The sequence below is a fragment of the Streptomyces sp. NPDC059718 genome (genome assembly GCF_042733315.1).
Lineage (GTDB): Bacteria > Actinomycetota > Actinomycetes > Streptomycetales > Streptomycetaceae > Actinacidiphila.
Genome location: NZ_JBHWGA010000026.1, coordinates 65,810 through 120,646 on the forward strand (window position 1 = coordinate 65,810; position 54,837 = coordinate 120,646).

General features: G+C 72.9%; 53 protein-coding genes and 4 pseudogenes (1 of these 57 running past the window's edge). 31 read left to right on the forward strand and 26 right to left on the reverse strand.

The features are described from left to right. Nucleotides 1–138 precede the first annotated feature (138 nt). Complete coding sequence (locus ACFV3E_RS27250) at nt 139–990, reverse strand: formate/nitrite transporter family protein (protein WP_500537039.1); 852 nt, start codon at nt 988–990, stop codon at nt 139–141. Between the two features lie 71 nt (nt 991–1,061). Between ACFV3E_RS27250 and ACFV3E_RS27255 the strand changes: the two genes are divergently transcribed. Both ACFV3E_RS27255 and ACFV3E_RS27260 read left to right on the forward strand, forming a co-directional pair. Then, nucleotides 1,062–1,262 (forward strand): hypothetical protein, encoded by a 201-nt coding sequence (locus ACFV3E_RS27255; protein ID WP_500537040.1) that lies wholly within the window; start codon nt 1,062–1,064, stop codon nt 1,260–1,262. 258 nt (nt 1,263–1,520) lie between these two features. Beyond that, on the forward strand, nt 1,521–2,333 hold the full coding sequence (locus ACFV3E_RS27260; RefSeq protein WP_500537041.1) for an IclR family transcriptional regulator domain-containing protein: 813 nt from the start codon (nt 1,521–1,523) through the stop codon (nt 2,331–2,333). A gap of 67 nt (nt 2,334–2,400) precedes the next feature. Here the strand turns inward: ACFV3E_RS27260 and ACFV3E_RS27265 are convergent, their stop codons facing one another. The 3 genes from ACFV3E_RS27265 to ACFV3E_RS27275 are packed head-to-tail and all read right to left on the reverse strand — an operon-like array spanning nt 2,401 to nt 5,274. Continuing rightward, a complete protein-coding gene (locus ACFV3E_RS27265) occupies nt 2,401–3,258 on the reverse strand; it encodes a dioxygenase family protein (protein ID WP_500537042.1) in 858 nt (285 codons plus the stop codon). A gap of 2 nt (nt 3,259–3,260) precedes the next feature. Continuing rightward, a complete protein-coding gene (locus tag ACFV3E_RS27270; protein ID WP_500537043.1) occupies nt 3,261–4,091 on the reverse strand; it encodes a citryl-CoA lyase in 831 nt (276 codons plus the stop codon). Beyond that, on the reverse strand, nt 4,084–5,274 hold the full coding sequence (locus ACFV3E_RS27275) for a CaiB/BaiF CoA transferase family protein (RefSeq protein WP_500537044.1): 1,191 nt from the start codon (nt 5,272–5,274) through the stop codon (nt 4,084–4,086). The genes ACFV3E_RS27270 and ACFV3E_RS27275 overlap by 8 nt, the downstream gene beginning before the upstream one ends. Nucleotides 5,275–5,533: 259 nt before the next feature. Here ACFV3E_RS27275 and ACFV3E_RS27280 point away from each other — a divergent pair, with 259 nt between their 5' ends. The 4 genes and pseudogenes from ACFV3E_RS27280 to ACFV3E_RS27295 all read left to right on the forward strand — a co-directional run bounded on the left by ACFV3E_RS27280 (nt 5,534) and on the right by ACFV3E_RS27295 (nt 10,563). Next, nucleotides 5,534–6,982, forward strand: coding sequence for an amidohydrolase family protein (locus ACFV3E_RS27280; RefSeq protein ID WP_500537045.1), 1,449 nt, complete (start codon nt 5,534–5,536; stop codon nt 6,980–6,982). Between the two features lie 55 nt (nt 6,983–7,037). Then, nucleotides 7,038–7,565, forward strand: a complete 528-nt coding sequence (locus tag ACFV3E_RS27285) for a DoxX family protein (protein ID WP_500537046.1) — start codon at nt 7,038–7,040, stop codon at nt 7,563–7,565. A 105-nt stretch (nt 7,566–7,670) separates the two neighbouring features. Further along, nucleotides 7,671–8,889 (forward strand): annotated as a pseudogene (locus ACFV3E_RS27290) (phospholipase D-like domain-containing protein). 210 nt (nt 8,890–9,099) lie between these two features. Continuing rightward, nucleotides 9,100–10,563: an amidase family protein gene (locus tag ACFV3E_RS27295; protein WP_500537047.1), complete on the forward strand. Its 1,464-nt coding sequence runs from the start codon at nt 9,100–9,102 to the stop codon at nt 10,561–10,563. 48 nt (nt 10,564–10,611) lie between these two features. On the opposite strand, the gene ACFV3E_RS27300 is transcribed toward ACFV3E_RS27295, so the two are convergent. Beyond that, a complete protein-coding gene (locus ACFV3E_RS27300; protein ID WP_500537048.1) occupies nt 10,612–12,273 on the reverse strand; it encodes an ABC-F family ATP-binding cassette domain-containing protein in 1,662 nt (553 codons plus the stop codon). Between the two features lie 366 nt (nt 12,274–12,639). On the opposite strand from ACFV3E_RS27300, the gene ACFV3E_RS27305 reads away from it, so the two are divergent. Then, the gene (locus ACFV3E_RS27305; RefSeq protein WP_500537049.1) at nt 12,640–13,680 is read left to right on the forward strand and encodes a serine/threonine-protein kinase; all 1,041 of its coding nucleotides are present in this window, start codon (nt 12,640–12,642) and stop codon (nt 13,678–13,680) included. Between the two features lie 3 nt (nt 13,681–13,683). On the opposite strand, the gene ACFV3E_RS27310 is transcribed toward ACFV3E_RS27305, so the two are convergent. Continuing rightward, nucleotides 13,684–14,859 (reverse strand): right-handed parallel beta-helix repeat-containing protein, encoded by a 1,176-nt coding sequence (locus ACFV3E_RS27310; protein ID WP_500537050.1) that lies wholly within the window; start codon nt 14,857–14,859, stop codon nt 13,684–13,686. Between the two features lie 229 nt (nt 14,860–15,088). On the opposite strand from ACFV3E_RS27310, the gene ACFV3E_RS27315 reads away from it, so the two are divergent. Beyond that, a complete protein-coding gene (locus ACFV3E_RS27315; RefSeq protein WP_500537051.1) occupies nt 15,089–15,499 on the forward strand; it encodes a DUF3662 domain-containing protein in 411 nt (136 codons plus the stop codon). 15 nt (nt 15,500–15,514) lie between these two features. Here ACFV3E_RS27315 and ACFV3E_RS27320 read toward each other — a convergent pair whose 3' ends face one another. Together ACFV3E_RS27320 and ACFV3E_RS27325 are read right to left on the reverse strand one after the other, a co-directional pair. Then, nucleotides 15,515–15,985 carry a winged helix-turn-helix transcriptional regulator gene (locus tag ACFV3E_RS27320; protein ID WP_500537052.1) on the reverse strand — a complete coding sequence of 157 codons (471 nt, stop codon included), beginning with the start codon at nt 15,983–15,985 and terminating at the stop codon, nt 15,515–15,517. A 60-nt stretch (nt 15,986–16,045) separates the two neighbouring features. Continuing rightward, nucleotides 16,046–16,765: an SDR family oxidoreductase gene (locus ACFV3E_RS27325; RefSeq protein ID WP_500537053.1), complete on the reverse strand. Its 720-nt coding sequence runs from the start codon at nt 16,763–16,765 to the stop codon at nt 16,046–16,048. 122 nt (nt 16,766–16,887) lie between these two features. On the opposite strand from ACFV3E_RS27325, the gene ACFV3E_RS27330 reads away from it, so the two are divergent. The 6 genes from ACFV3E_RS27330 (at nt 16,888) to ACFV3E_RS27355 (ending at nt 25,548) form a co-directional block, all read left to right on the forward strand. Next, on the forward strand, nt 16,888–17,436 hold the full coding sequence (locus tag ACFV3E_RS27330; protein WP_500537054.1) for a GNAT family N-acetyltransferase: 549 nt from the start codon (nt 16,888–16,890) through the stop codon (nt 17,434–17,436). A 65-nt stretch (nt 17,437–17,501) separates the two neighbouring features. Next, nucleotides 17,502–18,479, forward strand: coding sequence for a WGR domain-containing protein (locus tag ACFV3E_RS27335; protein ID WP_500537055.1), 978 nt, complete (start codon nt 17,502–17,504; stop codon nt 18,477–18,479). Nucleotides 18,480–18,553: 74 nt separating this feature from the next. Then, nucleotides 18,554–20,962: a SpoIIE family protein phosphatase gene (locus ACFV3E_RS27340; protein WP_500537056.1), complete on the forward strand. Its 2,409-nt coding sequence runs from the start codon at nt 18,554–18,556 to the stop codon at nt 20,960–20,962. Between the two features lie 287 nt (nt 20,963–21,249). Then, the gene (locus ACFV3E_RS27345; protein WP_500537057.1) at nt 21,250–23,544 is read left to right on the forward strand and encodes an FdhF/YdeP family oxidoreductase; all 2,295 of its coding nucleotides are present in this window, start codon (nt 21,250–21,252) and stop codon (nt 23,542–23,544) included. Beyond that, nucleotides 23,532–24,371, forward strand: coding sequence for a formate dehydrogenase accessory sulfurtransferase FdhD (gene fdhD, locus ACFV3E_RS27350; protein WP_500537058.1), 840 nt, complete (start codon nt 23,532–23,534; stop codon nt 24,369–24,371). The genes ACFV3E_RS27345 and fdhD overlap by 13 nt, the downstream gene beginning before the upstream one ends. 259 nt (nt 24,372–24,630) lie before the next feature. Further along, the gene (locus tag ACFV3E_RS27355; protein ID WP_500537059.1) at nt 24,631–25,548 is read left to right on the forward strand and encodes a LysR family transcriptional regulator; all 918 of its coding nucleotides are present in this window, start codon (nt 24,631–24,633) and stop codon (nt 25,546–25,548) included. A 131-nt stretch (nt 25,549–25,679) separates the two neighbouring features. On the opposite strand, the gene ACFV3E_RS27360 is transcribed toward ACFV3E_RS27355, so the two are convergent. The 7 genes from ACFV3E_RS27360 to ACFV3E_RS27390 form a co-directional block, all read right to left on the reverse strand. Beyond that, nucleotides 25,680–27,344, reverse strand: coding sequence for a glycoside hydrolase family 13 protein (locus tag ACFV3E_RS27360; protein ID WP_500537060.1), 1,665 nt, complete (start codon nt 27,342–27,344; stop codon nt 25,680–25,682). Next, nucleotides 27,341–28,537, reverse strand: a complete 1,197-nt coding sequence (locus ACFV3E_RS27365) for a Gfo/Idh/MocA family protein (protein ID WP_500537061.1) — start codon at nt 28,535–28,537, stop codon at nt 27,341–27,343. Before ACFV3E_RS27365 ends, ACFV3E_RS27360 begins: the two co-directional genes overlap by 4 nt. Beyond that, nucleotides 28,534–29,550 carry a glycoside hydrolase family 130 protein gene (locus ACFV3E_RS27370; RefSeq protein WP_500537107.1) on the reverse strand — a complete coding sequence of 339 codons (1,017 nt, stop codon included), beginning with the start codon at nt 29,548–29,550 and terminating at the stop codon, nt 28,534–28,536. The genes ACFV3E_RS27365 and ACFV3E_RS27370 overlap by 4 nt, the downstream gene beginning before the upstream one ends. A 91-nt stretch (nt 29,551–29,641) precedes the next feature. Next, on the reverse strand, nt 29,642–30,535 hold the full coding sequence (locus ACFV3E_RS27375; protein WP_500537062.1) for a carbohydrate ABC transporter permease: 894 nt from the start codon (nt 30,533–30,535) through the stop codon (nt 29,642–29,644). Nucleotide 30,536: 1 nt separating this feature from the next. Continuing rightward, nucleotides 30,537–31,499, reverse strand: a complete 963-nt coding sequence (locus tag ACFV3E_RS27380) for a carbohydrate ABC transporter permease (protein ID WP_500537063.1) — start codon at nt 31,497–31,499, stop codon at nt 30,537–30,539. Nucleotides 31,500–31,508: 9 nt separating this feature from the next. Beyond that, nucleotides 31,509–32,783, reverse strand: coding sequence for an extracellular solute-binding protein (locus tag ACFV3E_RS27385; protein ID WP_500537064.1), 1,275 nt, complete (start codon nt 32,781–32,783; stop codon nt 31,509–31,511). A gap of 113 nt (nt 32,784–32,896) precedes the next feature. Then, the gene (locus ACFV3E_RS27390) at nt 32,897–33,928 is read right to left on the reverse strand and encodes a LacI family DNA-binding transcriptional regulator (protein ID WP_500537065.1); all 1,032 of its coding nucleotides are present in this window, start codon (nt 33,926–33,928) and stop codon (nt 32,897–32,899) included. A gap of 435 nt (nt 33,929–34,363) precedes the next feature. Between ACFV3E_RS27390 and ACFV3E_RS27395 the strand changes: the two genes are divergently transcribed. Then, nucleotides 34,364–34,924, forward strand: coding sequence for a GNAT family N-acetyltransferase (locus tag ACFV3E_RS27395; RefSeq protein ID WP_500537066.1), 561 nt, complete (start codon nt 34,364–34,366; stop codon nt 34,922–34,924). Nucleotides 34,925–35,081: 157 nt separating this feature from the next. On the opposite strand, the gene ACFV3E_RS27400 is transcribed toward ACFV3E_RS27395, so the two are convergent. From ACFV3E_RS27400 to ACFV3E_RS27415, 4 genes are all read right to left on the reverse strand, one after another. Beyond that, the gene (locus tag ACFV3E_RS27400) at nt 35,082–35,315 is read right to left on the reverse strand and encodes an ATP-binding protein (protein ID WP_500537067.1); all 234 of its coding nucleotides are present in this window, start codon (nt 35,313–35,315) and stop codon (nt 35,082–35,084) included. Next, entirely contained in the window at nt 35,297–35,575 is a 279-nt protein-coding gene (locus ACFV3E_RS27405; protein ID WP_500537068.1) for a hypothetical protein, read from the reverse strand. Before ACFV3E_RS27405 ends, ACFV3E_RS27400 begins: the two co-directional genes overlap by 19 nt. A gap of 142 nt (nt 35,576–35,717) precedes the next feature. Next, complete coding sequence (locus tag ACFV3E_RS27410) at nt 35,718–36,521, reverse strand: class I SAM-dependent methyltransferase (RefSeq protein ID WP_500537069.1); 804 nt, start codon at nt 36,519–36,521, stop codon at nt 35,718–35,720. A 50-nt stretch (nt 36,522–36,571) separates the two neighbouring features. Further along, nucleotides 36,572–37,327 (reverse strand): SDR family NAD(P)-dependent oxidoreductase, encoded by a 756-nt coding sequence (locus ACFV3E_RS27415; protein WP_500537070.1) that lies wholly within the window; start codon nt 37,325–37,327, stop codon nt 36,572–36,574. 93 nt (nt 37,328–37,420) lie between these two features. On the opposite strand from ACFV3E_RS27415, the gene ACFV3E_RS27420 reads away from it, so the two are divergent. Beyond that, nucleotides 37,421–38,050: a TetR/AcrR family transcriptional regulator gene (locus tag ACFV3E_RS27420; RefSeq protein ID WP_500537071.1), complete on the forward strand. Its 630-nt coding sequence runs from the start codon at nt 37,421–37,423 to the stop codon at nt 38,048–38,050. Between the two features lie 16 nt (nt 38,051–38,066). On the opposite strand, the gene ACFV3E_RS27425 is transcribed toward ACFV3E_RS27420, so the two are convergent. Together ACFV3E_RS27425 and ACFV3E_RS27430 are read right to left on the reverse strand one after the other, a co-directional pair. Next, the gene (locus ACFV3E_RS27425) at nt 38,067–38,909 is read right to left on the reverse strand and encodes an aldo/keto reductase (protein WP_500537072.1); all 843 of its coding nucleotides are present in this window, start codon (nt 38,907–38,909) and stop codon (nt 38,067–38,069) included. A 190-nt stretch (nt 38,910–39,099) separates the two neighbouring features. Then, nucleotides 39,100–39,186: pseudogene (locus ACFV3E_RS27430) on the reverse strand (IS200/IS605 family transposase); the annotation flags it as partial. Between the two features lie 147 nt (nt 39,187–39,333). Here ACFV3E_RS27430 and ACFV3E_RS27435 point away from each other — a divergent pair. The 5 genes and pseudogenes from ACFV3E_RS27435 to ACFV3E_RS27455 all read left to right on the forward strand — a co-directional run. Beyond that, nucleotides 39,334–39,408: pseudogene (locus ACFV3E_RS27435) on the forward strand (helix-turn-helix domain-containing protein); the annotation flags it as partial. 395 nt (nt 39,409–39,803) lie between these two features. After that, complete coding sequence (locus ACFV3E_RS27440; protein ID WP_500537073.1) at nt 39,804–40,037, forward strand: zinc ribbon domain-containing protein; 234 nt, start codon at nt 39,804–39,806, stop codon at nt 40,035–40,037. 38 nt (nt 40,038–40,075) lie between these two features. Next, a pseudogene (locus ACFV3E_RS27445) lies at nt 40,076–40,395 on the forward strand (protein translocase subunit SecD); the annotation flags it as partial. Nucleotides 40,396–40,503: 108 nt separating this feature from the next. Then, entirely contained in the window at nt 40,504–41,328 is an 825-nt protein-coding gene (locus tag ACFV3E_RS27450) for an LLM class F420-dependent oxidoreductase (protein WP_500537074.1), read from the forward strand. 30 nt (nt 41,329–41,358) lie between these two features. Continuing rightward, nucleotides 41,359–41,787 (forward strand): TIGR03668 family PPOX class F420-dependent oxidoreductase, encoded by a 429-nt coding sequence (locus ACFV3E_RS27455; RefSeq protein ID WP_500537075.1) that lies wholly within the window; start codon nt 41,359–41,361, stop codon nt 41,785–41,787. Nucleotides 41,788–41,815: 28 nt separating this feature from the next. Here the strand turns inward: ACFV3E_RS27455 and ACFV3E_RS27460 are convergent, their stop codons facing one another. Together ACFV3E_RS27460 and ACFV3E_RS27465 are read right to left on the reverse strand one after the other, a co-directional pair. Beyond that, nucleotides 41,816–44,335 (reverse strand): excinuclease ABC subunit UvrA, encoded by a 2,520-nt coding sequence (locus ACFV3E_RS27460; RefSeq protein ID WP_500537076.1) that lies wholly within the window; start codon nt 44,333–44,335, stop codon nt 41,816–41,818. Nucleotides 44,336–44,465: 130 nt separating this feature from the next. Then, nucleotides 44,466–45,341: a LysR family transcriptional regulator gene (locus tag ACFV3E_RS27465; RefSeq protein WP_500537077.1), complete on the reverse strand. Its 876-nt coding sequence runs from the start codon at nt 45,339–45,341 to the stop codon at nt 44,466–44,468. A gap of 169 nt (nt 45,342–45,510) precedes the next feature. On the opposite strand from ACFV3E_RS27465, the gene ACFV3E_RS27470 reads away from it, so the two are divergent. Continuing rightward, the gene (locus ACFV3E_RS27470; RefSeq protein WP_499515961.1) at nt 45,511–46,368 is read left to right on the forward strand and encodes an aldo/keto reductase; all 858 of its coding nucleotides are present in this window, start codon (nt 45,511–45,513) and stop codon (nt 46,366–46,368) included. Nucleotides 46,369–46,424: 56 nt separating this feature from the next. Here ACFV3E_RS27470 and ACFV3E_RS27475 read toward each other — a convergent pair whose 3' ends face one another. Next, nucleotides 46,425–47,192, reverse strand: coding sequence for an NPP1 family protein (locus tag ACFV3E_RS27475; protein WP_500362934.1), 768 nt, complete (start codon nt 47,190–47,192; stop codon nt 46,425–46,427). Nucleotides 47,193–47,462: 270 nt separating this feature from the next. On the opposite strand from ACFV3E_RS27475, the gene ACFV3E_RS27480 reads away from it, so the two are divergent. The 8 genes from ACFV3E_RS27480 (at nt 47,463) to ACFV3E_RS27515 (ending at nt 53,095) form a co-directional block, all read left to right on the forward strand. Continuing rightward, nucleotides 47,463–47,885 (forward strand): hypothetical protein, encoded by a 423-nt coding sequence (locus ACFV3E_RS27480; RefSeq protein ID WP_500537078.1) that lies wholly within the window; start codon nt 47,463–47,465, stop codon nt 47,883–47,885. An 81-nt stretch (nt 47,886–47,966) separates the two neighbouring features. Next, complete coding sequence (locus ACFV3E_RS27485; RefSeq protein ID WP_500537079.1) at nt 47,967–48,128, forward strand: hypothetical protein; 162 nt, start codon at nt 47,967–47,969, stop codon at nt 48,126–48,128. 104 nt (nt 48,129–48,232) lie between these two features. After that, nucleotides 48,233–49,105 (forward strand): aldo/keto reductase, encoded by an 873-nt coding sequence (locus ACFV3E_RS27490; protein WP_500324848.1) that lies wholly within the window; start codon nt 48,233–48,235, stop codon nt 49,103–49,105. Between the two features lie 94 nt (nt 49,106–49,199). Beyond that, nucleotides 49,200–49,655 (forward strand): tellurite resistance TerB family protein, encoded by a 456-nt coding sequence (locus ACFV3E_RS27495; RefSeq protein ID WP_500362926.1) that lies wholly within the window; start codon nt 49,200–49,202, stop codon nt 49,653–49,655. 104 nt (nt 49,656–49,759) lie between these two features. Beyond that, the gene (locus ACFV3E_RS27500) at nt 49,760–50,350 is read left to right on the forward strand and encodes a shikimate kinase (RefSeq protein ID WP_500537080.1); all 591 of its coding nucleotides are present in this window, start codon (nt 49,760–49,762) and stop codon (nt 50,348–50,350) included. Between the two features lie 522 nt (nt 50,351–50,872). Further along, nucleotides 50,873–51,724 carry a DUF3626 domain-containing protein gene (locus ACFV3E_RS27505; RefSeq protein WP_500537081.1) on the forward strand — a complete coding sequence of 284 codons (852 nt, stop codon included), beginning with the start codon at nt 50,873–50,875 and terminating at the stop codon, nt 51,722–51,724. Between the two features lie 35 nt (nt 51,725–51,759). Beyond that, a complete protein-coding gene (locus ACFV3E_RS27510) occupies nt 51,760–52,251 on the forward strand; it encodes a hypothetical protein (RefSeq protein WP_500537082.1) in 492 nt (163 codons plus the stop codon). 115 nt (nt 52,252–52,366) lie between these two features. Next, entirely contained in the window at nt 52,367–53,095 is a 729-nt protein-coding gene (locus ACFV3E_RS27515) for an HAD family hydrolase (RefSeq protein WP_500537083.1), read from the forward strand. A gap of 145 nt (nt 53,096–53,240) precedes the next feature. Here ACFV3E_RS27515 and ACFV3E_RS27520 read toward each other — a convergent pair whose 3' ends face one another. Further along, complete coding sequence (locus ACFV3E_RS27520) at nt 53,241–54,086, reverse strand: patatin-like phospholipase family protein (protein ID WP_500537084.1); 846 nt, start codon at nt 54,084–54,086, stop codon at nt 53,241–53,243. A gap of 284 nt (nt 54,087–54,370) precedes the next feature. Between ACFV3E_RS27520 and ACFV3E_RS27525 the strand changes: the two genes are divergently transcribed. After that, entirely contained in the window at nt 54,371–54,658 is a 288-nt protein-coding gene (locus tag ACFV3E_RS27525) for a DUF6480 family protein (RefSeq protein WP_500537085.1), read from the forward strand. Nucleotides 54,659–54,703: 45 nt separating this feature from the next. On the opposite strand, the gene ACFV3E_RS27530 is transcribed toward ACFV3E_RS27525, so the two are convergent. Then, a protein-coding gene (locus tag ACFV3E_RS27530; protein WP_500537086.1) for an ion transporter crosses the window boundary here: on the reverse strand, nt 54,704–54,837 show its end. The gene runs 799 nt beyond the window's last position; only the last 134 of its 933 coding nucleotides appear in the window; its start codon lies beyond the right edge, outside the window; the stop codon is at nt 54,704–54,706.

A 54,837-nucleotide genomic window follows, 5' to 3' on the forward strand; every position in this document is an offset into this window, starting at 1 on the left:
TGGTCTGGGGCTCCGCGGGCGCGGCGCGCCCCGCGCCGCACCTGGGGGGGGGGCCCCTCATGGCGGGGGGCAACACCCACGGCCGGGGGGGGGCGGGGGGCGCCCCCCGGGGCCCCCCCCCGCACCGGTCCGCGTCGCTCAGACCGGGACCGACTCCGGAGCCTCGACGGGGGCGGGCCCGCCGGCGGGTCTCCCCGGCCTGCCGCGGCCCACGAACGCGTACGCCGCGCCGACCAGCAGTCCGCCGCCGACGAGGTTGCCGAGGCCCACCAGCAGCAGGTTGCGCGCGAAGCCGGCGGCCGTCGCGTCCGGCACGTGCTCCAGCATCCCGAGCGAGTAGTACGTCATGTTGGCCACCACGTGCTCGAAGCCGGAGCCGACGAACGCCAGCAGGGCCCAGAAGATCAGCGCGATCTTGGCGCCGTCCGACCGGGTCCGCGCGGCCATCCAGACGCCCAGGCAGACCAGGAAGTTGCAGAGCACACCGCGGAAGAACAGCGCCCCGCCGGACTCCGCCGCCTTCGTCTTGAGCAGGGTGGTGAGCAGGGCGAGGGCCGGCGCGGTGTGCCCGGGAGCGGCGCCCGCGGTGATGACCCCGCTGCCGTGCACCAGCAGCGCGAACAGGGCGGACCCGATGAGGTTGCCCACGAACGAACCCACGACCAGGGCCACCGCGTTGGCGCCGCTGATGCTGCGGACGACGACGCCCTGGACCGTCGTCATCATGTTGCCGGTGGTGAGTTCGGCGCCGGCGAAGACCACCAGGGTGAGCGCCACGGCGAACAGCAGGCCCTGGACGAGTTTCGTGGACGGCGACCCCGCGGCCGCCAGCGGTCCGGTGACCGTGAGCAGCAGCACCGCCGCGACCCCGACGAACGCTCCGGCCAGCAGGGAGCTGACCAAGTAGCGGCCTGGACTGCGGAGGCCGGCGGCCTTCTCGGCGGCCGTCCGCCCCTGCTCGTCGAGGGCCTGGGACACGGGGATCGGCATGGTGTCACCTCTTCACTGATGTACCGGAATGTCCGTCCTGGTTTTCCCGATGCTAGGTCCGTGGAGGCGTCGTGAAGGAAAAGGAGTTGCACGTCACAAGGGAAATGGCGCGGTATGTCATCGGCATGCAATCCGCAATGCAAGACCGGGTCAACGGAAATTCGGCCATGGGTAAAGTCGCGCTGCACGGCGGGTGGAGCCGCAGGAAGAAGCCGATCACCGGGCCGCCGCGGCGGAGAATGCCGAATGCGGCCCGACCTTGCTCTGCCTGATGCGTGGCACCGGAAATCATCTCCCGGGTGCCATCGCCGGCGGAATGCGGGCCTTTCCTGTCGTGGCGGCCGTGGCCGGGCGCCGTCACGGCCGCGTCGGCGGCGGACGATCGTCCGTATAATGGCCGCCGAGAGGATGCCCGTGCGGTCGGGTGCCCGCGAAGGGGAACGGACGCAGGCGCGACGCCGTCTGCGGGCGGTCCGCCCTGCGGTCACCGGTGGGCCGGGCATCGCCGTCGTGGACGCGGGAGGCATCGGATGGCAGGGCGCGGAAGCGGTCCGGACTTCGTGGAGGCGCTGGCCCGCGGGCTGGACGTGCTCGGCTGCTTCGACGCCCGGCACCGCCGGCTGACGCTGAGCGAGATCGCCGCCGCGACGGGGCTGGCGCGGCCGACGGCGCGCCGACTGCTGCTCACGCTGGAGGAGCTCGGCTACGTCCGCGCCGACCAGGGCGCGTTCACCCTCACGCCGCGCGTGCTGCGCCTGGGCATGTCCTACGTGGGCTCGCTCGGCCTGTGGGACGTGGCCCGCCCCCACATGGAGGCGCTGGTCACGCAGACCGGGGAGTCGTCCTCGATGGCGCAGCTGGACGGCTCCGACATCGTCTACGTGGCCCGCGTCTCCGTACCGAAGATCATCGCGCTGCGGGTGGACATCGGCACCCGGTTCCCCGCCCCGCAGACCTCCCAGGGCAAGGTGCTGCTGGCCGCCCTGGGCCCGCAGGAGCTGGAGGCCGTCCTGGCCGAGCCCAGCCGCTCCGGGCTGCCGGAGTCCCCGCGACGGACGCCCGAGGAGTTCGCCGCGGAGCTGCGCACCGTCCGGGCCCGCGGCTGGGCGCTGGCCGACGAGGAACTCGCCCCCGGCGTACGGTCGGTCGCCGTGCCCGTACGGGACGGCGACGGGATGGTCCGGGCGGCGATGAACGTCACCGTGCACGCCGCCGAGACCGGTGTGGACGTGCTCACCGGCACGTACCTGCCCCTGCTGCTGCGCGCGGCCGGGGACGTCTCGGCGGACTGGGCGCTGTGGCAGAGCCGGCCGCACGGCGAGGTGCGCCCCGCCGCCGGCTGAGGCCCTTCCGGATCAGGGCACCGCGCCATGGCGGCGGTGACGCACCGCACCTGCGGCCGACGCCGCGTCAGCGGGGCTGCAGGACGAAGTCGTACTCGGCGAGCAGGTACGGCACGTCGACAGCCGTTCCGTCGGGGGCCGGTCCCGCCGGCTGTCCGGTGAACCGGACCACCAGCGCTTCCTTCGTGCCGAAGACGACGTCGCTGTCCAGGTACTCGCTGCCCTCCTGGAACAGATGGGTGATCAGCTTCTCGTACCCCGGCTCGTCGACGAGGAAGTGGACGTGCGCGGGGCGGAAGTGGCTGATGTCGGTGGTGCTGATCAGGGTGCCGACCGGGCCGTCCATCGGGATGGCGTAGCCGCGCGGCGCGATGGTGCGGACGCAGTAGGTGCCGTCCTCGCGGGCCCGGTACTTCGCGCGCAGCCGCGCCTCGTCGATCTCGGGGAGCTGCGCCTCGTAGGCGCCGTCGGCGTCCGCCTGCCACACGTCGAGGACGGCCCCGGGCACGGGCTTGCCGTCCAGGTCGGTGACCTTGCCGGTGATGAACAACGGCGTTCCGGGAATGCCGTCGGACATGTCGAAGCCGTACGGGGCGGCGGGGGACCCGTCGATGTGGAAGGGGCCGAGGACGGTGGCGGGGGTGGCCCGCGGCGCGAACCTGTTGTTCAGCTGCACCACGAGCGTGCTCAGCCCGAACACGTCGGAGGCGAGGATCAGTTCCTGACGCTTGGCGTCGCTGATCCGGCCCGCCTCGGTCAGCCACTGGATCGCGGCCATCCATTCGTCCTCGGTGAGTTCCACCTCGCGTGCGAACGCGTGGAGGTGGCGGACGAGCGCGGACAGGAGCTCGGCCTGGCGCGGGGCGTGCGCGGTCGCCCAGCGCCGGGCCGCCAGTTCGGTGAGGTTGTCCTCGTTGACAAACACGGTCACTCCTTGGTGTTCCCTGCGGATTCGGTGTCCGGCCGGGGCGGGACGGGCCGGTTGTTCAGGTCGACGGAGAGGAAGATGTCGTTCGCGACCGGATCGCGCATCTCCTCGGCGAGCTGGCCGATGAGCCCGGCGGTGCGCGCGAGCAGGGCGAAGCCGCGCAGCAGCGGCAGCGGCAGCCCGAGGTCGGCGAGTGCGGCTCCGCACACGCCGGCGCCGTTGAGCGGAAGCGTCCTGCCGAGGACCTCGGGGTGCACGCGGCCGATGGCCGCGAACAGCGACAGGTGCGGGCCGAACAGGCCCTCCTCGGCGGCGATGGCCATCAGCCGGGGCGTGCGCGGGTCACCGTCCTTGTGCACGTGGTGGCCGAGGCCCGGGACGAAGCGGCCGGCCGCCCGCTGCTCGCGCACCAGGCGCAGCGCCAGTTCGTCCCAGCCGGAGTCGTCGCGGGGCGGTTCGCCGTGTGCGGCGAGGGCCTCGTGCAGGAACGTCCCGGTGTCCTCGGTGACGCCGAGGAAGCGCGAGCCGCCGCCGAGCAGCCCCGCGGCGAGCGCGCCCTGGACGGAGTCCGGCGCGGACAGGTACGTCAGCCGGGTGACGATGGCCGTGGGTGTGAAGCCGTGGTCGGCCAGGGCCGCGAGCACGGCTTCGAAGACCCGGGTCTCGCCGCGGCTCGGCCGGCGCTGCGTCGCCAGCCAGAAGGCGAGTTCGCCGAAGCCGACCGTGCCCATGATGTCTTCGGCGAGGTCCTGGCCGAGCAGGGTGATGCTCTTGCGGTCCGAGGCGCCCAGCGCGGTGGGGTAGCCGCCGGACGCGGACGGGTCAGTCACGGGTGTCCTCCGGGTCCTGGGCCAGCCATGCGCGCAGTTCGGCGCCGTGCTCGTCGAGTTCGGGCGGCGGCAGCCGGTACACGGCGGGAGTGGCCGAGAAGGTGACCGGGTGGCGGGTCGTGGGCACCGCGCGGTCGCCCTCGCCGACGGTGACGACCGGGTCCAGCCCGAACCGCTCGGCCATGGCGAAGCCGCCGTCGATGGTGTTGATCGGCCCGCTCGGCACCCCGGCCTCGACCAGCAGCTCGAACCATTCGTTCGCGCCGCGCTTGGCCAGTTGCTCCACGAGCAGCGGCCGCAGCTCCTCCCGGTTCGCGGTGCGGTCGGCGTTGCGCGCGAAGCGCGGGTCGTCGGGGACCCCGGGGATGCCGAGGACCTCGCACAGCTTGCGGAACTGGCCGTCGTTGGCGGCGGTCACGATCAGGTCGTTGTCGGCCGTGGGGAAGGGCTCGTAGGGGAACACGCTCGGGTGCGCGTTGCCCATCCGGTACGGGACCGCACCCCCTGCCACGTAGGCCGAGCTGTGGTTGACCAGTCCGGTCAGCGCCGACGACAGCAGGTTGACCTCGACGTGCTGGCCCTCGCCGCTGGCGTCGCGGTGCCGCAGCGCGGCGAGGATGCCGATGGCCGCGTGGTTGCCCGCCATGACGTCGAAGACCGAGATCCCGGCCCGGTACGGCGGGCCCTCGGGCTCCCCGGTGAGGCTCATCAGCCCGGAGACGGCCTGCACCATCAGGTCGTAGCCGGGCACCTTGCGCCCGGCGCCGGAACCGAAACCGCTGATGGAGGCGTAGACGACGGCCGGGTTCCCGGTCCGCACCGACGCGTAGTCCAGCCCGTACTTGACCAGGCCGCCGGGCCGGAAGTTCTCGATGACGACGTCCGCCCGGCGCGCGAGTTCGCGCGCCGCCTCCAGGTCGGCCTCGTCGTGCAGGTCGAGTGCGATGGAACGCTTCCCGCGGTTGATGCCGAGGTAGTAGGTGGACACCTCGCCGCGCACCGGGGGCGTCCAGCTGCGGGTGTCGTCCCCGCGCGGGCCCTCGACCTTGACGACGTCCGCACCGAGGTCCGCCAGCAGCATCGTGGCGTAGGGCCCGGCGAGGATGCGGGAGAAGTCGGCCACCAGCAGCCCGGACAGCGGGCCCGCCGGGCCCGGTCGCGCAGGCGCGGTGCTCTCTGACATCCAGTGTCACCTTTCATCTGACCGCAGGACGGACAGCCGTCCGTCACGGTGATTCTGTTGCGGAAAGCCGGGGGCGTCAAGGGTGATCGTCACCGCAGTGGCCGGTCAGAGGCTTGCCGGCACTGCGGTGTCTCGTTTGGCGACAGGGCCGGGGTCCGTCCGCGGGCGTGTGCACTCCGAACTGCGTCGCGAGGCTAGCGCTCGACCCATTGGCCGAATAGCGTACCTGTGTCCGTCAAGCGGCCAAGGGAGTTCAACGATGGATAAGGTCGAGGCATTCACCCCGGGGCGGCCCATTGTCCTGCGGGGTGGGACCGTGCTGCCCGTCAACCGTGAGCGCGAGGTCCTCGTGGACACCGACGTGCTCGTCGTCGACGACCGGATCGCGGCGGTCGGTCCGCGACTGGCGGTCCCCGACGGGACGGTGGAGATCGACGCCACGGGCGGCATCGTGATGCCGGGCATGATCGACACGCACCGCCACATGTGGCAGACCGCGATGCGCGGCTACGGCGCCGACTGGACCCTCACCCAGTACTTCGTCTGGTACTACCTGGAACACGGCAGGAAGTTCCGCCCCGAGGACGTCCACGCCGGCAACCGGCTCGCCGCCGTGGAAGCCCTCGACGCCGGTGTCACCACCGTCGTCGACTGGTCGCACGGCCTGCAGACCGTGGACCACGCCGACGCCGCCGTGGACGCCCTGCGGTCCGTGCCCGGCCGCTTCGTCCTGGCCTACGGCAACATCCAGCAGGCACCCGCGGAATGGACCGCCGCGCCGGAGTTCCGCGACTTCGTCGCCCGCCGCATCGGCGGCGACGACATGCTCGGCTTCCAGCTCGCCTTCGACGTCACGGGCGACCCCGCCTTCCCCGAGAAGCCCGCCTTCGAGGTCGCCCGCGAACTGGGCGTCGCCGTCACCACCCACGCCGGGGTGTGGGGCGCCACCAACGACGACGGCATCCGCCTCATGTACGAGAACGGCTTCATGACCCCGCAGACCGTGTACGTCCACGCCTCGACGCTCAGCGCCGACTCCTACCACCGCATCGCGGCCACCGGCGGCTCGGTCTCGGTGTCGACGGAGAGCGAACAGAGCGCCGGCCAGGGCTACCCGACGACCTGGGCCATCCGCTCGCACGACATCCCCGTCTCCCTGTCGATGGACACCAGCGTGTGGTGGAGCGGCGACCTGTTCTCCGCCATGCGCACCACCCTCGGCGCCGACCGCGCCCGCGCGCACCTGGAGGCGCACGCCAAGGGCGACACCGTCACCCACTGCGCCCTGCGCGCCGACCAGGTGGTGGAGTGGGCCACCCTCGGCGGGGCCCGGGCACTCGGCCGCGAGCGGGACCTGGGCAGCCTGGAGGCCGGCAAGAAGGCCGACATCGTCCTGCTGAAGAACGACCACTCGCCGGTCTCCTTCCCGCTGCTCAACCCGTACGGCCAGGTGGCCTTCCAGGCGCAGCGCGGCGACGTCCACACCGTGCTCGTCGACGGACGGGTCGTCAAGCACGAGCACCGCCTGGTCGGCGTCGACCTGGCCGCCGTACGGCGCGAGGTCGAGGAGACCGTCGACCACCTGCGGTCCGCCATGGGCGAGGAGGAGTGGCGCAAGGGGATGAACCCCGACGTCCCCGAGACGAAGGTGCTCGACAACCCCTACACCTACACCGACTACCGCAGCGCGTCGACGCACGGCCGGTGACGGCGACGGCACGGCCGGCACGGGTGACACGAGCGACACGAAGGAGAACCGAGAGATGAGCATGGGGCTGCTGCTGCTCCGACTGCTGCTCGCCGCCCTGCTCTTCGGCCATGCCACGCAGAAGCTGCGCGGCTGGTTCGGCGGAGCGGGCCTGGAGGGTACCGGCGCCGTCTTCGAGCGCTACGGCATCGTCCCCGGGCCGCGGATGGCCCTGGTCGCCGGGGTGGCCGAGCTGACCGGCGCGGCGTCGGTCGCGGCCGGACTGCTGACGCCCGGCGGGTGCGCGGTCGTCGTCGGGACGATGACGGTGGCCGCCGCCTCGACGGCGCCGGGCGGCTTCTGGGCGCTGAAGGGCGGCTGCGAGGTGCCGTTCCTCTACGGCGCGGTCGCCGCGTGCCTGGGCTTCACCGGGCCGGGGGAGTGGTCGCTCGACCACGTCCTCGGCCTGAGCTGGCGGCCCGCCCCCGCCTGGGGCGCGGCCGCGCTCGCGGCCGGACTCCTCGCGGCGACCGTACCGCTCGCCGGCCGCGCCAAGGTCCGCAGGAGCAGGAGGGAGTCCCCCGGGCCCCACGGGAACGCGTAGTCACTCCGGATAAGCCGCCTCCGGCCGGGCATACGGCTGGAGTACGCCACGCGACGCCGCGGCCGGACGGGCCGCGGCGGCACCGGAACCGGGGGGCACGACGGCATGGGCGCTTCGCTGGAGGAAACCGACCGTACCGACGGAGACCGGCCGGAGCGCTCCGTCGCCGACCGCAAGCAGGAACTGCGCCGCCGCCTGGAACGACTCATCGGCATCGCCGCGACCGAGGGCAACTGCCTGCAGGCCCTGCGGAACGGGGACGAGATCTTCCCCGCGATGCTGGACGCGATCCGCGCGGCGAAGCACACCGTCGACATGACCACCTTCGTCTACTGGCGCGGCCAGATCGCGCGTGACTTCGCGCACGCGCTGGCCGCCAAGGCGGCGGAGGGGGTGCGGGTGCGGCTGCTGCTGGACGGCTTCGGCGGGCGCCTGATCGAGCAGGAACTGCTGGACGGCATGGACCGGGCCGGCGTGGACGTCGCCTGGTTCCGCAAGCCCGTGCGGCTGTCGCCGTTCAAGCAGAACCACCGCTGCCACCGCAAGGTCCTGGTGGTCGACGCCGAGGTGGCCTTCACCGGCGGCGTCGGCATCGCCGAGGAGTGGTGCGGCGACGCCCGGCACCCCGGCGAATGGCGGGACACCCACGTCCGGGTCACCGGCCCCGCGGTGGACGGGCTGGCCGCGGCCTTCGCCCAGAACTGGGCGGAGTGCCGGCGCAACGGGCTCTTCGACCACCGCGACCGCTTCGGCGAGCACGAGCAGAGCGGAGGCGCGATCGTCCAGGTCGTCCGGGGCTCGGCGAGCGTCGGCTGGCAGGACATGCGCACCCTGCTCCGGGTGGTGATCGGCCTCCGCGGAGCAGCGCATCCGGCTCGCGACCGCGTACTTCGCGCCCGACCCGTACTTCGTCGGCCTGCTCTGCCACGCGGCGGCGCGCGGGGTGGAGGTCGAGATCCTGCTGCCCGGCCCGTACACCGACAAGCGCGTCTGCCAGCTGGCCGGGCAGCGCTACTACCAGCGGCTCCTGGACTGCGGCGTGCGGATCTGGCACTACCTGCCGACCATGATGCACGCCAAGGTGATCACCATGGACGGGGTCGCCACCCTGATCGGCTCGACCAACTTCAACCGCCGCTCCCTCGACCACGACGAGGAGGTGATGCTGGCGGTGCTCGACGAGAACTTCACGTCCGTCCTCGACGCCCACTTCGACGAGGACCTGCTGCGCAGCGACCCCGTCGACGGCACGCGCTGGCGCACCCGCTCCTCACTGGAGCGGGCTCAGGAGGTGGCGACCGCGCCCATCCGCCGCTTCCTGTGAGCATCATGGTGTCGCCCCACGAGACGGCCGCGGGGGCGTACGGACACCGGGCGCGTCAGCGCACCGCTCACCCTGGAGGGCGACATCGACGTCAACACCGGCCCCGAACCGGCATCGACAGGCAGCCGGACCGACGCCGCCGACGCGGCGCCGCACGAACCGTTCCCCGTCGACCTGGAGCTCGCGACGGTCGCCGAGCTGACCGCCCTGATGGCCTCGGGGCGCATCACGAGTGTCTCCCTCACCCGCGCCTACCTGCGGCGCATCGAGGAGCTGGACGTCGGCGGACCGGCCCTGAACGCGGTGCGCCGCGTCAATTCCGCCGCCCTGGAGGAGGCCGCCGCGGCCGACGCGCGCAGGGCGGGCGGCGACCCCGGCGGGCCGCTGCTGGGCATACCGGTGCTCGTGAAGGACAACGTCGACGTCCTCGGCATGCCGACCACCGCGTGCTCGGTGGTGCTCGCCGACTCCCACCCCGCGCAGGACGCCCCGCTGGTGACCCGGCTGCGCGAGGCGGGTGCGGTGATCCTCGGCAAGGCGAACCTCACGGAGTTCGCCAACTACCTCACCGTCGGCATGCCCAGCGGTTACAGCTCGCTGGCCGGTCAGGTGCTCAACCCGTACGACCTGAGCGAGACGCCGAGCGGCTCGAGCGCCGGTTCGGGGGTCGCCGCCGCGGCCGGACTGGCCGCCGTCACCATCGGCACCGAGACGGACGGGTCCATCCTCAGCCCGGCGTCGGCGACGTCGGGGGTCGGGGTGAAGCCCACCCTGGGCCTCGTCAGCCGCACCGGCATCGTGCCCATCGCCTCCAGTCAGGACACCGCGGGCCCGATGACCCGGACCGTCGCGGACGCCGCCGCCCTGCTGACCGTCCTCACCGGCACCGATCCCGAGGACCCGGCCACCGCCGGCAACCCGCTCGAAGGCCACGACTTCACCGCCGACCTGTCCCCGGAGGCCCTGCGCGGCGCGCGCATCGGTGTCGTCGCGGAACAGACGCCCGAGGACGGCACGGACGAACGGGCCCTGTGGGACGCGGCCCTGGACGCACTGGTGCGACGCGGCGCCGAACTCGTCGACGTCGGCATCGAGGCGCGCCGCCGGTACGACGTCGCCTCCCCGGTGCTGAGTCACGAGTTCAAGCGCGACCTGAACGCCTACCTCGCGCGGCTGCCCGAGGGCGCACCGGTGCGCACCCTCGCCGACGTGATCGCCCACAACGAGGCCCACGCGGACGACGCCCTGAAGTTCGGGCAGACGCTCGCGCTCGCCGCACAGGCCAGGGACCTCGGGCCGGACAGCGCGGACACCGTCGAGTACAAGGCGGCCCGCGCCCGGGACCTGGAGGAGAGCAAGGACCGCATCGACGCCCTGATGGCCGAACACGCCGTCACCGCCCTGCTGTTCGTGAACAGCGGCAGCTCGTCCATCGGCGCCAAGGCGGGCTACCCCTCGGTCACCGTGCCCGCGGGCTACCTCGCGGCCAACCGCCGCCCGTTCAACATCACCTTCCTGGGACGGGCGTGGAGCGAGCCGCTGCTCCTCGGCTACGCGCACGACTACGAGCAGGCGACCCGGCTGCGCAGGCCGCCGTCCGCCGTCAACCCCACCCTGCTGCGCCGCCGTCGGCTCGCCGTACCGGCGCCGAGGGCGGTGGACGCGGAGCGCTGACGGCGTCGGCACGTGGGACCGCCCTACACGAGCGGGGCGGTCCCACGGTCAGCCGTCCCCGGCGTCCTCCAACAGGTGGCGCACCTCCTCGGCGGTGGTCTCGTGGAGCTCCTCGCCCACGAGCAGCCAGCGCGTGATCCCGACCGACTCCAGGAACGGCAGGTCGTGGCCGGCGATGACGAGTGCGCCCCGGAAGGACGCGAGGGCGGTCGTCAGCTGACGGACGCTGTCCATGTCGAGGTTGTTGGTGGGCTCGTCCAGCATCAGCAGCTGCGGGGCCGGCGTGGCGAGCATCGACGCCGCCAGGGCGGCGCGGAAGCGCTCCCCGCCGGAGAGGGTGCCCGCGGGCTGTTCGGCGCGGGCACCCCGGAACAGGAACCGCGCGAGCCGGGCGCGGATCTCGTTCTCGGACACCCCGGGAGCCACGCGGGCGACGTTGGCCGCCACGCTCAGCTCCTCGTCCAGGACGTCGAGGCGCTGCGGCAGGAACCGCAGCGGCACGTGCGTCCTCGCCTCGCCCGACAGCGGGGCGAGTTCGCCGGTGAGGGTGCGCAGCAGTGTCGTCTTGCCGGCCCCGTTGCGGCCGACCAGCGCGACGCGTTCCGGCCCGTGGACGTGGAGGTCGCCGTGGCGCAACCTGCCGAAGCGTGGCCGCAGTCCCCGCAGGGTGAGCACGGTGCGGCCTGCCGGGACCGCGGTGTGCGGCAGGTCGACCCGGATCTCCGCGTCGTCGCGGAGCGCGTCCGCGGCGTCCTCGCGGCGTTCGCGCGCCTGGGCGAGCCGTTCCTCCTGCACGCCGCGGAGCCGGTCGGCGGACTCCTGCGCGGAACGCTTGCGTTCGCCGGCGACGATCCGCGGGGCGCGGCGCTGGGCGTCCATCTTCCGGCTGTGCCGCCGTCGGCGGTCCGACGCGATCCGTGCCTCCTCCAGTTCGCGGCGCTGGCGGCGCACGTCGGCCTCGGCGGCGCGGAGCGCGCGCCCGGCCGTCTCCTGCTGGGCGGCCACGGTCCCCTCGTAGTCGGACCACGCCCCGCCGTACCAGGTGACGGAGCCCGCGCGCAGTTCGGCGACGCGGTCCACGCGCTCCAGCAGTTCGCGGTCGTGACTGACCACGACGAGGACGCCGGAACGCCAGGATCCGACGGTCTCGTGGAGCCGGCGGCGCGCGAAGAGGTCGAGGTTGTTGGTGGGTTCGTCGAGCAGGAGGACGTCGGGGCGGCGCAGCAGCAGTGCGGCCAGGCGCAGCAGCACGGTCTCGCCGCCGGACATCCGGCCGACGGTACGGTCGAGTCCGAGGCCGCCGAGCCCGAGGGAGCCCAGGGTCGCCAGGGCGCGTTCCTCCACGTCCCAGTCGTCGCCGACGGTCTCGAAGTGCTCCTCGCCGACGTCCCCCGCCTCGATGGCCCGCAGGGCGGCGCGCCGTTCGGCGATGCCGAGGGCCTGGTCGACGCGGAGCGCGGTGTCGAGGGTGACGTCCTGGGGCAGGTAGGCGAGGCTGCCGCCGACGGTCACCGACCCCCGGGTGGGGGGCAGCCGGCCGGCCAGCAGCTTCAACAGGGTGGACTTTCCGGTGCCGTTGGCTCCGACGAGCCCGGTGCGGCCCCTGCCGATGGTGAGGGAGAGTCCGTCGACCACGGGTGTGCCGTCCGGCCACCGGAAGGAGAGGCCGGAGCAGGCCAGGGACGGGCCGGTCGGGGTGAGGGTGGACATGGTGATCCTCGCAGTCGCAAGCGCAGGGGTGGCGGGCTTCGTGTGCGAGCACCACGCGGGGACGGGGGGTGCGGTCCTCCGGGGAACGGGGACGGCTCGAGCACCGAGGTCGCATGCGCGCGGGGTCACGGGCGGCGGGAAGGCCGGCTGCTGCGTGACCGGCGGACGGCGGTGGGGCCGTGCGCGCGATGATCGCGGACCTCAGATGAGCAACGTCCACCTCTATCGGAGACGACAGGACCCGGGAACTGTACCTCAGGCCTCGGGGGAAACGCGCGGCCGCGAATTGCCGGGGGCCGGTCGATACAATTCAGAAAGGGAGCGCGGAAAGGTCTCCGATGTCGGGCCGCGTGGCGGTGGTGCGCGATGAATTCGATTCCGCATGACGTAAGCGTGTACGCCGGGCGGTCCTCCGGGCTCATCGGGGCCCAGATCGCCGGCTACCGCGTGGAGCGGGAGATCGGGCGCGGCGGCATGGCCGTGGTCTACTGCGCCCGGGACCTGCGGCTCGACCGTACGGTGGCACTGAAGCTGCTCGCCCCCGAGCTGGCCCGCAACGACACCTTCCGCCGCCGTTTCACGCACGAGTCACGGGTGGCGGCCGCGATCGACCACCCCCACATCGTGCCGATATTCGAGGCCGGGGAGACCGACGGTGTCCTCTACATCGCGATGCGTTACGTCTCGGGCCTCGACCTGCGGGCGCTCTTCGACCGGGACGGTCCGCTCCCCGTTCCCACCGCCCTGCGCATCGGCACCCAGGTGGCCTCCGCACTGGACGCGGCGCACGACCACGACCTGGTGCACCGCGACGTCAAACCGGGGAACGTGCTCGTCGCCAAGGGCACCGACAGCGAGCACCCCGAGCACGTCTACCTCACGGATTTCGGGCTGACGAAGAAATCGCTGTCGCTGACCGGATTCACCACGGTCGGCGAGTTCGTCGGCACCCTGGACTACGTGGCGCCCGAGCAGATCTCCGGGCGCCCGGTGGACGGCCGCTGCGATCTCTACAGCCTGGCCTGCGTCGTCTACGAGAGCCTGACCGGTGGCCTGCCCTTCGAGCGCGAGGAGGACATGGCCCTGCTGTGGGCGCACCAGTACGACCAGCCGCCACCCCTCAGCGAGCGGCGGCCGGACATCCCGCCGGCCATGGACGACGTCATGGCCAAGGCGCTCGCGAAGGTCCCCGAGGACCGTTACGACTCCTGCCTGGAGTTCGTGGGTGCCCTGCGGGCGGCCGCGGCCGTGACCGCGCCGGAGGAGGGTTCCGCGCGGAGCGTTTCCCCCGACCACCAGGTGACGCGGGTGGCGCCCCGGGCGCCCGTGCTCCCCACGCCCCCGGGACCGCCGCCGGACCCGCCGATGTGGGCCCGGGCGGTCTTCCGTCGTCTGCCGGATCTCTGAACGTCAGCTGCTGGGCGCGGTGCTCGGCGCGGTGCTCGGCGCGGTGCTGGGCGCGGTGCTCGACGCGCCGCTGGGCGAGCTGTTGACCAGCTGCTTGGGTTCGGTCGTCTCCGAGGTGTTGTTGACGAAGGTGTTCCCCTTGCCCTTGAGGTCGCGGTTGGCGAGGTCGGCGGGCTTGTTGCCGCGGGCGACGTTGTCGCGGATGGTGTTCTCGGAGTTGGACGTCCCCACGACGCTGCCGAACAGCACGATGCCGCCGGACATCGGGGACTTGCCGCTGTTGTCGCGCACGTCGTTGTCGGTCACGACGGTCTTCTCGACACCCGTGAGCAGGATGCCCGTGCCCTGGATGAACGGGAGGCGGGCGCTGGGCGCACAGTACTTGTTGTTGCCGGTGACCGTGTTGCGGCTGACGGTCAGCGCACCGCCGCGCGGGACGCCCTCGTCGCCGACGACGAAGACACCGCCGCAGTTGCCGGTGACCTGGTTGCTCTCGACCGTGACGCCCCGGACGCGGCGCAGTCCGATGCCGATCCGGTTCTCCGCCAGTTTGTTGCCGTCGATGACGGCGCCCTGGGTGTCGAGCGCACCGCCCTCGGTGTCCATGGAGTTGGCGAGGAAGATGCCGGAATCGCCGTTGTTGCGGGCGGTGTTGTCACGGAAGACGGTGCGGACGGACTTCTCCGCGAGGATGCCCTGCACCTTGTTGTCCCGTGCCGTGACACGGACGACCTGCAGGCCGTCGGCCTGCGTCGCGTGGATGCCGGCCTTCTTGAACCCGGCGACCGTCAGCGACTCCAGCGTCACGTCGGACGCCTTCTTCTGCGCCGTACCGGTGACGCAGATGCCCTCGCCCGCCTTGGCGCAGGCGTTCTCCTTGCCCTTCGTGCTCGGGGAGATGACGGTGCCCGTGCCCGCTCCGCGCAGCGTCAGCCGCGGCGTGCTGATCTGGACGCTCTCGTGGTAGGTACCGGCCGCGATGTCGATGACCTGACCGGGCTTGGCGCGGTCCACCGCCGACTGGATGGATTCCCCCGCGCGGACGGAGATCTTCTTCTGCGCGTCCGCGGACTGCGAGGCCGTGGGCTGCGACTCGCCGCCGCACGCGACCGCGCCCCCCACGATGGTCGCTGTGGCGGCCGCCGCGACGACGGCCCTGCGGGACCGACAGAGCTTCATGTGTGTGCACCTGCTTTCCGTGACATGTGATCAGCCGAAAACAGACGCTATGGACGGATGTGACACCTCGCCACTCCAGAGCCCGCGGCATGCGGGCGACGGGGCCCTGATCGGCCGGTGGCCCCCGGGCTCACGGGGGTGCCGGGTCCGGTGGCCGGAATCGATCCGGTACGGCTGATGGGGTGGCCGCGGCCGCATCAGGGCCCGGGCCCCGGGCAGGCGCATCGTCATGGGAACACTGAAACGATGGGAACGGGTGATCGAGCGCTGGGAACAGGTGCTGGTGGCGAAGCTGATCCACCGTGAGCCGGTGGAACTGGTGGACGCCCTGCGCCGCGAGTGCGACGAACGGGCGGTGGTGTGCAGTTCGAGCCGCGTGGTGGTGCCGAACGTGTACACGGTGGAACTGGCCGACGCCCCGCACCGGGAGCTGATCCCGCATCGGGCCCGCGTGGGGGAGGTTCTGACGGATTCGCTGCTGCGTCACGCCGACCGGCGCGGCTACGAGTGGGCCGGCCCGGTCACCGTGCGCATCGTCCGGTCCGCCGAGGTGCCCAACGGGCGTTACCGGGTGAGCAGCAGGCCCATGAGTCGGATCCGCGCGGACGCGCTCGCCCGGATCGCGCCCGGGTGGTCGTGAGCCACGGTGGCGCGGTCAGCGGGCGACGCCCTCCGAGGGGGTGAACTCCACGCCCTCCGGCGGGAGCACGCTGCCGGCGTCGTCGACGAAGACGACGCTGACCGGGCGGCCCTCGTCCGCCGAGCGCCGCAGATGGCTCGGCCCCCGCGCGGGGGTCCGGTGCGTGTCGCCCCACTGCTGGAGCGCCGCGAGGATCAGCCGCAGCTCCTCGCCCGCCGGTGTCAGGTGGTAGCTGTACCGGGTGCGGCTGCCCGGGTCCCGGTACGGCCGCTTCTCCATGATCCCCTCGTCCACGAGCGAGCCCAGGCGCCCGGTCAGCAGATCGGGCGCGATGCCGAGCTCCCGGCGGAAGTCCGCGAAGCGCGTCACCCCCCGGATCGCCGCCTCGCGCAGGACGAGCAGCGTCCACTTGTCGCCGACGACCTCGAGGGTCCGGGCGATCGAGCAGACGGTCTCCTCCTCGCCGGTGGCCTTGGCGCTGGACATGCCCCCAATGTACCTCTGGATTGACATCTCCAATTCAGCTGTTCCCGCGGCGTGCGGCGGTCAGCGGGCCGCGGGTGCGGGCAGGCCCGGGTAGAGCAGTTCGAGTCCGCCGGACAGGGCGGCCCTGACGCCGCGGCTCCGGTCGTCGACGACGACCTCCAGGGCCCGCTGCTCGATGCCGTCCAGGGCCAGGCCCGCCACCCACGCGGGGTCCACCTTGTCGGAGGGGTCGACGTAGTCGGCCATCTCGGTGTCCATGTAGCCCACGTGGAGCGCGGTGACGTCGATGCCGGACGGGGCGAGCTCCTGCCGGAGGACGTTGGTCATCGCCAGCTCGGCGGCCTTGGCCACGCTGTAGCCGCCGTATCCCGGGAGGTGGATCCAGGACAGGATGGACAGGACGTTGAGGACGGCTCCGCCGCCGTTCGCGGCGATCACCGGCGCGAAGGCCCGCGTGACGCCCAGGGAGCCGAAGAAGTGGGTCTCCATCTCCAGGCGGATGTCGGCCATGTTCCCCTCGGCGAGCCCCACGTGGGTGCTGACGCCCGCGTTGTTGATCACGAGGGTGGCGTCGGAGGCGGTCCGGGCCGCCCGGGTGATCGACTCGGGGTCGGTGATGTCCAGCCGGAGCGGCTCGACGCCCGGCAGTTCGAGGGCGTCGGGGTTGCGGACGCCGGCGTAGACCTTGGCGGCGCCCCGGTCGAGCAGCCGGGTCGCCAGGTGACGGCCCAGGCCGCGGTTGGCGCCGGTCACGACGGCGACGGAGTTCTTGATGTCCATGAGGAGCGCTCATTCCGTTGGGCTGAGTAGGTATCTCCAATCTAGGTCAGCTGAATTCTGAAAAGCAACCCAGCCGGGAAATGACCTTGCCCCGGAGCCGCGGTTGCCGTTGGCTGGGCGGCGTGACCGAACTGAGCACCGAACGCCTGATCCTCCGCCGCTGGCAGGACCGCGACCTCGCGCCCTGGGCGGCGATGAACGCCGACCCCGAGGTGCGGGAACACCTGGGGGAGCCGCTGACCCGGGAGCAGAGCGACGCGTCCGTGGCCCGGTTCCTGACCGAATTCGACGAGCGCGGCTACGGCTGGTGGGCGGTCGAGATCCGGGCGACCGGCGGGTTCGCCGGCTTCGCGGGCCTGGACCGGGTGGACGACGGCCTGCCGTTCACGGGGGTGGAGATCGGCTGGCGCCTCGCCCGTGCGGCCTGGGGCAAGGGCTACGCCACCGAGGCCGCCCTGGCCGTCCTGGCCTTCGGCTTCGGCACCCTCGGGCTCGCCGAGATCCTCGCGGTGACGACGGCCGGGAACCTCCGCTCCCAGGCCGTCATGCGCCGCATCGGCATGACCCGCGACCCCGAAGGCGACTTCGAGGACCCCACCGCCCCCGAAGGGCCGCTGCGCCCCAACGTGCTGCACCGGATCACGGCGGGCACCCCGCTCGAGGCGCCCTAACATGGCCGCCGGGAGGCGGCGCGCAGTGCACGGGCGACGCCGCGGACGCCGGAGGACGGACACGGATGACGAGGTGGCGGCGGTTCGAGTCCCCGGGGGCCGGGAGGACCGAGTACCGGGAGATCCGTCAGGAGGGGATCCGCTGCTTCTTGCGCTGGGGCTCCGTCGGCGCGGACGGCAAGGGGAGCACCTCGACGCTCGACGACGAGGAGCACGCCCGGCGCCACGCCGCGCGCAAGGCCGGCGCGTGGCTGCGGAAGGGTTTCGTGGAGGTCGACCCACCGGAGGACGACGCCGGACCCGACCCGGAGGCGAAGGTCCTCGACGTGCTGCGGGCGGGCGCCCGGCCGCACGCCCGGCCGCACGCCCCGGCCCGGGAGTACCTGCCGGTCGAGGGCTTCGAGCAGGTGTACCGCCATGTGCTCGCGCCCGGGCGGCCGGCGGGTTTCCACGAGTACGTGGTCCTGCGCGACGACGGACGCAGCGCCGTCCGCTTCGCCGTACGGTCCGACCAGAGTGACGCCGCGGCGGTGTCCGCCTTCCTGGACTTCGTCCGTACCCGTCGCGACCTGGCCTTCGACGGGCGCTCCCACCACAAGGTGCCGCTGCCGGAGCCAGTCGGGGCGTTCAGCCACGCGCTGTTCTGCGCACCGGCCCTCGGACGTGGCTGCGTCGCCTACCCCGCCATCGCCGACCGTGTCGCCGCGGCCTTCCCGGTCTTCGACTGCGAGATCGGTGACGCGGATCCCGAGGTCCTGGTCGACGCGCGGATCCACGGGCACGGCTCCCTGCCGTACGCCGACTGGGCCCGCCGGCCGCAACCGGTCGTCGACCTCCGCTTCGACGTCCAGCCGTCCCATTACCGGCGGACACGGACGTTCAAGGTGTTCGGCACCGCCGATCTCGAGGCCCTCCTGGCGGCGCTGCCGGGCGCGGACCCCGCCAGTTGGCTGGAAGTGCGCTCCTTCCGCGGCGAGACCCGGCGCTTCACACCCGCCGCGGTCCCGTCCCTCGCGGAGGTGACGTCCTTCCTGCACGGCTGAGGCGGCCCCGAGTGGTGACCTCGCCCGCCTGCGCAAGACTGGGAACCTGAGGACCGGAACGTGATGGGACGGTCATGGGCACTTGGGCATCGCGGGAACGCGGCGAAGAGCGCGAGGAGCCGGCGGGGCGCACGGCGGCGCGGATGGTGATCGACGCCCAAGGCGCGGTCGTCGCATGGAGCCCTGAGGCGGAGTGCCTCCTCGGCCACCCGGCGGGCGACGTGCTCGGCCGGCCCGTGCTGGACCTGCTCGCCCCCGTCCCCGCCCCCGGCACCGCCGACGCCGGCACCGCCGACGCCGGATCCGGCGCGTGCGCCGGGCCCGGATGCGTCCTCCTGCGGCACCGTGACGGGCGGACGGTGGCCTGCCGGCCGAGCCTGCGGGCCGTCCGCGACGACGGGACGGGCCCGTGCCTGACCGTCGACCTGCTGACCGGGGTGTCGGGCCTCTCCCCGGACGTCGACCGCGCCCTCCTCGAGGCACTGTTCACCCGCTCGCCCATCGGGCTGTTCGTGCTGGACCCGCAGCTCAGGCTGATGAGGTTCAACCCCGCGGCGGAGGGAATGAACGACCACCGGTCGCAACTCGCCCTCGGGCGGCGGCCCACGGAGGTCTGGCCCGACTTCAGCGCGGAGTTGGCCGAGCGCGTGATGAACAGGGTGCTCAGGACCGGGGAGGCCGCGATCTCGTTCGAGAAGCGCGGCCGTCCGCCCGGCGACCCCGCCCGGGAGCACGTCTACTCGGCGTCCGCCTTCCGGCTCGAGTCGGAGGACGGCCGCATCCTCGGCGTGGCCGACGCCGTCGTCGACGTCACCGAACGCCATCTCGCCGAGGCGCGCCTGGCCCTGATGGCCGAGGCGGGCCGGAGGATCGGCACCACCCTGGACCCGATCCGCACGGCGCAGGAACTGGCCGAGGTGGGCGTCCCGGTACTCGCCGACTGCGTGAACGTGGACCTGCTGGCCCCCCTCCTCGGCGGCGAGGAGATGGCGGCGGGCCCGGTCGCGGACGACGCCGGGCTGCGGCGCGCCGCCACCTCCGCCCGCTGCGGCCAGACCGGGGCGTACACCACGGGTGCGGTCAGCACCCACATGGTGGGCTCGCCCGCCCTGCAGGTGCTCGCCGACCACGAGCCGCGCCTCGTTCCCCGGCTCAGCCAGGACAGCGCGTGGATCGGTGACGACCCCGTGCGGGGCGGCAGGATGCTGGAGGAGCGGGTGCACTCCCTGATGGTGGTGCCGCTGCTGGTCCGCGACTGCGTGCTGGGCCTCGTCACCTACCACCGGTGGGACCCGGACCTGGGCCCCTTCGACGACGACGACCTCGCGCTCGCCGTCGACCTCGCCGGCCGCGGTGCGATGGCGCTGGACAACGCCCACCGCTACGTGCGCGAACGCAACGCCGTCCTCGCCCTGCAGCGCGGCATGCTGCCCCAGCGGCTGCCCGCGCCCAGCGCCGTGGAGTGGGCCCACCACCTGGTGCGTTCCGGTGCCGGCGGCGACTGGACGGAGGTCATCCCGCTGCCCGGCGCACGGGTCGCCCTCGTCAGCGGCAGCACCCCCGGCCGTGGCATGCGCACCGCCGCCACCATGGGCCGGCTCCGGGCGGCCGTGCACACCCTGGCCAACCTGGACCAGGCCCCCGACGAGGTCCTCGCCCGCCTGGACGACCTGGTGCGCAACCTCGCCCAGGAGCACGAGGGCGCGGGCTCAGGCTCCCCGGTCGGGGCCACCTGCCTCTACCTGGTCTACGACCCCGTGACCCGGCAGAGCACCATGGCCTCGGCGGGCCATCCGCCGCCGGCGGTCGTCCATCCCGACCACACCGTGCGGACCCCGGACGCCCCGGCGGGCGAACCGCTCGGCCGCCCCGGGCCGTCCTTCGAGATGGCCACCCTGGAACTGCCCGAGGGGTCCATGCTGGTGCTCCGCACCCCCGGGCTCCTGCAGAGCCACCCGGAGGCGACCGGTCGGGCGGAGTTCGAACGGCTGCTGGCCACGCCCTGCGACTCCCCCCAGGACATGAGCCTGCTGCTCACCGACGCCCTGGTCCCCGCGGACCCGGACCACGACGCCTCGGTGCTCGTGGCCCGCCCCCGGCCCCTGGGCCCGGACTCCGTCGCCACCTGGGACCTGCCGTGCGACCCCGCCGCGGTGGCCACCGCCCGGACGCTGACGACACGTCAGCTCGCGGCGTGGGCCCTGAACGAGGAGTGCTTCGCCACCGAACTCATCGTCAGTGAGCTGGTCACCAACGCCATCCGGTACGCGGCACCGCCCATCCAGCTGCGGCTCATCCGCGATCGGGCGCTGACCTGTGAGGTCTCCGACACCAGCAGCGCCGCACCCTTCCTGCGCCACGCCCGCACCACCGACGAGGGCGGCCGCGGCCTGCTGCTGGTCTCCCAGTTCGCGGAGCGCTGGGGCACCCGCTACCGGGAGCGTGGCAAGACCATCTGGACCGAGCAGACCATCGCCCTCTAGAGGGGCGCAGATCCGCTCCTGAATTCCCGTGGGCGACGGAAGGGACGTCCCCGGGGAAATCCCCGGACGGCGAGGCATTTTTTGTGCCCGCTTTTTCGCGGCGTTCCCCCGGATGCGTACAGTGCCGCGACGAGCAGGGAGTTCGCCCCTGGTTTCCTTGATCGGCGCCGCCTATCAAGCAAAAGGAACGGCCTCTTTGACGGGCCGGTGAAGCGGGTCTAGCTTTTCTGCGAATCGGGATTCGCGGCGGTTTCCGCGGTGTCGGAAGCCGGGAAGGCAGGGCAGGCATGAGCGCTCTGGAGGACCCAACGGACGAGCACCTGGAGATCACCTCGCCCAAGGACTGGGCGACCGGTCTCCCCGCGGTCACGCACGCGCTGCAGTACTCGCTGAGCCAGACGTCGCCCCGCCGGACCATGCTGACCCTGCTGAACATCAACCAGGCCAAGGGCATCGACTGCCCCGGCTGCGCCTGGCCGGAGGCCGTGCCGGGCAAGCGGCACATGAACGAGTACTGCGAGAACGGCGCCAAGCACATCAACGACGAGGCGACGTCGCACCGCGTACGGCGCGAGTTCTTCGAGCGGTACACCGTCGGCGAACTGGGCCGCAAGTCCGACTACTGGCTCAACCAGCAGGGCAGACTGACCGAACCGATGGTCAAGCGGCCGGGCGCGGAGCACTACGAGCCCATCTCCTGGGACGACGCCATCGCCCTGATGGCCGAGGAGCTGCGGGCCCTGGACTCCCCGGACGAGGCCCTGTTCTACACCTCCGGACGGGTGGGCAACGAGGCCGCCTTCCTCCTCCAGCTCTTCGCCCGCGCTTACGGCACCAACAACCTGCCGGACTGCAGCAACATGTGCCACGAGTCGAGCGGCGCCGCGATGAACGAGACCCTCGGCGTCGGCAAGGGCACCGTCAGCCTGGACGACATCCACGAAGCCGACCTGATCTTCGTCGTCGGCCAGAACCCCGGCACCAACCACCCGCGCATGCTGTCCGCACTGGAGGAGACCAAGCGGGCCGGCGGAAGCGTCGTCGCCGTCAACACCCTCCCCGAGGCCGGGCTGATGCGGTTCAAGCACCCGCAGAAGGCGCGCGGCGTCATCGGGCGCGGCACGGTCATCGCCGACCAGTTCCTGCACATCCGCGCGGGCGGCGACCTCGCCCTCTTCCAGGCGCTGAACCTGCTGCTCCTGGAGGCCGAGGACGCCGCTCCCGGTACGGTCCTGGACCACGACTTCATCCGCGAGCACAGCGCGGGCTTCCTGGAGTTCGCCGAGCACGCGCGCAAGACGTCCTGGGACGACGTGCTGACGGCCACCGGCCTGACGCGCGAGGAGATCGAGCAGGTCCACGAGCGCGTCCTGGCCGCCAAGAGCGTCATCGTCTGCTGGGCCATGGGCGTCACGCAGCAGAAGCACGGTGTGCCGACCATCCGCGAGATCGTCAACTTCCTGATGCTGCGCGGCAACCTGGGCAGGCCCGGCGCCGGGGCGTGCCCGGTGCGCGGCCACAGCAACGTCCAGGGCGACCGCACCATGGGCATCTGGGAGAAGATGCCGCAGAGCTTCCTCGACTCCCTGGGACGGGAGTTCGGCTTCACACCCCCCGCCAAGCACGGCCACGACTCCGTCGACGCCATCCGTGCCATGCGCGACGGCGAGGCGAAGTTCTTCCTCGGGGTGGCGGGGAACTTCATCCGGGCGACCCCCGACAGCGACGTCACGGAGCAGGCGATGCGCCGCTGCCGGCTGACGGCGCACATCTCCACCAAGCTCAACCGCTCGCACACCGTGTGCGGTGACACCGCACTGATCCTGCCCACCCTGGGCCGCAGCGACCGGGACGTCCAGGCGGGCGGCGAGCAGTTCGTCACCGTCGAGGACTCCATGAGCATGGTGCACGCCTCCCGCGGCAAGCTGGCGCCCGCCTCCCCCGACCTGCTGAGCGAGGTGGCGATCATCAGCCGGCTGGCCCGGGCCACCCTCGGCGATTCACCGGCGATCGGCTGGGAGGAGTTCGAGGCCGACTACGGCACCGTGCGGGACCGGATCTCCCGGGTCGTGCCGGGGTTCGCGGACTTCAACCGGCGCGTCGCCGAACCGGGCGGCTTCCAGCTGCCGAACCCGGTGAACGCGATGACCTTCCGGACGCCGAGCGGCAAGGCCGTCTTCACCCGCAACGACTTCGAGATGCCGCGGGCACCCGAGGGCCACCTCATCCTGCAGTCCCTGCGGTCGCACGACCAGTGGAACACCATCCCGTACGCCATGGACGACCGCTACCGCGGCATCCGGGGCGGCCGCCGGATCGTCATGGTCAACCCCGAGGACATCGAGGCCCTGGGGCTCACCGAGATGCAGATGGTGGACCTGGTGAGCATATGGACCGACGGCAGCGAGCGCCGGGCCGAGTCCTTCCGCCTGGTGCCCTACCCCACCTCCCGGGGGTCGGCCGCCGCCTACTACCCGGAGACCAACGTCCTGGTCCCGCTGGACAGCGTCGCGGACGTCAGCAACTGCCCCACCTCCAAGGCCGTCGTCGTACGACTGGAGGCGGCGGCATGGGCCGGGTGACCGCGCGGCGGCGGGTGCTGCGGATCAGGGACGGGGTGCCCGGGCACCGCCCGGACACGCTGGCCGCCGAGGAGCCGATGGAGATCCGGGTCGGCGGCCGCGCGCTGACCATCACCATGCGCACCCCGGGCAGCGACTTCGACCTCGCGGTGGGCTTCCTCGTCAGCGAGGGCGTCATCCACGGTCCGGACGAGGTGCTGGGCATCCGCTACTGCGCCGGCGCCACGGCCGACGACGGCAACACCTACAACGTCGTCGACGTCGTCCTGGCGCCTGGTGTGCGCCTCCCTGACCTCTCCCTGGAGCGCAACTTCTACACCACCTCCTCCTGCGGTCTGTGCGGCAAGGCGAGCCTGGACGCGGTGCGGACCACGCAGCACTGGAGCGTGGCGGAAGACGGCGCGGAGATCGACTCCGAGGTGCTCTTCACCCTTCCCGACCGGCTGCGGGCGGCGCAGCGGGTCTTCGACAGCACGGGCGGGCTGCACGCGGCCGGGCTGTTCACGACGGACGGCGAGATGGTGTGCCTGCGTGAGGACGTGGGCCGCCACAACGCCGTCGACAAGGTGGTCGGCCACGCGCTGCAGGAGGGGCTGCTGCCGCTGCGGGGCACCGTGCTCATGGTCAGCGGGCGGGCGTCCTTCGAACTCGTGCAGAAGGCGGCGATGGCGGGCATCCCGGTGCTGGCCGCGGTGTCCGCGCCGTCCTCCCTCGCTGTGGACCTGGCCGCCGAGACGGGGATGACCCTGGTGGGCTTCCTGCGCGGCCGCTCGGCGAACGTGTACACCGGCGCCGAGCGGTTGCGCGTGGCCCAGCCCGTCGCCTGACGCGGAGCGTCGCCCGGCGGCGCGTGCGCGAGGGGTGCCGCCCTCCGGGCGGCATCCGTTCCGCGCCCGGTGGCGTCGTGACCACGTCCTCGACTCGCCCCGCACGGCACTCACGGGTTCACTGGGAGCACGAGCGCTCCGGGCACTTCGCGGAGGCGGGCGCCGTCGGCCCGCCGGGAGCGACTTGGTATACAGCTCGGAACCCGGGAACAGGTCCGACGCGTCTCCCGGTCGGCGGAATCCTGAGAGGTGCTCAGCCGTGCTCTTCCGGCAGCTCGAATACCTGGTGGCCCTGGCGCAGGAGGGGCACTTCGCCCGTGCCGCGCAGTGCTGCGGGGTGTCCCAGCCCTCGTTGTCCGAGGGCATCCGCAAGCTGGAGGAGGAGATGCGGGTCCCGCTGATCCAGCGGGGCCGGCGGTTCGACGGCCTCACCGCCGAGGGCGAGCGCGTCGTGGTGTGGGCGCGGCAGATCCTGGCCGACCGGGACGCCATGGAGGGCGAGGTCGCCGCCATGCGCACCGGACTGAGCGGCCGCATCCGCATCGGCGTCGTGCCCAGCGCGGCCACCGCCGTGCCGCGCCTGGTCGACCCGTTGTGCACGCGGCACCCGCTGCTCACCGCGCACATCGTGAACGACCTGACGTCGAGTGACATCCTCACGATGCTCAGGGACTTCACCCTCGACGCCGCCGTCACGTACCTGGACGACGAGGTGCGCGCCGCCTTTCGCACCGTGCCGCTGTACCGGGAGAAGTACGCACTGCTCACCGACGCCTCGTGGGCCCCGGTCGGCGGCGCCACGGCGACCTGGGCGGAGGCGGCGGCCCTGCCACTGTGCCTGCTCACATCGACCATGCGGGGACGGCGCACCATGGACGCCCTTTTCGCCGCGGCCGGGGCCGAACCGACGGCGAGGGTGGAGACCGACTCGTTCGCCTCGCTGATCGCGCACGTCGTGCCCGGGCGATGGGCCGGGATCGCCCCTCTGGCGTGGATCCATGCCCTGGGAGTGCCGCCCGGGGTGCGGGCGGTCCCGATGGTGGAGCCCGCTCGGGCGGCCGAGATAGGGCTGGTCGCCTTCCGCCGGGATCCCGAGTCCGTGATGGTGCAGGCGCTGGTCGCCACCGCGCAGCACGCCGACCTCAAGCCGCTGGAGTCGCTCCCCCGGATGCAGTGAGACCGGTGATCGCGGCCGAGGGCGCCCGACGGCGGCGGGGCCCGCCGCCGTCGAGGTCGTCGCGCTGCCGGACGATACGTTCGCCGGCCGGCCGGCCGTTCGCCGAGTGGCGCACTCCTGGAACTGCCGGTCTAGGACGCGATCGCGGTCGTGGTCCCGGCGGTACGGAGCCACACGGTGGTGTCCGCGGGCACCGAGCGGCCGTCGAGCGGGGTGCTGGCCAGCAGCACCTCGTCCTCCTCCGCGAGGGGCAGCGGATCCGGGCCGAAGTTGGTCAGGCACCTCAGCCCCGGCGCGCGGTCGAAGGCGAACCAGGAACCGTCCGCGGGCCCCTGCGGAACCGGCACCGCGTCCGCCGGGACCGGCGCCTTGCGCCGCAGCCGCAGCGCGGAGCGGTACAGGGCGAGCATCGACGCGGGGTCGTCCCCCTGGGCCCGGACGGTGAGGTCCGCCCAGTCGTCGGGCTGCGGGAACCAGCAGGCGTCCGCGGGGGCGCTGCTGAAACCGTACGGTGCCGCCGGGCCCTCCCAGGGCAGCGGCACCCGGCAGCCGTCGCGGCCGCGCTCGCGGTGGCCGGAGCGCTCCCAGAGGGGATCGCGCAGCCGGTCGTCCGGTACGTGGGCCTGCGGCAGCCCCAGCTCCTCGCCCTGGTAGACGTACGCGGCGCCGGGCAGCGCGAGCATGAGCAGCGCGGCGGCCCGGGCCCGGCGCCGGCCGCGCTGCCCGCCGCCGTAGCGGGTGACCGGGCGGACCGCGTCGTGGCTGGACAGGACCCAGGTGACCGGTGCCCCGACGGCCCGCATCGACGCGACGGACCGCTCGATGACCGCGCGCATCTCCGTGCCGTCCCAAGGGGACTCCAGGAAGGCGAAGTTGAAGGCCTGCTGCATCTCGCCGGGGCTGACGTACCGGGCCAGCCGGGCCGGTTCGAACACGGCGGCCTCGGCCACCATCACGCGCTGCCCCGGGGGGACCGCGCCGGGCGGTGCTGGATGGGTGTCCAGCAGCCGGCGCCAGGAACGGAACAGCGGGTGCAGTTCCTCCTGGTCGTGGTACGGGAGCAGGTGGTTGCGCAGGATGTCCTGGTGCTGCCCGGGTCCGGCGTCGGGCAGACCGGGGGCCTTGAAGAGGGTGTGGGCCACGTCGATGCGGAAACCGTCGACGCCGCGGTCGAGCCAGTGCCGCAGGATCCGCTCGAAGTCGGCGACGACCTCAGGCTGGCGCCAGTTGAGGTCCGGCTGCTCGGGCGCGTGCAGATGCAGGTACCACTCTCCCGGGCCGCCGTCCGGTGCGGGGACACGGGTCCACGCCGGACCCCCGAATGCGGACTCCCAGTCGTTCGGCGGGAGTTCACCGTCCGCGCCACGTCCGGTGCGGAAGAGGTAGCGGTCCCTTGCCGCGCTCCCCGGACCGGCCGCGAGGGCCTCCCGGAACCAGGGGTGCGTGTCCGAGGTGTGGTTGGGGACGAGGTCGATCAGGACCCGCAGCCCCAGGCCGTGGGCCCGCGCGACGAAGGCGTCGAAGTCCGCGTCGGTGCCGAGGTCGGGGGCGACGGCGGTGTGGTCGGCGATGTCGTAGCCGCCGTCGGCCAGCGGGGACGGGTAGAACGGGGTGATCCACACCGCGTCCGCCCCCAGCCGGGCCACGTGGTCCAGGCGGGCGGCGGCGCCGGCGAGGTCGCCGACGCCGTCCCCGTCGCCGTCGGCGAACGCGCGGGGGTGGATCTCGTAGCAGACCGCGTCCCGCCACCAGGGCGTGGCCGGTGCGGGATCGGTGGTGCTCACGGTGCTCCTCATGCTCCAGTCGGGCCGGACGGGACCGGCAGGGTGCGGCCGGTCTCCGCGGAACGCGTGGCGGCCTCGGCCACCGCGACCGCGGTCCGCCCGGACCGCGCGTCGGCCACCGGGGTGCCGCCCTCGGTCGCGCAGCGCAGCAGGTCGGTGAAGGCGGCGCGCACGCTCTCGGCGTACACGTGCTGCTTGCGGGCCTCGCCGCCCAGGTCGACCACGCAGGTCACCCGGTGCGGGACGGTCCGCTCCACACCGCGGCCGCGGGCGGGCGCCGCCGGTCCCGCGTCGCGTTCCACCGTGACGGTGATCCGCTCCTCGCCGTGCGGCCGCAGCCCCGGTACGGCCAGCAGCGCGGCGGTGCGCGCGGGCAGGTCCTCCCAGCGGCGGGCGCCCTGCTCGTCCGTCCAGGCCGTGACCGTCGCGTGGGTCGGGATCCAGCCGGTGACCCGGGCCTCGGCGAAGCCGTAGTCCAGGCGCATCAACTGCCGTTCGGCGCGGTGGGCGTGGGTGAAGGAGTGGGTGTGGGTGGCGACGGCGCCGCCGGGGTGGGTGGCGGTGGCCACGACGATGTCGACCGGGCCGCTCTCGCGGCGCACGGCCGTGCCGTGCACCTCGACGGGCTCGCTGCCCATGAGGGCGCGGGCGGCGTCGAAGAAGTGCACGCCGTGCTCGACGTGGATGCCGCCGCTGTGGGCGGGGTCCCAGAACCAGTGGCCGGGGCCCAGGTCCTCGTCGGCTGCGTCGTTCTCGAAGGCGAAGCGCACCAGCGGGTCCAGCAGCCCCTCGTCGCGCAGCCGCTGCAGCATCCGCAGGACGGGGTTGTAGCGCAGGACGTGGTCGACGACGAGGACGCCGGCGGAGCGTTCGGCCTCGGCCTCCACCCGCAGGGCGTCCTCCAGCGTCACGGCCAGCGGCTTCTCGCAGAACACGTGCCGGCCCGCGCGCAGCGCGCCGACGGCGAGCTCCGCGTGGGTGGCCGGGGGAGTGGCGATCGCCACGACGTCCACACCGCGCAGGCCCGCCAGCGCGGCGGCGTCGGCGGCGACGGCGGCGCCGTGCCGCCGCGCGAGGGCGGCGGCACGGTCACCGTCGGGGTCGGCGCACGCCACGACGCGTACGCCGGGCAGGTCGGCCACGGCGTCCAGCAGGTAGGCGCCGAACGCACCGCAGCCGGCCAGGCCCAGACCGAGCGTGGTCACTCGGCACGGTCCAGGCGGGCGACGCCGATGTGGGCGTCAGCCATGCCGTAGAAGACGTAGCGCACGCCGTCGATCTCCTCGATCGCGGTCGGGAAGACGACGTTCGGCACGGTGCCGGAACGCTCCTCCTCCGTCTCCGGCTCCATCAGCGGCTCGTCGGTGCGGGCCAGGATCCGGGACGGGTCCTGCGGGTCGAGGATCATCGCGCCCGCCGCGTAGCTGACCTTCTGCTGCTGGGCGAAGGGGTCGTCGATCGTGCCGGACACGCCGTGGTGGATGAGCAGCCAGCCCTCCTCGACGCGGATCGGGGCCGGGCCCGCGCCGATCTTGAGCTCTTCCCAGGGGTGCTCGGACAGCGCGACCAGACGGTGGTCACGGGGGCGGGCCAGGGCGCTGAGGTCCTTCTCCACCTCGGCCACCGGGACGTAGGAGATCCAGATGCCGGGGCGCTCGTCGGTCACGCCGGCCGGCAGGTGGACGCCCTCCCCGGGGCGGAACCAGCCCAGGTCCCACATCGGGCGGTGCAGCATGGCGAAGGCGGGCTCGCCGTCCGGGCCCGGGACGGGCTCGGGGAAGTGCACCACGTCCTTGTTCGGGAAGAGGTTGAGGTCGGTGTCGAGGTCGGCCTGGTAGGCGAACTGGATCGGGCCCAGACGCTCCCAGGTGACCAGGTCCTTCGAGACGGCCAGCGCCGGCTTGGGGCCGAGCGGGCCGTAGGCGACGTACGACATGACGTGCAGCCCGAGCGCCTCGATCCACGTCGTGCGCGGGTCCTCCACGCCGGCGTTGTTCTTGCCGCGCTCCCAGCCGGCGTCGGGGGCGAGGACGACGCCGCGGCGCTCGACGCCGGTCGGCACGCCGTCCTCGATCACGACCTCGGCGAGGCCCACGCGGGAGACGTTGCCCTCCGCGACGAGGCGGGGCAGCAGGTGCAGGGTGCCGTCCGGAGTGCGGCCGGACGCGGGGTTGAGCACGCCCTCGGCCTCGTCGGCCTTGCCGGCCAGCGGGGACATCACGACGCCGACGCGGGTCAGGCGGTAGGGCACGGAGCTGTTGGAGCCGGTGGTACGGGCGGTGCTGGTGGTGCGGTCGTTCACGGCGAGTTCAGCCCTTCGTGGCGGAATCGAGGTCGGTGGAGGTGAAGCGGCTCTGGAAGACGAGGTAGAGGGCCACCGCGGGCGCGGCCAGCACGCAGGCGCCGGCGAGGATGGCGCCGAACGGGTTGGCGGCGGCGGAGGAGACCGTGCTGATGTAGTTGGCCAGGGACACCGCGAGCGGCTGCATGGTCTGCTCCTTGGTGACCAGGAACGGCCACAGGAACTCGTTCCACGGCCCGGTGAAGCTCAGCAGCACCACGGAGGCGAGCGCCGGTTTGCACAGCGGGATCGCGATCCGGAACAGGATCTGCAGCTCGCCCGCGCCGTCGATGCGCGCGGCCTCGAACATCGCCTGCGGCAGCTGCAGGAAGAACTGCCGGAAGATGAAGACCGCGCTGGTGTTGATCGCGAACGGCAGGATGATCCCGATGTAGGAGTCGGCCAGGCCGTAGTCGCGGACGATCAGTATGTACAGCGGGATCATCAGCAGCTGGAACGGGACGACCTGCACCAGCAGCACCAGGGCGAAGGTGGAGCCCTTGCCCCGGAAGTGGAGCCGCGCCAGGGCGTATCCCGCCAGCAGGCCGAAGACCGTGGTGCAGACGATGACGCCGCCGGTGAAGATCCCGGAGTTGATCAGGGAACGGCCGAGCGAGATGGCCGAGTTGATCTCCTCGTAGTTGTGCAGCGAGAGGTTCCCCGGCCGCGGGAAGGCCCCGGCGGGGCTGCTGTCGGGCTCCTTCTGCAGGGAGCCGATGAGCATGTAGTAGAAGGGGAAGAGGAAGGCGAAGGCCCCGGCGAGCAGCGCCAGCCGCGACAGGATCCGGCGGCCGCGGGAGTGCGTGTGCGGACTGTGCCCTGCCGGGCGGCGCTTGTGCGCGGGAGCGTGGACGTCGGTCATGTCAGTCCCTCTCCAGCACTCGGCGGTAGACGAGGGAGATGCCGGTGATCAGCACGACGAGGATCACGCCGATCGCCGCCGCCTCGTCCGGGTGGCCCTGCTGCAGACCGCGCTGGTACATCAGCAGCACCGGTGAGGTGGTGGCCCCGTCCGGTCCGCCGCCGCTGGTCAGCAGGTACGGCTCGGTGAACAGGTTCGCCCCGGTCACCGTCGCCAGGACCAGCACCAGCAGGGTGGCGGTGCGCACCGCCGGCACCGTGATCGACCAGAACATGCGCACCTTGCCCGCGCCGTCGAGCGCGGCGGACTCGTAGAGCTCGCCGGGCACGTTCTGCAGCGCCGAAAGGTAGAGCACGATGAAGAAGCCGAGCTGCTTCCAGGCGACGAACAGCGCGATGGTCGGCATCGCGAGGTGCGAGTTGACCAGCCACGACGGGTCCGGTGCCAGCGGCCCGAGCGCCTTGTTCACCAGGCCGTTGGAGTTGAACAGGAAGAGCCACACGCCGACGACGGCGACGCTGGCGGTGATGTACGGGACGTAGTAGGCCGTCCGGAAGAACGTGCGCGCCCGCAGCTTGGAGTTGAGGGCGGTGGCGAGCACGAGGGACGCCGCCACCGTCAGCGGCACGTTGATGACCAGGAAGACCGCGATGTTGCCGAAGGATCGCCACACGGCCGGATCGGTCAGGACGGCCGTGTAGTTGGCCAGCCCCACGAAGGGACGGTCCACCTGGGCGCCCGGCGCGGCGAAGAAGTAGTCGTGGAAGGAGATCCACACCGCGAAACCGAGCGGGTACAGGAAGATCGCGGCCAGGTAGATCAGGTACGGGGAGACGAAGGCGAGGCCGATGGGCTGCCGGCCCGCGAACCGCAGCCGGCGCGGCCGCGGCTCGCGGTCGGTCCGGGGGCGGGCCCCGCCCCGGGCGGACCCGGGGCGGAGGACGTCATGGTGCGTGGAGGACATGGCCGTGACTCACTGCTTCGCCAGGCCGTCGACCTTGCCCGCGGCCTCGCGGAAGGCGCTCTCGACGTCGCCCTTCCCGAAGATCACGGACTTGGTGTAGGCGTCGCGGAACGTCTGCCAGATCTCGACGGAGTTCGGCACGTTCGGGGCCTCGACGGTGTGGTCGGCCTGCTCGGCGAAGGTCTTGTAGTCCGGGTGCGAGGCGAAGTAGTCGGGGAACGCGGCCGGGAGGTCCTGCCGCATCGGCATCTGGCCGGTGGCCTCCAGCAGCTTGCCGTCCTGCTCCTTGCTGGTGGCGAACTTCAGCACGTCCCAGGCCGTGCCCTTGTTCTTGCACGCGGTGAACATGCCGATGGACTTCTCGTCGCTGAAGGTGCCCTTGGCCTCGGTGGCGGTCGCGGTGGGCACCGGCACGGCGCCCCACTTGACCTTGTCGCCGTAGACGGAGACGGCCCACGGGCCGACGATCGCCATGGCGGACTTGCCGTCGGCGAAGGAGTCACCGTTGTACTGCTCGTTGGGGGCCAGGCGGTCCGCGTACATGGTCTTCCAGAACTCGGCGGCCTTGACGCCGTCGGGCGAGGCGAACTGGGCCTTGCCGTCCTCGACGAGCTGCTTGCCGGTCTGGGCCGCGAAGAGCGGGTAGAAGTCGAACCAGGACTGGTAGAACTCGGAGGTGGGCGCCGGCCAGATGGCGGCGTGCACACCGCCCTTCACCAGGGCGCGCGAGGTGGTCAGGAAGTCCTGGTAAGTGGAGAGCTTGGGGTGCTCGGGGTCGAGCCCGGCCTTCTTGAACAGGTCCTTGTTGTAGAAGATCATGACGGGGTTGCTCTTCCAGGGCATCTGGTAGTGCTTGCCGTCGGGCGACGCGTACTGCGAGAGCCGGTCGCCGGTCCGCGCCTTGAGGTACGCCTCCCCACCGGGGAAGTCGTCCAGGGCCACCAGGCCGCCCTGCTTCTGGAAGCCGGGCACGGCCGCGGGGGCGGTGTTGAGGATCAGGCACGGGGCGTTGCCCGCCGTGATGGCCGCGCCGATGACCTCCTCGGAGCTCTTGCCCGCCGGTATCTCCTGCGCCTTCACCTTCTCGTCGGGGTGGGCGGCGTTCCAGGACGCGACCATGCTCTTGCCCCAGGCGACCTCCTGGGCGTTGTTGGAGTACCAGACCGTGATCGGCCCGTGGGCGGCGTCGCCGCCCGCGGCGGAGTCCGATCCGCCGCTGCCGCACGCCGCGAGGGGCACGGTCAGGGCGACGGCCGAGAGGACGGTCAGGAGGGTTTTCTTCATTGCGGTGGCTCCGGGTTCTCAAGGGGTGGGGAGAGGTCGTTCCGGGGCGTCGTCCTGCCTCGGTGGCGGCCCTCCGGCGAGCGGAGAACGTCGTGGGCGCGTCGGGCGCGCGTTCAGGGGCGGGCGGTGCCGGCGGGGGCCGGGCCCGTGGACCCGCGCACCATGAGCGCGGCCGGGTCCAGTTCCACGTGCGGGGTGGTGCCCTGCTCGATCGTCTCGATCAGGGCGAGTGCGGCGGCGCGGCCCCAGGTGGCGGCGTCGGCACGACAGGTGGTGAGCGAGGGTCTGGTCCAGGAGGCCAGCGGTACGTCGTCGAAGCCGACCACCGACAGGTCGTCGGGCAGCCGCAGGCCGGCCTCCTGTGCGACCGCCATGCCCGCGGTGGCCGACAGGTCGTTGGCGTACACGATGGCGGTGGGCCGGTCGCCCCGCGTGATCAGGGCCTGCGTCGCGAGCGCGCCGCCCTCGGCGGTGAAGCCGCCCGGCAGCACCGGGCCCGGGGGCAGGCCCGCCTCCGCGAGCGCGTCCCGCCAGGCGCCCAGCCGCCGCTGGGCGTGCAGGTACTCCTCGGGGCCCGCGACGTAGGCGATGTGGCGGTGGCCGAGTACGACGAGGTGGCGGACGGCGCCCGCGACCACCGGCCGGTCGTCCAGGTTCACGGTGGCGATCCCCTCGACGCCGTCGTCGGCGCCGACGGCCACGGCGGGCAGGCCCAGTTCCCGCAGCAGCGCGGGGCGGGGGTCGCCCACGCGCAGGTCGGTGAGGAACACCCCGTCCACGCGCTGGTCGTCCACCAGGCGGCGGTAGGTGTCCATCTCGTTGCCGGGGCCCGTCACGTGCAGCATGAGGCCGTCGCCGGACTCGGATATGACGGACTCGATGCCCGCCATGAAGGCCGGGTAGAAGGGGTCGGTGCCGATCAGGTCGGGCTCACGGGTCAGCACCAGACCGACGGCCCTGGCCCGCCCGGTCGACAGCGCGCGGGCGCTGCGGCTCGGCGTCCAGCCCAGCTTCTCGGCCGCCGCGCGGACCCGTTCCTGGGTCGAGGCGGCCACGCCGGGGCGGTCGTTGAGGACGAAGGAGACCGTCGCCCGGGACACACCCGCCAGCTGGGCGACATCGGCGATCGTGGGGCGTCTGGCCATGCGGACTCTCCGTGTACGGCGGCGGAAGGGCGCCACTTCCGCATCCGCGGGTCCCGTCGGCCGGCGTACCCCGAGGGGCACACCGTCCGGCGGCACCTTCGGCGCCGGAGGCAGCACGTTCTTGCACTCGCATACCGGGGCAACCAACGCGAAGGGATCTCGTAACCTCGCGTTTGAACCGGTTTAAACGAGCGATGTGAGGAACCATGAACCTCGGCGGGCGGAGTGTCAAGGGCCCACTCTCAGTTGGGGAGTTATATGCGGCAAGTCCGGCGATAAGTCCGAAATGTCGCCTCAATGCACCGTCACCACGCACCGCGCGGGCCGTGACAGTGCGTCACGGCCTCCGCGCGGGCTCCGGTACGGCACGGCGTGCTGCTACCGTCTGCCCAACCCGGCGGCCGGCGGCGGACGGAGACGACGACGGAGACGGATGTGTTCCCGGACACGGTCCTGCGCACCGAACGGCTCCTCCTGCGCCCGTTCACCCCGGACGACGCCCATGACACCCGGGCCGGCTGTGATGACCCCCACACCCAGCGATGGCTGCCCCTGCCCCGCCCCTACACGCTCGACCACGCGACGGCCTGGTGCACGACGGTCTCCCACGCCCTGCGCGAGTCCGGCGACGGCATCCACTTCGCCGTCACCGACGCGGACGGCGGACGTTTGCTGGGCACAGTCGGCCTGAAGCGGACCGACTGGCGGGCGCTGACGAGCGAGGTCGGCTACTGGGTGTCCCCCTGGGCGAGGGGACGCGGCATCGCCACGGAGGCGACCCGGGCCCTCGCGACGTGGCTACTGGCCGAACAGGGCTTCCAGCGCCTGGAACTCCGCGCGGCGACGGGCAACACCGCCTCCCAGCGCGTCGCCGCGAAGGCCGGCCTGCGCCGTGAAGGCGTCCTGCGCAACGCGGGGTTCGTGCACACCGGCCGCGTCGACCTCGTCCTGTTCTCCCTGGTGCCGGGGGACTTGGCGGCCGCCGCCGGTGGCTGACCGGGCCAAGGCCGTGAACGGGAGGCGGGCCGGCGCGACCGGGCGATGTGCCGCGAGCGCGTCACCCGGCAGCGAGTGGGACGACGAACTCCACCTCGCCCGGGTCAAAACGCGGGCGTGAGGTCGCCGTTTCGGACGAACGGCTGTGCGCCGACGTTCACTTCAGCACACTTGCGCGCCAGGATGCGCCGCGGGCTTGCTCGTTGAATTCGGGTGCCTCGTCCAGGAAGAGCGCGCCTTGATGGGGGAGCGAGACGGCGCCCGGCCGCGTCAGTCCGTTCCCGCCGACGACGAGAGGTCGCGGGGCCGAGTGGTGCGGCGCGCAGGACAGGGGCCGCTCGATGACGAGCCGGCCGGGCAGCGGCACTGCGGTCAGCTGCCCGTCGGGCATTGACTTGCCTGCATCGGGCGCCCCTTGAAGGGGACGCGGTGGCTGCCCGCCGCCGCGGCCGCGGCGAGATACGGGGTGCCGGTGTCGGCGAGCCCGGTGCGGTGTCCGACGCCGGGCACGGTGGGGTCGGCCGGCGGCGGGTCGGGGCGCCTGTCGGCGGGCTCCTCGCCTTGCTCCGGGGCGAGTTCGTCGTGGAGGAGCAGCGGTCGCCGAAGTGCGCCGACTGCGGGCGGCGCTCGCGGCGGAGGGCGCCCGAGCATGCCCCAGGCCCCTGCCGCGTCGTTGCGGCAGGGGCCCGACTCATGGCGATGAGGGCTCGAACGGGGAGAGTCGGAGCCCTCCAACTACACCACCGCCCACCCTCCTCGTGGTCCCGCGCGCCCGCACGTCATGGGGGGCCGGTCAGGTGATGCCCTCCGAGGGGGACCGGCCCCAGGCCGTGAGCATGCCGGGGGACAGGTCGGCGCACCGGGGGGAGTCCAGGTAGCGCAGGGCCTCGTCGACGAGGGTGTCGTCGACGAGGCCGGTGGCGATCATGGTGGTCCGGGTCCGGTCCCAGGTCTCCGCCCAGAACCGGCTGATCGTGCTGCCCGGCAGGAGCGGCGGAACGTGGATCTCCGCCGCGACCGATCGGAGCCCGGCCGCCCTGAGCATCCCGGGGTAGCGCGGCACCCGTGAGACGTCGGTGCCGATGGTGTCGCGCAGCCCCCGCCACATCGCCCGCATGGCCAGCGTGTACGGCGTGTCGGGGGCGGCGGCGGTGGTCAGGTCCACGGCGTCGCAGACCACGAGGACGCCGCCGGGGGCGAGCAGGCCGCCTAGCGTGGCGATCATCCGCTCCGGCGACGGCAGGTGCATCAGCACGAACCGCGCGTGGACGAGGTCGAACCGCCCCGGCGGGAAGTCGTCCACGGTGACGTCCGCCTGCCGCACCGTGAGGCCCGGCGTCGGGCGTGCCGCCAGGAAACGTACGTCCCGGTCGACCGCGAGCACCTCGCTGACCCCGGCCTCGCGCAGCAGCCTGCGCGCCACCGTGCCCGTGCCGGCGCCGACGTCCAGACAGCGCCAGCCGGGGCCCGCCCCGAGCTGCCGGAGGCGGGCGAGGGTGGTGTCGTCGTACGTGGCGGCGGCGAGGTCGATGCGGTCGTCCTCACCGGCGTCCTCCGGGCGGAAGACGCGCTCACCGTAGCGACCGGCGCTGGTCATGCCCTCATTGTGGCAAGCACCGGACGCGGTCACCCGTCGGCGGCCGGTCGCTACACCGCGGTGAACCCGCCGTCGACGGTGAGCGTGGCGCCGTGGATCTGCGAGGCCTCGTCGCTCGCCAGGAACACGACGGCCGACGCCACCTCCGCCGGGTCGCCGGCGCGGCGCGAGGGCATGCGCGAGATGATCGGGGTCAGGTGCTCCTCCATCGCCGCGACCTTCTCCGTCAGGGTGGGACCGGGAGCCACGGTGTTGACCCGGACCCCGTGCGGTCCGTACTCCGCTGCCCACGACATGGTGAGCGAGTGCACGGCCGCCTTGGTCATGCTGTAGAGCGCCGAATGCGCCATGCCCCGCATGCCGTTGATGGACCCCAGGTTGACCACGGCGCCGTGGCCGCGCTCGGCCATGGGCGGCGCCAGCAGACCGGTGAGGAGGAACACCGACCGCACGCTCACCGCCAGTGCCTGGTCGACGGTCTCCTGCGGGACCTCGGCGGTGGGCGTGGGCGCGAGCAGGAGCGCCGCGTTGTTGACGAGGACGTCGATCCGGCCGCCGGCCGCCGCGAGCGCGTCGGTGGCGAGGCGGCCGACCGCGTCGGCGCCGCCCGACAGGTCGGCGCCGACGAACGCCGCCGAGCCCCCGTCCTTCTCTATGCGTGCCACCACGTCGGCACCGCGGGCAGCGTCGCGTCCGCTGACGACGACGAACGCGCCCTCGGCGGCCAGGGCCGCCGCGATGGCGGCGCCGAGGCCCGTGGTGGAACCGGTGACCAGGGCCGTCCGCCCGGTGAGTCGCTGGGTCATGTTTGCGCACCTTTCTCCGTGAACCGGCTGGGAACGGCCAAGGTGCCACCCGGAAATTGGACCTGCAAGTCCAGAAAGTGGCAGGATGGGGGCATGGCAGCACGACTGACGGCCAAGGGCGCCGCCACCCGGCAGCGCATCGTCGAGGGGGCCGCGGAGGAGATCCGCGAGCGAGGCGCGGTCGAGACCACCCTGGACGACATCCGCGCCCGCACGGCCACCAGCAAGAGCCAGCTCTTCCACTACTTCCCCGGCGGCAAGGAGGAACTGCTGCTCGTCGTGGCCCGGCACGAGGCCGGCCGGGTCCTGGCCGACCAGCAGCCGCACCTCGGCGCGCTCACCTCCTGGCAGGCCTGGTACGACTGGCGGGACGCGGTCGTCGACCGCTACCGGCGGCAGGGGCAGCAGTGCCCGCTCGGCACGCTCATCTCGCAGCTGAGCCCCGCCACGCCCGGTGCGCAGGCCGTCACCAAGGAACTCCTCGCCTCGTGGCAGGCCCAGATCACCACCGGCATCCGGGCCATGCAGGAGCGGCGGGAGATCTCACCGGAGCTGGACGCCGACCGTGTCGCGGCCGCCCTCCTCGCGGGCATCCAGGGCGGTGTCTCGATCCTGATGTCGACGGGCTCGCTCACGCACCTGGAAGCCGCCCTCGACCTGGGCATCGAACGGCTCCTCGCCGCACCCGCACCGGTACCCGCACCCGTGCCGTCGGCTCCCTGACCGGGCACGGCACCCCTCAGAGCACCTCCAACGGCACCGGCCCGCGGGGCGGCGGGAAGGCGGCGTCCAGCGCCGCCAGCGCTTCCGCGGGGAGTCTGAGGTCCGCCGCGGCGCGGTTCTCGCGCACGTGCTCGGGCCGCCCCGAGCGGGGGATCGCCGCCACGCCCTGCTCCAGCACCCACGCCAGCGCCACCTGGGCGGGCGTGGCGCCGAGGCCGTCCGCCACGGCCGGCAGCGCTGCGGAACGCAGCAGTCTGCCCTGCTCAATGGGGGAGTACGCCATCACCCCGGCCCGGTTGCGCCGGCACCAGGGGAGCAGGTCCCACTCGATGCCGCGCCGGGTGAGGTTGTAGAGCACCTGGTCCACCGCCACGGCCGAACCGCCCGGGAGGGAGACCAGTTCGGCCATGTCCCCGGCGTCCAGGTTGCTGACCCCCCAGGTGCGGATCTTGCCGGCGGCCATCAGTTCGGTGAACCCGGCCAGCGTCTCCTCCAGCGGATGCCGCCCCCGCCAGTGCAGCAGGTACAGGTCCAGGATGTCCGTGCGGAGCCGTCGCAGACTCGCCTCGCAGGCCGCGACGACGCCACGGCGGTCGGCGTGGTCCGGCAGCACCTTGCTGACGAGGAACACCTCGGCACGGTGGCCCGCGATGGCCTCCCCGACCAGTTCCTCCGCCGCGCCGTCCCCGTACATCTCGGCGGTGTCGACGATCGACATGCCCAGGTCCACACCGAGCCGCAGGGCGGCGACCTCCTCGCGGCGGCGGCCCGGATCCGTGCCGAGGTACCAGGTGCCCTGGCCGAGCGCGGGGACGTCCCTCGAGGACAGCCGGACCGTACGCATCGACGCTGTCGCCATCCCTGCCTCCCCGGCACGACACCTCTTCAGGCCACCATCCCGCATCCGGTCGTGCAACTCGGTGGACGGCGCCGGCTCCTACCGGGTCGATTCGCAGTCCGCCGGGTTCCAGCCTGGTGGTGAAGCGATTCCTTGGCACGCTCCGACCTCAGGTGTGTGGACGTATCCGCATTGTTGGTATCGGCGCGAGTCAGAGCGGTCGGTCCTGCTGTTCGATGTATTGCTTCACGGTGCTGAGCGGCGCGCCGCCGACCGACCCGGCGAGGTACGGGCCCGACGCAGGTGCTGTGTCCGTCAGTAATGCCGGACGAGGTCGGGGAACTCCTGATGGAGCCTGGAAGCGTATTGGGCATGTATGGGGAAGAGGCGGGGACGGGCTGTATGGATGTTCTGATCGATCTCCGTGTATCAGCTGTGTAGCGTGATGGGGGTGCAGCTTCGGTACAGCTTCCGCCTGTACCCGAGTGTTGGTCAGCGCGCTGCGCTGTCGAGGGCGTTCGGGTGTGCGCGGGTGGTTTACAACGACGCGCTGCGGGCTCGTGAGACCGCCCGCAGCGAGGGGCTGCCGTTTCCGAAGATTGGGGAACTGTCCAAGGCGCTGATCACTGAGGCGAAGACCACTGCGGAGCGGGTCTGGCTCAACGAGGTCTCGGCGGTCGTGCTGCAGCAGTCTCTGCGGGACCTGGATGCGGCGTACCGGAACTTCTTCGACGGGCTGAAGGGTAAGCGCCCCCGCGTGGGCGCACCCCGGTACAAGTCGAAGCGGGACACGCGGCAGGCCGTGCGGTTTACCGCGAACGCCCGTTGGTCCCTCACGGCGGGCGGGAAGTTGCGGCTGCCGAAGATCGGGGACCTACCTTCATCCGGATCGGGCGCTTCGAGCCGACCTCTCAGGTGTGCTCGCAGTGCGGCGTCAAGGACGGCCCCAAACCCCTGCACGTCCGCATCTGGACCTGCGGGGCGTGCGGGGCGGTCCTGGACCGGGACATCAACGCGGCGGTCAACGTCGCCAAGGCGGCCGGACTGGCCGTGTCAGCCCGTGGAGCGCAGGTAAGACCGGTATCCGTACCGGCACCGCGCAGCGAAACGGGAACCCACCCGACACCGCAGCCCTCCACGGCACGGTAGGTGGGAATCGCCGTCCTTCAGGGCGGCGAGGATGTCAATCGGTCAACGACTCCGTCGTCTCTTCGACCGGGTCAGGGAACTGGCCCGGCGCGACCGCAGGCGCCCCTTCGCCCGTGTCGCCAACGCGGCGGTCCTGCAGACGGTGCCCCGCACCGTGAACACCGGGATGGGCGCGGCGTTCGTCCTTGCCGCGCTCGCCGTGCTGGGGGAGGGATCGCTCGCCGACTTCGCGCTGGCCCTGCTCATCGGGCTCGCGGTGGGCACCTGGTCCTCGGTGTTCACCGCCGCGCCGCTCGCCGTGGAACTGCACCGGCGCAAGCGGGCGCCGGTGCCCGCACGGCCCGTTGCGGGCGGCTGAGGGACACCCGGCGCGATGCTCCTTCCGGGTGGTCGTGGCCGCGCGGCCACCCGGGCGGGGTAGGGAGCACAGCGGTGCCATCAGCTCGCCGCAACCCACGGAGCCGTCGTGTACATCGGGATCTCGACCTTCATCACCGATCAGGGCATCCGCCCCGCCCCGCTCGGAACCGCACTGGAGGAACGGGCGTTCGATTCGCTCTTCATCGCCGAGCACAGCCACATCCCGGTGCGGCGCGAGAGCCCCTACCCCGGGGGCGGTGAGCTGCCGGAGATGTACTACCGGACCCTCGACCCCTTCGTCGCCCTGTCCGTGATCGCCGCCGTCACCCGCCGGCTGCTGCTGGGCACAGGGATCGCGCTGATCCCGCAGCGCGACCCGATCCACACGGCCAAGGAGGTGGCCTCCCTCGACCTGGTCTCCGACGGCCGTGCCGTCTTCGGCGTCGGCGCCGGCTGGAACCGCGAGGAGATGCGGAACCACGGCGCCGACCCCGCCACGCGCGGCCGGCTGACCGACGAACGGCTGCGGGCGATCCGCGAGCTGTGGACCTCTGACGAGGCCGAGTTCCACGGCCGGTTCGTCGACTTCGACCCCGTCTTCGCCTGGCCGAAGCCGGTGCAGCGGCCGCACCCACCGATCTACGTCGGCGGCGGCGAGGGCGCGTTCCGCCGGGTCGCCGAATTCGGCGACGCCTGGCTCGCCAACAGCAACACGCCGGACGACCTGGGCCCGGGCATCGAGCGGCTGCGGGAGGTCGCCGGACGCGACGTGCCCGTGACGGTGTACGGGGTCCGCGGCGGCCCCGAGCAGCTCGAGGGCTACCAGCGGCTCGGCGTCGAACGGGTGCTGCTCTACCTGCCGACACTGCCCGAACGGGAGACGCTGGAGCACCTGGATCAACTGGCCGCGCTGACCGACCGGTTCCGCTGACCCGGCGGGCCATGACGAGGGGAGGACCCGATGCCGGCCCTGACGAGCGGCGAGGCGCGGCAGCGCTTCGCCGCGGCACGCGTCGCCCGCCTGGCCACCGCCGACGCCGCCGGCGTGCCGCACCTGGTGCCGGTGGTCTTCGCCGTGGACGGTGACACGGTCGCGCTGGCCGTCGACCACAAACCCAAACGGACCACGCGCCTGAAACGCCTCGCCAACATCGACGCCAACCCGTCGGTCTGCCTGCTCGCCGACCGCTACGACGAGGACTGGGACCTGCTGTGGTGGGCCCGCGCCGACGGCACGGCCCGCGTCCACTCACCGCCCGGCGGATCGGCAGCGGCCGCCCGCTGCGTCGCCCTGCTGACCGCCAAGTACGGCCAGTACGCGGGCCGTCCGCCCGCGGGGCCCGTGGTGGAGATCTCAGTACGGCGCTGGAGCGGCTGGCGGGCCGCGTGAAGCCGGGGGCGGACCGCGGAGGGAACGGTCAGCCCGTCAGCCGGCGCGCCAGGTAGGGCGCCGTACGGCTGCCGCCCGCCCCGGCCACCTCCGCGGGCCGCCCGGTGGCGACGATCCTCCCTCCGGCGTCCCCGCCGCCGGGGCCCAGGTCGATCACCCAGTCGGCTCCCGCCACGACGCTCATCTCGTGCTCGACGACGAAGACCGAGTGGCCGGCGTCGACCAGCCCGTGCAACTGCCCCATCAGCAGCTCCACGTCGGCCGGGTGCAAGCCCGTGGTGGGCTCGTCCAGCAGGTACACGGTGTGCCCGCGGCGGCCGCGCTGCAGCTCCGAGGCGAGCTTGATCCGCTGCGCCTCGCCGCCCGACAGCTCGGTGGCCGGCTGCCCCAGCCGCAGGTAGCCCAGCCCCACCTCCTGGAGGGTGCGCAGGCTCCGGGCGACCGCAGGGACGTCCGTGAAGAACTCCGCCGCCGCGTCCACGGTCATGCCGAGCACCTCCGCGACGTTCCGCCCCCGGTAACGGACGCCCAGCGTCCCCTCGTTGTAGCGGTCCCCGTGGCAGGTGGGGCACGGGGCGTACGTGCCGGGCAGGAACAGCAGCTCGACGGCGACGAAGCCCTCGCCCTGGCAGGTCTCGCAGCGGCCGCCCGCGACGTTGAAGGAGAAGCGCCCGGCCTTGTAGCCATGCCGCCGCGCGTCGTCGGTGGCCGCGAAGAGCTTGCGCACCGCGTCGAACAGACCGGTGTAGGTGGCGAGGTTGGAGCGCGGGGTGCGGCCGATGGGCCTCTGGTCCACCCGTACCAGCCGGTCCACCGCCTGCAGGCCGTCCGCCAGGACGCCGAACGCCGGCCCGGCGCCGGCGCCTTCCCACGCCTCGTCCTCGCCGCCGTCGCCCTCGGCGGCGTCCGCGGGAACGGCCGCGTCCTCAACCGCGCCGGAAGGCCCCAGATGCTCCGTCAGCACCCCGGCCAGTACGCCCACCAGCGTCGACTTGCCCGAACCCGACACCCCCGTGATCGCCGTGAACACCCCGAGGGGCAGCTCGACGTCCACGCCGCGCAGATTGTGCCGGGCGATGCCGCGCAGACCCAGCCACGACGACGGCTTGCGTGCGGCGCGCCCGGCGGCCGGGTCGGGGCCCGCGGCGAACAGGAACCGGCGGGTGGCGGACTCGGCGACCGCCTCCAGCCCGTCCACCGGGCCGCTGTACAGCACTTGGCCGCCACGCTCGCCCGCGAGCGGTCCGACGTCCACGATCCAGTCCGCGCGGCGCACCACGTCCATGTCGTGCTCGACGACGAACACCGAGTTCCCCGCGTCCCGCAGCCGCACCAGGACCGTCAGCAGCGCCTCGCTGTCCGCCGGGTGCAGCCCGGCCGAGGGCTCGTCCAGCACGTACACCACACCGAACAGGCCGGAGCGCAACTGGGTCGCCAGGCGCAGGCGTTGCAGCTCGCCGGGGGAGAGCGTCGGTGTCGTGCGGTCCAGGCTGAGGTAGCCCAGGCCGAGTTCGGTGACGACCTCGATCCGCGCGACGAGGTCGGCGCACAGCGTCGTGGCGATCTGCCGCTCCGGGCCCTCGGGGAGGTCGTCCACCGCGCCGCGGGCGGCCGGGCGCAGCACGTCGGCGAGCCGCGCGAGGTGCATCGCGTTGAGCTCGGCGATGCTCCGGCCGGCGAAGGTGACGGCCAGGGACTCCGGGCGCAGCCGGCTGCCGCCGCAGGCGGGGCAGAGCGAGCTCTCCAGGAACCGCTCCGCGCGGGCGCGCAGCGCCGGGCTCTTGGAGTCGGCGAAGGTGTGCATGACGTAGCGCCGCGCGCTCTGGAAGGTGCCCTGGTACGGGCGCTGGATCCGGCCCGCCTCCCGCACCGGGTGCACGGTCACCACCGGCTGCTCGTCGGTGAACAGGATCCACTCCCGGTCCTCCGCGGGCAGGTCGCGCCAGGGCCGGTCGACGTCGTACCCGAGGGTGCCGGTGACGTCCCGCAGGTTCTTGCCGTGCCAGGCGCCCGGCCAGGCGGCGATCGCGCCCTCCCGGACGCTCAGCGAGGGATCGGGGACCATCAGCTCCTCGGTGGCCCGGTGCACCCGGCCCAGCCCCTGGCACACCGGGCAGGCGCCCGCGGCCGTGTTGGGGGAGAAGGCGTCGGAGTCCACGGGTTCCGCCCCCTGCGGGTAGCGGCCCGCGCGGGAGAAGAGCATCCGCAGCGTGTTGGACAGGGTCGTCACCGTACCCACGTAGGAGCGGGAGGTGGGCGCCCCGCGGCGCTGTTCCAGGGCGACCGCCGGGGGCAGCCCCAGGACGTCGTCGACCGCCGGCGCGCCCACCTGGTGGATGAGCCGGCGGGCGTACGGGGCGACGGACTCGAAGTAGCGGCGCTGCGCCTCGGCGTAGATGGTGCCGAACGCCAGCGAGGACTTGCCCGAGCCGGAGACCCCCGTGAACACCGCCAGCGCGTCCCGCGGGACGTCGACGTCGACGTCGCGCAGGTTGTGCTCGCGGGCGCCGCGCACCCGGACGTACGGGTCGTGGGCCGTGCTGTTCATGCCCCTCCGGGGAACGGGGTCGCGCCATGGGCCGGGAGCGCGGCACCGCGCGCCCGGCACCAGTGTGCGCGCCGCTGCGGGTGCCCGCAGGTCCACGGCGGGGCCGCCGGCGAAGGCGTGGACGGTGACGTCACGGCAGGTAGGACAGCAGTTTGCGGGCGGCGGGGGAGACCCGGTCCTCCTGGGGCAGGGCGGCCGACACCTCCCAGACGTGGTCCTCGGCGCCCTCCAGCGTCACGGTGCGCAGTCCCGCGGCGTGCTCCTTGCGGGCGATGGGCCGTGGCACGACGGCGATCCCGAGCCCGTGGTGGACCAGGTCGATCAGGCTGTGCACGTCGTTGACCTCCAGGGCGACCCGGCGCGGTACCCCGTTGGCGGCGAAGGCCCGGTCGGTGAGCCCGCGCGCGCCCCAGTCGGGGTGGAAGTCCACGAACTCCTCGCCGCCGAGGTCCGCCCAGCCGGCCGAGTCCGCCCCGGCCAGCCGGTGCCCGGGATGGCACAGCAGGACCATCGGGGCCCGGGTGATCGGCATCAGCCGCACTCCCTCGGGCGCCTCGCCGCTCAGCGCCGTGAACGCCACGTCCAGCCGGCCGCTGGTGATGTCCTGTACCAGGGCGGCCGACCCGGCCTGCCGCAGCCGGACCTCCACGCCCGGGTGCTGGGCGCGGAAGCGGGCCAGCAGCGCCGGCACGTCGACGCCGGCCAGGCACTGCTCGGTGCCGATGGTGAGCACCCCGCGCATCAGGCCCTGCACGGCCGCCACGGCCTCCTTGGCGGCCCGTACGCTCGCCAGCGTGCGGCAGGCCTCGTCCAGCAGGGCCCGGCCCGCCGCGGTCAGCTCCACGCTGCGGGTGCTGCGCACGAACAGCGGCGTGCCGAGCTCCTGCTCCAGGGCGCGCACGGAGGCGGACAGGCCCGACTGCGAGATCATGAGGCGTTCGGCGGCGCGGGTGAAGTGGTGCTCCTCCGCGACCGCGACGAAGTACTCCAGATGGCGTAGCTCCATGATTCAGAAGCCTAGCTCCTGAATGCGTTCGCTTTCTTCTATTGGACGTGTGGGTGCAGCTCCGGCGAGGCTTGAGCGCGTGCCCGCACGGCTGCGGCCCGTTTCCGGCCGTGCCGGCACGCCATCAGTGCGCAAGAACGAGACGCAAGCCGAGAAAGGCCACGGACACATGGAGACTCGCCGCATCGGCGCCACCGAGGTCAGCGCGATCGGCCTGGGCGGCATGCCCATGTCGATCGAGGGCCGGCCGGACGAGGCGCGGTCCATCGACACCATCCACGCGGCGCTCGACGCCGGTGTCACGCTGATCGACACGGCGGACGCCTACCACCTGGGGGCCGACGAGGTCGGCCACAACGAGACCCTGATCGCCAAGGCGCTGGCGTCCCACGGACGCGGCTCCGACGTCCTGGTCGCCACCAAGGGCGGCCACCTGCGCCCCGGCGACGGACGCTGGACCCTCGACGGCTCGCCCGAGCACATCAAGCGGGCCTGCGAGGACTCGCTGCGCCGGCTGGGCGTGGAGGCCATCGGCCTGTACCAGTTCCACCGCCCCGACCCCAAGGTGCCGTACGCCGAGTCCGTCGGCGCGGTGCGCGACCTGCTCGACGAGGGCAAGATCCGCATGGCCGGCGTCTCCAACGCGGACCCGGAGCAGATCCGGCAGGCGGACGAGATCCTCGGCGGCCGTCTGGTCTCCGTGCAGAACCAGTTCTCCCCGGCCTTCCGCTCCAGCGAGCCGGAGCTCGAACTGTGCCACGAGCTCGGCATCGCCTTCCTGCCGTGGAGCCCGCTCGGCGGCATCTCCCAGGCGGGCGAACTCGGCTCGTCCTACGCGCCGTTCGCCCGGGTCGCGCAGGCACACGGGGTCAGCCCGCAGCGCGTGTGCCTGGCGTGGATGCTCGCCAAGTCCCCCTACGTGATCCCGATCCCCGGCTCCAGCCGGCCGGAGACCATCCGCGACTCGGTGGCCGCGGTGGAACTCGTGCTCACCGCCGAGGAGATCGCGGAGCTGGACGCCGTCTGACACGACCGTGCCCGGGACGGGGCGGGGCGGTGCGCCGCCCCGTCCCGGCGCACGCGTCAGGCGTTCGGGTCGAACGGGATGCCCGCCGGCTTGGCCTTGGCCAGGTGGCCGTTGAAGTTGCCGTCCTTCAGGCCGAAGACCGCGCTGCCGAAGTCGGCCTGGCTCAGCTTGTCGCGCAGGCCCGCGGGGTAGCCGTTCCAGCCGATCAGGTCGGGGAACTGCCAGCCGTGGTAGTGGTTCTCCGGCGGCTCGTCATTGGTGTTGGCGGGACGGAAGCAGTGCGTGCTCGCGCCGTCCTTGTGGTAGACGACCTTGGGGTGGGTCCCGTCCCAGCGGATCTGGTCGCGGCCGTAGATGTTGAAGTTGCCGTGCGCCGACGTGGACACGTACTGGGCCTGGTTGTCCTTCACCCAGACCACGACGTGCTCCCAGTCGTTGCGGTGGCCGCCGAGGCTGATGCCGGGTATGGCCTGGTCCTTCTCGAAGTAGAGGCCGTAGATGATGGCGCACCAGCCGTTGTTGCACTTGTAGCGGGCGTAGCCGTTGGTGTTGTCCAGGTCCGACTGGTCGCGGCAGTTGCCGTTGAGGGCGCCGGTGGGGTTGAGGCCCGGGTTGATGGTCCCGTCGGGGCCGATGGCGGGGGTGGGGTAGCAGCCGTCCGTGTCGTAGTCGAACGCCGGCTGGAACGTCTGCTCCAGGCCGTCCGCGTTGGCGGGCAGGGCGGGGGGCGGGGCGGCGAACGCCGTCCCCGGAAGGGCGATCACCAGCGCGACCGCGCTGCCGACGACAGCCGGGACCCTGCCGATACGCGAGCTTCTCTTCACTTGCTTCCTCCTGGTCGACCGCGGTGGGGAGTGCACGGCCTGATTGACATGCCCGGCTCATCTTTCCCGAACCGGGGTGACGCGTCGAGCCTCGGCGGATGTCCCGGTGATGAAGCGTCAACCAATAGCGGGGACAGGGCCGGACGGCCGCGACGTCCCGGGACTGTCACCGCCGGGTACCGAACCCGTGTGCCCGCGGGACACGCGCCGGAGGATGGCGTTGGATGGCGGCACCGGACGTCGTGGGGGCGTTCCGACGGAGGGGGAACCATGAAGTACGCAGTGCCCGCCGCCCTGTTGCTGCTGCTCCTGACCGCGTGCGGCGGCAAGGGCGCCGAAGCGGGCGGCGGATCGCCCTCCGCCGGCACGCCGGGGCCGGACGCGAGCGCGAGCGCGTCGAGGAGCGCCTCCGCGCAGGACCCGGCGAAGGGCGGCGACGGCAACCCGGTCGACGCCGCGGCCTTCTGCGCCTTCCTCACCGATGAGCAGCCCAAGGTGAAGGACATCGGCTCCGACGTCGGGGCGCAGGCCGCCCTGGCGATCGACCTGGCCACCTGGATCTCCGACCACCCGGAGCAGCAGCCGCGCACGGCCGCGGACTTCGACGCCGCCGCGCAGCAGGGCTGCCCCGAGGTCCGCGAGTCGATCCTCGACGCCACCGGTCACGACAGCCTCAAGGACGCGGTCGGCTGACGGCCGGGCCGCTCCCCGGCGGGCCCGACACACCGCCCCGCCGCCCTTCGCCGCCCCCGCACCGGGCACGACCGTAGCCTGATGCGACGAACGGCGAGGAGGCCGTGCACGGCATCGACGGGTCCTGACCGGCCGGTGCTCGCGCCGCGCTGGGACCCGGCCCGGCGCAGCGCGCAGGGCGACGCCGCCGCCTCGGCCGTGACGTACGCCCCGGGCGCCCCGGGCGGGCAGGCGGTGAGCTGAGGGACCGGCCGGGGCGCCGGTCGGCGTAGTCCGCCGCGCGGGGAGCGGGCGCCGGTCCGAAGCTGGTGAGCAGCCGTCCGCCGGTACGACGCGAGGAGACCCCCATGACATCCACGAGCGCGCAGGCCGACGCCCGCGACTCCGGCACCTTCGACCTCGGCGGCGACCTGCCCGTCCACCGGCTGGGCTACGGGACGATGCAGCTCACCGGCGAGGGCGTGTGGGGCGACCCCGCGGACCCCGACGAGGCCGTACGGGTCCTGCGGCGCGCGGTCACCCTCGGCGTCACCTTCATCGACACCGCGGACGCCTACGGCCCCTTCACCGCCGAGCTGCTCCTGCGCAAGGCCCTCCACCCCTATCCGCAGGACCTGGTGATCGCCACCAAGGCGGGTTTCGCCCGCCCGGGGCCCGGACAGTGGGTCGCGGTCGGGCGGCCCGCGTACCTGCGGCAGCAGGTGGAGCTGAGCCTGCGCCACCTGGGCGTCGAGCGCATCGACCTGCTCCAGCTGCACCGCGTCGACCCCGAGGTGCCCATCGCCGACCAGGTCGGTGAACTCGCCGCGCTGCAGCAGGAGGGCAAGATCCGGCACATCGGGCTCAGCGAGGTGACCACGGCCCAGATCGAGGAGGCCGCGAGGACCGCCACCATCGTCTCCGTGCAGAACCGCTACAACCTCGCCGACCGGGCGGCCGAGGACGTCCTCGCCCACGCCGAGCGGCACGGCATGGGCTTCATCCCCTGGTTCCCGCTCGCCACGGGCGAACTGGCGCGGAAGGGCGGCCCCCTGGACCGCATCGCCGAGGCGCACGGCGCCCAGCCCTCCCAGCTCGCCCTCGCCTGGCTGCTGCGGCGCTCCCCGGTCATGCTGCCCATCCCCGGCACGTCCAAGGTCGCGCACCTGGAGCACAACATCGCCGCCGCGGGCATCCGGCTCACCGACGAGCAGTACGAGGCGCTGACGACGGCGGTCTGACGCGGGGGAACGGCCGCCGTGCGGCGCGGCACTCGCGCCGCGAGTCCTTCGTTACCTCCTCGGCGAACGCCGGACCATCACCTGAGGAGAGACCGTGGCCCTCTGGGACCGCATCAAGGACTCGGCCGCGACGATGCAGACGCAGCTCGTCGCCAAGAAGAACGACCTGAAGAGCGGCGCCTTCCGCGACGCGAGCATGGCGATGTGCGCCCTCGTCGCCGCCGCGGACGGCACCGTGGACCCCTCCGAACGACAGCGCGTCGCGCAGCTCATCGCGACCAACGAGGTCCTGCAGAACTTCCCGGCCGCCGACCTGCAGCGGCGCTTCGACGACTGCCTCGACAAACTCACCGCCGACTTCGCCTTCGGCAAGGTCGGCATCCTCCAGGAGATCGCCAAGGCCAGGAAGAAGCCCGCCGAGGCGCGGGCCGTCATCCAGATCGGCATCGTCATCGGCGGCGCCGACGGCAACTTCGACAAGACCGAGCAGGCCGTCGTCCGCGAGGCCTGCTACGCCCTCGACCTGCCCCCGGCGGAGTTCGACCTCTGACGCTCCCCGCACGGTGCGCACGTCGGGCCGCCCCCGGGACCGGGGGCGGCCCGACGCGTCCCGGCCCTCCCCCCGCCGCGGGAGATGCTGCATCATGGCCCGCCATGGAAGCAGCACCTGTGCTCGTCCTCGTGGGCCCGGCCGCGACGGGCAAGACGACCGTCGGGCAGGGCGTCGCCGCCCGGCTCGGGCGCCCCTTCACGGACCTCGACGCGGTCGCCGACACCTACTACCGGGAGGTCGGGTGGAGCGTCGCCCGCCTGCGCGAGCGCATCACGGCCCTCGGCCGTGTGGCCGCCGAACGCGAGTGGGAGCCCGCCCGGGTCCACGCGGTGCGGCGCGTCCTCGCCGACCACCCCGGGGAGGTGATCGCGCTCGGCGCGGGCCACACGAGCTACGCCGACCCCCGCCACGCCGCACAGGTCCGCGCCGCCCTCCGCCCCTGCGCCGCGGTCCACCTGCTGCTCCCCGCCGCGGACCCGGAGCGCGCCCTCGCGGTGCTGCGCCGCCGTTCGATGGCGTCCAAGGGGACCGACTGGATCACCGACGGCCATGACTTCCTCGCGCACTGGCTCCACGACCCCATGTGCCGCGCCGTCGCGACGCACGTCGTCTGCACGGAGGGCGCCACCCCGGAACAGAGCATCGACCACGTGCTGCGCCTCCTCCTCGCCCGCCCGGGCGGCCCCGTGTGAAGGTGCGTCGTGGCGGGGGAGTTCGCCGGGGTCGTCCTCGGCCGGCCGCGCGGCGACTTCCGGCGTCAGGAGGCTTGCGCCTTACGGCACTGCACCTGGGGATCGTGGGCGTGGATCTCGTCGCCGAGGCCGAGGCCGAGGACGCGGACCTGCAGTGCGTCCGTGCCGTCGGACGCCGGCGTGGCACCGGCGTGGCACCGGCCTTCAGGTCGGCGAGTTCGAGGCTCGCCGAGGCCCACTCCACCGTCCGGGACAGCCCTTGGGCGAGATCCCGCCAGTCCGAGTCGAGGCGGGCGGCCTGGGCGGCCTCGCGCGCACCCTCCTCGAGAGCGGGTACGACCTCACGGGCGGGGCTGCGTGCCCGGTCGTCGTCCCCCGACCCGCAGGTGCCGGCCAGGGCCGTCACGGCGAGGGCGACGGTCACGGCGACCGCGCCCAAAGATGATCTATGCATGGACATGTCATACCTAGGCCGGTGATTCGGATGTGCGAACTCCCCGTTGTCCGCGGGACACTGCGTGGATGACCGCCGACGCCACCGCCCCGACCCCGCGGGAGCGGGCCCTGCAGCACGTCACGGGGCTGTCGTCGGGGCCTCCGGTGGATCCGGCGCTACGGGTCACGCTGAACTTCCACCCGGACCGGGCGGCGCGGGGCAAGCCGGTCCTGCAGGCCCTGTCCGAAGGCGGCGTCTACCACTCGCAGTTCGTCACGGGGACGAGCAACGGCGGCCCGACCGCCCGGCCGGGCGGTGACCGGTGGCGGTGGGAGAGCCGCATCTTCAACGGTGCGTACGATGCCGCGCCGCCCGCCGAACGGCCCGTCTACGGGGCGCTGAACTTCCGCCGCAAGACGGTCGGCGCCGCGCCGCGGTTCGGGTCCGCCCACTTCCGCCTGAGCGCCGGGACGGTGGCCCGGACGACGTTCTGCTACCCGGACAGCTTCTTCGAGCCCTCGGACTTCGGCGTCGGGGAGCGCATGGACCTGATCGCGCTCGCCCTGGCCGATTCCAGGGACGCCCTCGACGACTACATCGAGGCACAGGTCCACGGACCGGTGCGGCTGGACCGCGATGTCGAGGCGCTGGTCCTGGACCCCTGCTACCGGGGCACGGCCGTCGAGGACGCCGCCCGCCGGCTGCCCTGCCCCGTGGAGTGGCACGGCGGCTTCCGGCTCACCGTCGAGGAACTCCGGCTACGGTCCGCATACCGCGGCCAGGAGTACGTGGACCTGGGAGCCGGGATCGCGGTCGGCGGCCTGCTCGACCCCCGCGTCATCGGCACGGCCGCCGCGACCGGCCGCCACGACCCCCAGGCGCTCAAGAAGGTGTGGCACTGCCTCGCCCGCTTCGGGGCGGCCGGCGTCCGAAGTTGACGTGGCGTCGGATAATGCATCGCGGGATGGGGACGATGACCACAGCACGCTTCACTGCCCGTTTCACCGCCGCATGGCTTCCGCTGTCCGGTGCCCTCTTCCGGCGGCACTTCGCGGCGCGGGTGCTGTCGTGGACCGGGACCGCGGTCTCGCCGATCGCGCTGGCGTTCGCCGTGCTCGGGATCGGCGGGGGCGTCGGCGGGCTCGGGGTCGTGCTGGCAGCCGACATGGCGGCACGAGCGGCGCTGCTGCTGGTCGGGGGCGCGGTGGCGGACCGGTGGCCCCGGTCCACGGTGCTGGTCGCCGCCAACGTCGTCGCCGCCGTGGGTCAGGGTTGCGCGGCTGCGCTGGTGTGGTCCGGGACCGCTCAGGAGATCCGGATCACCTGCAAGACACTGCTGGAACTGCCCGATCCACCCCCGTCCGAGCCGTCGGCCGCGAAACTGCCGGACCATCCGGCCTACCAGCAGATCATGGCGGTCTTCGCCGTGGTCAATGCCCCGCTGCGGGCGCGGGCGGGTGTGTGAGGCGATGGACGTGAAGACTAACTGTTCACCCTGGCCTTTGACGCTGCCATGCATCCCGACGGAGTCCCTCCGCCGGGCCTGGCGGTCGCCGTGGGGTGTGCGGTAGGAAGATCGAATGACACTGCCTCCCGTCTGCGGCCCCGAAGGGCCCCTGCGTGCCGCGGTCGTCGCCCGTGGGTCCGTGCCCGTGCGTGCGGTGCTCTTCGACTTCTCCGGGACGCTGTTCCAGATCGCGTCGTACGCGGACCGGATCCGCGCGGTGCTCGAACGGCCGGTGGCCGAGGAGGAGATGGACCGGCTGCTGGACGGACTGGAGGCGGGGCTCACGGACCCCGAGGTGGTGCGCGCGCAACCGGGCCGGGACGTCTCCTCGAAGGCGCACCGTCACGCTTTCACGACGCGGTACGCCTCCGTCGCCGAACTCGCCCCGTACGCCGACGCGCTCTACGAGCAGTTGCGGGCGCCCGGCCACTGGGTGCCGTACGCCGATGCGGGGGCCACCCTGGAGGCCTTGCGGGGCGCGGGCATCGTCATGGGCGTCGTCAGCGACGTGGGCTGGGATCTGCGGCCGACCTTCGCTCACCACGGGCTCGACCACCACTTCTCGGCGTGGGTGCACTCCTACGCGTACGACACCGAGAAGCCCGACGCCGTCCTGTTCGGGCACGCCTGCCGTCAACTGGGCGTCGATCCGGCCGAGACGCTCATGGTGGGTGATCACCCGGCCAAGGACGGCGGCGCGGCCGGCGCGGGACTGCGCTCGTACGTCCTGCCGGCAGGCGCCGCCCCCGGCGGGCACCGCGGGCTGGACGCGGTGCTGCGGCTGGCCGGGGTGCGGTCGTGAGCGGCCCGGAGGGGATCCGGTCCTGGCGCCTCACACGGAGCTGAACCAGCGGTGTCAGGCGGGCCGGGCCTCCTTCTCGGCCGCCTCCGCCTTCAAGACCTCTGGTTCGGGGAGGGGTGATGTCCCTCCGCCGCCCGCCGGGTGCTCAGGCTCGGCTCCACTCGATCTTCAGCTCGCGCCCCTGTGCCCGCCCGGCCTCGGCGGCGGGCCGGCGGGTGGCGGGGTCGAGCGGGTTCGTGCCGATCGCCGCCAGTGACGCCTCGTCCGGTTCGGCCACCGCCACCTCGGCGCCCGCGGCCCGTAGGTCCGCCAGGGCCCGCTCCAGGGGCAGTTCGCTGGGGAACAGTTCCGTGACCCCCATCGGCGCGATCGCCAGCACGCGCGACGCGCCCCCGGCGTAGTCGGCGTTCGTGGCGGACCGTACGCCGCCGTCGACGAAGCGGCGCCCCTCGATCGTCACGGGGGGCCAGACGCCGGGCACGGCGCAACTCGCCGCGACGGCGTCCACGAGGCCCACGCCGCAGGAGCCGTCGAAGACGCGCGGCTGCCCCGTCTCGGCGTCCACGGCGACGATCCGTACCGTCCGGGAGGCGGGCCAGTCGTGCGAGGGGAGACGGGACTCGATCACCCGCCGCCGTTCCGCCTCCGGCACGGTCTCGGCGCCCAGGGCGTACCTGCCGACCGCGCGCCGCATGTCGGGGACGGAGGCCGCGCCCTGCAGCACTTCGGCGATGCCGGCGCCGAAGTTCGCCAGGTCCACGTCCGCCATGATCTCGGCCGACTGCAGCTCCGGCTCGGTCTGCCGGGCGTAGAGCTCTTCCAGCGACAGCCCGCTGCCCAGTTGCGCCGCGACCGTCGCCCCCGCCGACGTCCCGACCAGCACGTCTGCTCCCGTCACGTCCTGCCCCGCGTCCGCGAGCCCCGCCAGCAGTCCGGTGATCCAGGCGATCCCGGCGACGCCCCCGCCACCGAGCACCAGTGCGTCGGTCATCTTCCGCCCTCTCCCTCGGCGTTGCCCTCGTCGACCCTCGTCCCATCCTCTCCCATGGCGGCCGGATCATCCGGTTCCGTGAGGAGGACGGGTGTCGGCGGCCACCCAGCGTGACGTACTGCTCACACCGGCTCCCTGATCGTGGATCCCTTCGAGCGGATATAGGATGAATCGTCCGGGCGGTGCGCGGCGGAGACCTCCCTGGACCCCGGCCGCCGCGGCCCAAGGTGACGCCATGCGGAGCGATTCCCGCGTCCGCCACAGGAACGTCCGGAGTGGTGAGCATGTCCGAGACCCTGATTCCTCCCCGGCCGGTGATCGGCCCCACGATCGGCCCGGCGTTCGGCGCCGCGGCCGGCACCGCCGCGCAGTCCGCGCCGGCCCTGCACCCGCACCGGGACCGGGTGGCGCCCACCCCGACGCCGGCCTGCGAGGAGAGCACCACCGCGGGCATTTCGTACACCGAGCCCCCGGAGGTCCCGAAGACCTGGGAGATCGTGGCCCTGGTGGCGATCTTCGCCGTCACGCTCCTGATCGCCGTGGGGATGTTCGGCCGGGTCCTGACGCTCTGACCGGTCGCCGGCGGCACATGGTCCAGGACGCCGGAGCGCCCGTTCTCAGCCCGGGGCCGGTGACCCGGCCGGATGCCCGCCGGACGGGGCGGCCGGAGCGGCGGCTGCGGGGCCCGCGCTCTGCGCGCCCACGAGATCGAGCCCGGCCTCCAGTTCGTCCAGGGCCCGCCGGGCGGCGG

Excerpts from the sequence above, each read along its gene's own strand:
- ACFV3E_RS27250 (WP_500537039.1), bottom strand. The coding sequence starts at position 990 with ATGCCGATCCCCGTGTCCCAGGCCCTCGACGAGCAGGGGCGGACGGCC.
- ACFV3E_RS27260 (WP_500537041.1), top strand. The coding sequence starts at position 1,521 with ATGGCAGGGCGCGGAAGCGGTCCGGACTTCGTGGAGGCGCTGGCCCGC.
- ACFV3E_RS27275 (WP_500537044.1), bottom strand. The coding sequence starts at position 5,274 with ATGTCAGAGAGCACCGCGCCTGCGCGACCGGGCCCGGCGGGCCCGCTG.
- ACFV3E_RS27280 (WP_500537045.1), top strand. The coding sequence starts at position 5,534 with ATGGATAAGGTCGAGGCATTCACCCCGGGGCGGCCCATTGTCCTGCGG.
- ACFV3E_RS27285 (WP_500537046.1), top strand. The coding sequence starts at position 7,038 with ATGAGCATGGGGCTGCTGCTGCTCCGACTGCTGCTCGCCGCCCTGCTC.
- ACFV3E_RS27295 (WP_500537047.1), top strand. The coding sequence starts at position 9,100 with ATGGCCTCGGGGCGCATCACGAGTGTCTCCCTCACCCGCGCCTACCTG.
- ACFV3E_RS27300 (WP_500537048.1), bottom strand. The coding sequence starts at position 12,273 with ATGTCCACCCTCACCCCGACCGGCCCGTCCCTGGCCTGCTCCGGCCTC.
- ACFV3E_RS27305 (WP_500537049.1), top strand. The coding sequence starts at position 12,640 with ATGAATTCGATTCCGCATGACGTAAGCGTGTACGCCGGGCGGTCCTCC.
- ACFV3E_RS27310 (WP_500537050.1), bottom strand. The coding sequence starts at position 14,859 with ATGAAGCTCTGTCGGTCCCGCAGGGCCGTCGTCGCGGCGGCCGCCACA.
- ACFV3E_RS27315 (WP_500537051.1), top strand. The coding sequence starts at position 15,089 with ATGGGAACACTGAAACGATGGGAACGGGTGATCGAGCGCTGGGAACAG.
- ACFV3E_RS27320 (WP_500537052.1), bottom strand. The coding sequence starts at position 15,985 with ATGTCCAGCGCCAAGGCCACCGGCGAGGAGGAGACCGTCTGCTCGATC.
- ACFV3E_RS27325 (WP_500537053.1), bottom strand. The coding sequence starts at position 16,765 with ATGGACATCAAGAACTCCGTCGCCGTCGTGACCGGCGCCAACCGCGGC.
- ACFV3E_RS27335 (WP_500537055.1), top strand. The coding sequence starts at position 17,502 with ATGACGAGGTGGCGGCGGTTCGAGTCCCCGGGGGCCGGGAGGACCGAG.
- ACFV3E_RS27340 (WP_500537056.1), top strand. The coding sequence starts at position 18,554 with ATGGGCACTTGGGCATCGCGGGAACGCGGCGAAGAGCGCGAGGAGCCG.
- ACFV3E_RS27345 (WP_500537057.1), top strand. The coding sequence starts at position 21,250 with ATGAGCGCTCTGGAGGACCCAACGGACGAGCACCTGGAGATCACCTCG.
- fdhD (WP_500537058.1), top strand. The coding sequence starts at position 23,532 with ATGGGCCGGGTGACCGCGCGGCGGCGGGTGCTGCGGATCAGGGACGGG.
- ACFV3E_RS27360 (WP_500537060.1), bottom strand. The coding sequence starts at position 27,344 with ATGAGGAGCACCGTGAGCACCACCGATCCCGCACCGGCCACGCCCTGG.
- ACFV3E_RS27370 (WP_500537107.1), bottom strand. The coding sequence starts at position 29,550 with ATGTCCCCGCTGGCCGGCAAGGCCGACGAGGCCGAGGGCGTGCTCAAC.
- ACFV3E_RS27375 (WP_500537062.1), bottom strand. The coding sequence starts at position 30,535 with ATGACCGACGTCCACGCTCCCGCGCACAAGCGCCGCCCGGCAGGGCAC.
- ACFV3E_RS27380 (WP_500537063.1), bottom strand. The coding sequence starts at position 31,499 with ATGTCCTCCACGCACCATGACGTCCTCCGCCCCGGGTCCGCCCGGGGC.
- ACFV3E_RS27385 (WP_500537064.1), bottom strand. The coding sequence starts at position 32,783 with ATGAAGAAAACCCTCCTGACCGTCCTCTCGGCCGTCGCCCTGACCGTG.
- ACFV3E_RS27390 (WP_500537065.1), bottom strand. The coding sequence starts at position 33,928 with ATGGCCAGACGCCCCACGATCGCCGATGTCGCCCAGCTGGCGGGTGTG.
- ACFV3E_RS27400 (WP_500537067.1), bottom strand. The coding sequence starts at position 35,315 with ATGCCCGACGGGCAGCTGACCGCAGTGCCGCTGCCCGGCCGGCTCGTC.
- ACFV3E_RS27405 (WP_500537068.1), bottom strand. The coding sequence starts at position 35,575 with ATGCTCGGGCGCCCTCCGCCGCGAGCGCCGCCCGCAGTCGGCGCACTT.
- ACFV3E_RS27410 (WP_500537069.1), bottom strand. The coding sequence starts at position 36,521 with ATGACCAGCGCCGGTCGCTACGGTGAGCGCGTCTTCCGCCCGGAGGAC.
- ACFV3E_RS27415 (WP_500537070.1), bottom strand. The coding sequence starts at position 37,327 with ATGACCCAGCGACTCACCGGGCGGACGGCCCTGGTCACCGGTTCCACC.
- ACFV3E_RS27420 (WP_500537071.1), top strand. The coding sequence starts at position 37,421 with ATGGCAGCACGACTGACGGCCAAGGGCGCCGCCACCCGGCAGCGCATC.
- ACFV3E_RS27425 (WP_500537072.1), bottom strand. The coding sequence starts at position 38,909 with ATGGCGACAGCGTCGATGCGTACGGTCCGGCTGTCCTCGAGGGACGTC.
- ACFV3E_RS27455 (WP_500537075.1), top strand. The coding sequence starts at position 41,359 with ATGCCGGCCCTGACGAGCGGCGAGGCGCGGCAGCGCTTCGCCGCGGCA.
- ACFV3E_RS27460 (WP_500537076.1), bottom strand. The coding sequence starts at position 44,335 with ATGAACAGCACGGCCCACGACCCGTACGTCCGGGTGCGCGGCGCCCGC.
- ACFV3E_RS27465 (WP_500537077.1), bottom strand. The coding sequence starts at position 45,341 with ATGGAGCTACGCCATCTGGAGTACTTCGTCGCGGTCGCGGAGGAGCAC.
- ACFV3E_RS27470 (WP_499515961.1), top strand. The coding sequence starts at position 45,511 with ATGGAGACTCGCCGCATCGGCGCCACCGAGGTCAGCGCGATCGGCCTG.
- ACFV3E_RS27480 (WP_500537078.1), top strand. The coding sequence starts at position 47,463 with ATGAAGTACGCAGTGCCCGCCGCCCTGTTGCTGCTGCTCCTGACCGCG.
- ACFV3E_RS27485 (WP_500537079.1), top strand. The coding sequence starts at position 47,967 with ATGCGACGAACGGCGAGGAGGCCGTGCACGGCATCGACGGGTCCTGAC.
- ACFV3E_RS27490 (WP_500324848.1), top strand. The coding sequence starts at position 48,233 with ATGACATCCACGAGCGCGCAGGCCGACGCCCGCGACTCCGGCACCTTC.
- ACFV3E_RS27500 (WP_500537080.1), top strand. The coding sequence starts at position 49,760 with ATGGAAGCAGCACCTGTGCTCGTCCTCGTGGGCCCGGCCGCGACGGGC.
- ACFV3E_RS27505 (WP_500537081.1), top strand. The coding sequence starts at position 50,873 with ATGACCGCCGACGCCACCGCCCCGACCCCGCGGGAGCGGGCCCTGCAG.
- ACFV3E_RS27510 (WP_500537082.1), top strand. The coding sequence starts at position 51,760 with ATGACCACAGCACGCTTCACTGCCCGTTTCACCGCCGCATGGCTTCCG.
- ACFV3E_RS27515 (WP_500537083.1), top strand. The coding sequence starts at position 52,367 with ATGACACTGCCTCCCGTCTGCGGCCCCGAAGGGCCCCTGCGTGCCGCG.
- ACFV3E_RS27520 (WP_500537084.1), bottom strand. The coding sequence starts at position 54,086 with ATGACCGACGCACTGGTGCTCGGTGGCGGGGGCGTCGCCGGGATCGCC.
- ACFV3E_RS27525 (WP_500537085.1), top strand. The coding sequence starts at position 54,371 with ATGTCCGAGACCCTGATTCCTCCCCGGCCGGTGATCGGCCCCACGATC.